The sequence below is a fragment of the Maricaulis sp. genome (assembly GCF_030149425.1).
In the GTDB taxonomy this organism is placed as follows: Bacteria; Pseudomonadota; Alphaproteobacteria; order Caulobacterales; family Maricaulaceae; genus Maricaulis.
On the sequence record NZ_JASBRQ010000073.1, the window covers coordinates 1 to 54,807 of the forward strand.

Below are 54,807 nucleotides of genomic sequence, written 5' to 3' on the forward strand. Positions count from 1 at the left end.
CTGCAAGGAGCCTCCCCTCATGAGCGAGATGCGCACGGAAACCGACAGCTTTGGTCCTCTTGAAGTCCCCGCCGAAAAACTCTTCGGCGCGCAGACGGCCCGCTCCCTGATCAACTTCCCGATCGGCACGGAAACCATGCCCGTCGCGCTGATCCGCGCTCTGGGTATCGTCAAGCGGTCCGCAGCCCTGGCCAATAAGCGCCTGGACAATCTCGAGCCGGAACTGGCCGACGCGATCGTCACCGCCGCCACGGAAGTCGCCGAAGGCCAGTGGAATGACCATTTCCCGCTCTCGGTCTGGCAGACCGGCTCGGGCACGCAGTCGAACATGAACACCAATGAGGTGGTCTCCAACCGGGCCATCCAGCTTCTCGGCGGCACGGTCGGCTCGAAGGATCCGGTGCACCCGAATGATCACGTCAATCGCTCGCAATCTTCCAACGACACCTTCCCGACGGCGATGCATATCGCTGCGGCCGAACAGGTCGCCCATGCCCTGCTCCCGGCCCTGCAGCACCTGCATGCCGCGCTCGAGGCCAAGACGGACGAGTTCAAGGACATCATCAAGATCGGCCGCACCCATTTGCAGGATGCCACGCCGCTGACCCTGGGCCAGGAATTCTCCGGCTATACCGCGATGGTGAAGAACGGCATCCGCCGTGTTGAAGCCACGCGCGATGCCCTGCACGAGCTGGCCATGGGCGGCACCGCGGTCGGCACCGGGCTCAACACCAAGCCGGGCTATGCCGAGGCCTTTGCCGAGGAAGCCGCCAGCTTTACCGGCCTGCCCTTCATCACCGCACCGAACAAGTTCGAGGCTCTGGCCACCAAGGATGCCCTGGTGGAAGCCCATGGCGCCCTCAACTCAGTCGCCGTGTCACTGTTCAAGATCGCCAATGACATCCGCCTCCTGGGCTCGGGACCGCGCTCCGGTCTTGGCGAGATCGCCCTGCCGGAAAACGAGCCGGGCTCCTCGATCATGCCGGGCAAGGTCAATCCGACCCAGTGTGAAGCCATGACCATGGTTTGTGCCCAGGTGATGGGCAATAACGCCGCCGTCTCCTTCGCCGGCAGCCAGGGTCATTTCGAGCTCAACGTGTTCAAGCCGGTGATCATTTTCAACGTGCTGCAATCGATCCAGATCCTGGCCGACGCAGCGCGCACCTTCACCGATAAATGCGTCACCGGCATCAAGGCGCGCGAGGACAATATCAAACAGCTCATGGAGCGCTCGCTCATGCTGGTCACCGCGCTCAACTCGACGATCGGCTATGACAACGCCACCATTGTCGCCAAGACGGCGCACAAGAACGGCACCACGCTGCGCGAGGAAGCGGTCAAGCTGGGCTTTGTCACCGAAGAACAGTTCGACGCGATCGTACGTCCCGAGCAGATGATCGGGCCGAAGGCCTGAGCGCGCTCAGTATTTGCTTGTCATGGAACCCCGGGTCGCTTCGCGCCCGGGGTTTTGTTTGCTAGGGTTTTCCCATGACCTCAAAACCCGTCAATCTCCGCCAGTTCCGCAAGCGCAAGCAACGTGAGGACAAGGCGAAACAGGCCGAGGCCAACCGGGTCGCCCATGGGACGCCGAAAACCCTGAGCGAGCCAGTCCGGCTGGAGCGCGACCGTCTGTTGCGCGAGCTTGAGGCCAAGAAGCGCGACGCGCCGGACACGGATTAAACCCGCATAAATTGCGCACGAGATTTAACTCCCCTAAGGTGAGACATCATCCGGGGGGACAAGATGGCATTCGGGATCGCGCTCGAGGTCTCTATAGGCCTGATTTTCGTATATCTTCTGCTCAGCCTGTTTGCGACCGCACTGGTCGAGTTGATCGCCAACGGCCTGGCCCGGCTTCGACAGCGGACCTTGATGCAAGGGCTCTATATTCTGCTTGAGAGCCGCAAGCATGAAACCCACCCGAGAACGGGCGGGTCGCTGACCGACCGGGTCGGACGGGCGCTCGGCCTGCATCAGGGTGTGCCCTGGATCCAGCCCAAAACACCCCGAGGTCGCGACACTACCGATCAGGCTCTGGAGAATTTTTCAGCCTTCCTCGAGACCCCCAGCATCCGCACCGCCTTTTTGTCGGGCAACGCCCTCGACCCGGACCCGCAGAGCGCGCTGAAACACGGTATGGGGCCGTCTTCGATTGCACCGCGTCAATTCGCCCAAGGCCTGCTGGAATGGGCCCAGGACAAGCAGCGCCAAGCCCAGTCAGAAGAGGCCGGCGCAACGTCCGGCGAGACCGCAGCCGATGGCGATGACGCGATATCGGAGGCCCTGACCTCCGGTGCCAAGCTCAGCGATACGCGCCGCTCCGAAGCGCATGTCCTGACCACGGACAGCCTGCTGGACAGCCTCAACTACCTGCCCGACACCCCCTTCACAGCCTCGATCCAGACCGCCGTGATGACCGCGGACAACAAGGTCGAGGACATGATCGGCCAGATTGAGGCTGTGTATCAGCGCGCCGTCGACCGCATGAGCGGAACGTTCAAGCGCAAGGTCCATATCTGGACACTGTGGATCGCCATTTCGCTGGCCGTCCTGTCCAATGCCGACACCATCACCATCGCCGAGCGGCTCTGGACCGACCGGACCTTGCGCGAGGCGATTATCGATGTCGCCGGGACCTATGCCGACAGCTGTGTACTACAGGGTGAGAATGCGGATGCGCGGGTGGACTGTTCGGCACTGGATGGGCACGCCGCGCGCACCGAAAACGCACCGCTAGAAGACCCCGGCACGCCCGAATCGGAACCCGCAGCACACAGAATCAGCACCGAAACCGCGCCCAACAACCCGCAAACCGGGGCCCAGCCCGGCATCGAGACAGCTGACGGCGTCAGCCTGGAAGACGCCCGCGAGCGCCTGCAGCGGCTCAGCGAGGCCATGTCCCTCATGCCGCTGACCGGCATTACCGGCATGGACGAGGACGTCAAGCGCACCGCCACCCGCCTTGGCGGCCGGCCAGGCGAGAACTGGGATCATCGCGACATCGGGCCGGTGATCGGCGGTATCGCGTTCAAGATGCTCGGACTTTTCCTGACCGCCATCGCCCTGTCGCTGGGCGCGCCCTTCTGGTTTGACCTGCTCAAGCGGATCATGAGCATCCGGGCCATGGGCCGCCGCGACAGTCCGGAACCCGATGCCAGCCGATCCAGCACCGCTGCCCCGCAGTCCAGCTAGAATGGCGAGTTGAGGATCGGGTTTTGCCCGTGCTTGCGCTTGTAAGCGCCCAGCAGCCGCTCCGCCTCAGCCGTTTCCGACACGGTCTCAAAGAACATCAACGCTTCCGGCGTCGCCGGCTGATAGCTGTCGGCTGGCTCAAGGGCGCGCTCAAAGGCGGCCCGAAGCGAGCGTGCCGGCGCAATTTTCAGCACCGATGACAGATCACTCTCATCGCCCAGCAACATGTAGACGCCCGGCGTGTCTGGTACGCGGGCTTTGAGCAGGCTGGAAAGCGGTATCGGTTTGTGCCAACGGCGCATGATGAAAACGGTCTGGACAGGAAAGCTACGCCTCAGGCCTAGCGCGTTCAGGGTAAGCAAGGCCTTAAAGCGACGCCCATGCATTGCCAGCCCGGTGCGGATCGGTCACATCTTCGGCCATGCCCCTGATCAAACGCTCTCTCTCCCTGTCCGGTCACCGCACCAGCCTGTCTCTGGAGCCCGAATTCTGGACCGTACTGGATCAGGCCGCAGCACTCGAACATCGCTCCCTGGCCGCGCTGATCAATGCGATCGACGCGGAACGCGGCGAAGACCCGCTGGCCTCATCGGTCCGGGTCTGGGTCTTGCGCCGGCTGATGCGTGAAGACCGCTAGCTCAAACCCCGGGGATGCGTTGGCACCACGCATCCGCTCCCATGGACCTCAGGCCGCTATAGCGCGAGTAAAGGGTGCCAATACAAGGTCCCAGCCGCCGTCATAGCGCAGGCGCATCTCCGCCCCATTGGCCCAGTTTTCCCAGCCGCGATGGACCAGGACGACGCGGGTGGTGACATCGCTCAACGCCTCGAAGCGCACCTCGACTTCCGTCGCCTCATCGGCCGGGCGCTGCAAATGCCAGGAAAACACGACCCGCTTGCCGGGTTCGTAAACCCTGACCCGGCCCCAATCGCATTCGCGGCCATCCGCGCCACGTTCATAAAGCCGCCCGCCGGGCTTGAGCTCGAAAACGATCCGGTCGGGCCGTGTTTCGCCGCGATCAGCGGCCATGGAGTGGGTTTCGGCCGGCCACCAGGAATCGATCCGGTCAGTAAAGAAGGCGAAAGCGGTGGCCGCATCGGTATCGACCTCGATCGTTTTCACCAGGGGTTCAATCGCTGTTCTGGTCGCGCTCATCATGTTCCAGTGCCTCCTTGTAGGCGTCCAGGACATCGCCCCAGAAGCTGTCGAGATAGGATCGCAATGCCTCAAGCCCGCCATGCTCGATCCGATAGATCCGGCTGCGCCCGCGTTTTTCGTCAGCGACCAGTCCGGCTTCGCGCAGTGCTTTGAGATGCTGCGACACGGCCGGCCGGCTGACCGCCAGCCCTTGGGCCAGATGTCCGGCGGATTTAGGCCCCGAACGCAATCGCTCGAAAACAGTACGCCGGGTCGGATCGGCCAGCGCGGAAAGGGCTTTTTCATGCGTCATGACTTTATGTAAGCATAGACTTACGTTTTAAACAAGACGCGCCCGGTCACATCCGGTTCATCTTGCAACTCCGGCGCGATCAAGACGGCGCCCGGAAGCCGGTAAGTGATCATTCGCTAGCGCCTTGATCGCCCCGCACAAATCGCTGGAAGTGAATCTTAATCACTGAAAAGACGCGCTTTTTGCGTGTAACTCTCATGCAACTCACGTGCAACCCCCGAGGCGCTCCGGCGTGCGCCGCTGCAACTGATCGCATCCGGCACGGCCTCGCATAAGAGGGGCATCAATGCCGTTCGCGAAGAGGGACTGTCGCGGCGTCACGGGAGATGAAAGATGAAATACCTGACGACTATTCTACTGGCCGGAGCGGCCATGACGGCCCTGTGTCAGCCGGCCCTGGCCCAGGAGTCCGACTATGCGAACGGGATAGACCGCATTGAATTGCAGTCCAATATCCCGCCCCTGATGATCACAATCCGCAATATGGCGGCCTCCACGGATCCGGCTGATCGCGATCTTCAGGTGATCTCGGACAATCCGCAGTTCACCGTTTCAGGGCGCATGTTCTGCGAGGTCTTTGGCCCGGGCGATTACGGTCGCGCGGAAGAGATGCAGGCCAGTTTTGGCGGCACTGTCTTCCTGCACTCGACCGGTGCCGGCACACCGGTGCAGACCACATTCACCTATTGGGGCGAAAGCCAGGACTATTCCGGCCAGTACCCGGCCGCCGATTTCGAGCTCGTATTGGAAATGGATGTGCCCCGGCAAGCCAGCAATCTTGTGAGCTTCACCTGGAATCCGGTCGATTATGTCGAATACCGCATGGAGCAATTCATCGCCAACAATGCCGGGACAGCGGCGGACTTTTTGCGCCAGGACGATGTCTTCAACCACCAGATCCGGCTCAACCTGGTCGGTCATTGTCTCTACAACAGCGGTTCAGGTGACAAGGTGCGCGGCGGCTATGAGCGGATCGCGGTCCCGGTAAACATCTTCTACCAGGGCGATCCGGATATCCGCGATGTCCTTACCCTGGTCGATGCCGGCGGTGGCATGATCGCCCAGCCCGTTCCTGATCGCGCCCGCCGCGCCACCGCGACCCGCGGCGGCCAGGGACAGCCCCCTGCCACCAATACAAGACCTGCTCGGGCGCCAACGCGCTCCGGCCCGCAATAGGCTGACGCTTGCGTCGGTCTGCTCTGGAACCCGCCGCCCCTCACCGGCGGGTTCCGTATTTGTGAGCGGGCTTGCGCTTGACGCTCGCACGCCCCTCGCGCCTATTGGCTCACGTGAACGATTCCGGGGCAAATCGTGGACTTCTATCCAACCTGACGGCCGCTTTCAGCGACGGGCGCGGCGGAGCGCTGTGGCTGATGGGGATCGCGGTCGGCCTCGTTGCCGGGTATGCCACCCTCGGACTGCGCCTCGCCATCAGCGCCATTGAAGTCCTCGCTTTCGGAGTGACAGAAGAAAGCCTGGCCAGCGCTGCCGCGGATCTTCCGGCGGGGCGGCTGATGCTGATTCCCATCGCGGCCGGTTGCGTTATCGCTGCCCTGCTCTGGCTCGGCGGCCGCATGGGCTGGCTCAATGGTGGCCGCGCCTCAGGCGTCCCCGATGTTATCGAAGCGCGCGCCGTCAAGAATGGTCGCATCGAGCTGAAGACCGGGCTGTTCTCGGCGCTACTCGCTACTATTTCCCTGGGCGGCGGCGGCAGTGCCGGGCGCGAGGGACCAGCCGTGCATCTCGGCGGTACACTCGCCTCCCAGATCTCCCGCCTGATCGGCCTGAACCCGCGCGGCAGCCGCATCCTGCTCGCCTGCGGTGCCGCGGCAGCCGTCTCAGCCAGTTTCAACGCACCGGTCGCCGGCGCCCTCTTCGCCTTCGAAGTCATCCTCGGTCACTATGCGTTGCGCTCGATCGCGCCGGTGGCTGTCGCCAGCGTTATCGGCGCTCTGATCGTCCGTTTTCACCTCGGTGATGATGCCGCCTTTGCCATCACCCAAGTCTACCAGAGCCACCTGTTTGATTATCCGGCCGCCGCCCTGCTGGGCATCGCCGCTGCCGGACTCGCCATTCTTTTTGATCGCGGCATTCTGCATGGCGGCAACTGGATTGACGGCCTGGCCAAGCGGCTTCGCCTGCCGCTCTGGGCGCTTCCTTTACCCGGCGGCCTGCTGATCGGTTGCCTCGCCCTGCTTGCACCGGAGATCCTCGGAGTGGGCTATGAAGCGACCAGCAATGCCCTAGCCGGCGAATACCTGTTCAACGAGCTGATTATCCTGATCGTGCTGAAGACCATCGCGACTTTCGTGACCATTGGCTTTCGCTTTGCCGGCGGGGTGTTCTCACCATCGATCTATCTCGGCGCCATGCTCGGCGCCTCTTTTGGGCTGATCATGGTTTCGCTTTTCGGCGATCAAACCGCCGGTGCCGGCTTCTTCGCCGTGGTCGGTATGGGCGCTGTTTCTGGCGCAGTCCTTGGCGCCCCGCTTTCGACGACCTTGATCGTGTTTGAACTGACCTCCAGCTATGAGGCGGCCGTGGCGGTGCTGGTCGCCGTATCGGTCGCGACGGTTCTGACCCAGTCAGCCCTGGGCGGATCGCTGTTCCAGAAACAGGTTATGCGCCGCGGCTATGACATTTCCGGCGGCGCCAGCCGCCTGGTGCTGCAAATGGTCCGCGTCCGCCAATGCATGATGCCGCTCGACAGCTGGGGCGAGGCGGAAATCGACAGTGGTGTCTGCCTTTATGAAGACGATACGCTAGGCCGGGCCATGGGCGTTTTCGACGCCGAACAGCTCGAAGGCGCTGCCGTGAGGAGCCGCACCGGCGATCAGCCGATCATCGGCTGGCTGACCAAGGCCGATGCCCAGGCTGCCTATGCCCGGGCACTCGCCGAGATCAGTGAAGAAGAGCACCGGTAGCCTGAAAACACCGGATATCAGTGCCAATAAGGCTTCGGAAAGATTGTTCGGCTAGCTTAGCTGATGATGGCTATGGTGGGTCGGATAGACGGGCAAGAAAGCCCCATACTGGGAGACGGTGTGCTCGCGGCAGATGCGCTGCGTGCGGCTAACATCAATCCCGACACCGGGCTGGCTACCGATTATCTCAACCACTTCAATGAAGTCGTTATGCTGATGGAGATGCTCCCGGACATGCGCGATTGCGCAGAAGATGTCCTGGAGTGGAAGCCGTCGAGCTATTGCGAGCACTTCGATCATTCCGCTTTCAAGGACAAGGATCTGGCCATCCTGGCCTATGGCGCTGCACCGCGCGCTGTGCGGGTTCATCTCGAGACCCTGATCCTGCAGATCGACGGTGAGGTTGAACGGGCGCAGAGCTTCCTGCGTCAGAGCCAGGCACCGGAAATCTGTGCCGAGATCGCGCGCCTGGCCAGCGAGGACATCAAACCGCTGATCGCAGCGGCCTCATCGGCTATCAATGGCAAGTCCGAACCGGTCGAGGACCAGCCGGATGAGGCGCTCCAGGCCGATATCGATGCGCTGTTTGGTTGAGTAGCGAGGCAAGCCCCGCCCCGAAACCGGACCTCCCCCGGTTTTGAAAAACGACCAAATCACCTCGGAATCGAACTCTAATTCCCTGTTATAGCTACAGATTTCGCTTCCATTTTCGCGGTTATATTATATAATTCGTTTTCAATCCCGCGGAACGGGTGCGGGATAGCGCACAGAGTTAATCCGGGATGCCTGGGGAGGCCTCTTATGTCCGCGCGTATGACGTTTGCAGGAGTGACTGTCGACACGACCACCGGCGAGATCGAGAAGATCTTGGACGCTATTCGCATTGAGCAGCACCATGGTGGCGACGGTCCTCAGCTCCTCATGCTGATCAACGACTTGTGCGTGGCCTACGAAACCCTCTTCGAGTGCCTTGAGACGGCCATCGCCGATCAGGATGGTGTCTCGCCGCTGTTTATCGCGCGCCAGCACCAGGGTTTCCTGACCGAATTGGCGAATTTCGCCGAAGACAGCCGCTCGCAAAATGGCGAGCTTTCCAACGCATTTTTCCATTTTCTGGAAATGGGTCCCTACCAGACACCGGCCCTCGCAGCGTAGATCCCATTTCCTCCCCCCGGCCGGGCCAGCTCTTTAAGGCAAGAGCTGGCCCGTGCGGCCGCCCCCTGAACAAACACCGAACAAATACACCTGGGCTCTTGGGATTAGCCCATATCCGGGTCAGACTGCTCAGCTGATACGAATCGCAAGCTGTACGGCGCCGACCCATGTCCAATCTCTCCATCTCCGATATGGCGCGCCCCGCGCCGCCCTCGCCCTATCTGGAGGGGCTGAACCCGGAGCAGCGCGAGGCCGTTGAGGCGGTAGAGGGCCCGGTACTGGTCCTTGCCGGCGCCGGCACCGGCAAGACACGCGTTTTGACCACCCGCCTGGCCCACATCCTGGCCACCGGCCGGGCCCAGCCCTGGCAGATCCTGGCCGTGACTTTCACCAACAAGGCGGCGCGCGAGATGAAAGAGCGCGTCGGCCGGATCATCGGTGAGGCGGTTGAAGGCGTACCCTGGCTCGGCACATTTCACTCCATTTCCGCGCAGATCCTGCGTCGCCATGCCGAGCTGGTCGAGCTCAAGTCAAACTTCACCATTCTCGACACCGATGATCAGCTTCGATTGCTGAAGCAGATTATCCAGGCGGAAAACATCGACGAGAAGCGCTGGACACCCCGCCATCTCGCCTCGCTCATCGATGGATGGAAAAACCGTGGCCTTTTGCCGGACCAGCTCGGTGAAGAGGACAAGTGGTCGTTTGCGGAAGGCCGTGGCCAGGGCCTTTACCAGATCTATCAGGAACGGCTGAAGACACTGAATTGCTGCGATTTCGGCGATCTTCTGCTGCACACCCTGCACATTTTCAAAGATCACCCGGATGTGCTGGCGGAGTATCACAAGAAGTTCCGCTATGTGCTCGTCGACGAGTATCAGGACACCAACGTCTCGCAATACCTTTGGCTGCGGCTGCTCGCTCAGGGTACGGGAAACATTTGCTGCGTCGGCGATGATGATCAGTCCATTTATGGCTGGCGCGGCGCCGAAGTGGACAACATCCTGCGCTTCGAAAACGACTTCCCGGGCGCGCATGTGGTGCGCTTGGAGCGCAATTACCGCTCAACCGAACACATCCTCGCGGCGGCCTCGGGCCTGATTGCTGCCAACCGCTCGCGGCTGGGCAAAACCCTTTGGACCGAGGACAGCGGCGGCGAGAAAGTCCAGGTGCGCGGCATCTGGGATGGTGAAGCCGAAGCCCGTTTCGTCGCCGAGGAGATTGAAAACTGGTCCTCCAAGGGCCGGGCCTATTCCGACGCCGCCGTACTGGTGCGCGCTGCCTGGCAGATGCGCGCCTTCGAGGACCGTTTCATCATGCTGGGTCTGCCCTACAAGGTGATTGGCGGCCCCCGCTTCTTCGAACGCGCCGAGATCCGTGATGCGCACGCCTATCTGCGCCTGGTCCGCTCGCCGGAAGATGATCTTGCCTTTGAGCGCATCGTCAACACGCCCAAGCGCGGTATCGGCGACACCTCAGTGCAGAAGATCGCCATGACTGCACGGGCCATGGGCGTGCCTATGAGCGAGGCCGCGCGGGTCATGGTCACAACCGACGAGATCCGCGGCAAGGCCCGCACAGCGCTTCAGGTTTTCCTGCGCGATGTCGACCGCTGGCGCGAACAGGCCGAGCATTCGCGGCTCGACGAACTGGCCGAGATTGTGCTCGACGAGAGCGGCTACACTGCCATGTGGCGCGAGGACAAAACGCCCCAGGCCGCCGGCCGGCTGGAGAACCTGAAGGAACTCGTCCGTTCCATGGGCGAATGGGATACGCTGGAAGCCTATCTCGAACATGTCGCCCTGGTTACCGATGCCGACCGCGCCAGCGAGGATGATGACGAAGTTTCGCTGATGACCCTGCATGGCGCCAAGGGGCTGGAATTCCCCCTGGTTTTCCTGCCGGGCTGGGAAGAGACGGTGTTTCCCTCACAGCGCTCGCTGGATGAAGGCGGGACGCGTTCGCTCGAGGAAGAGCGCCGTCTGGCCTATGTCGGCATCACAAGAGCGCGTGAGCGGGCGATCATCACCTTTACCGCCAACCGCATGATCGATGGACGCTGGCTAGCCGTTATCCCCTCGCGCTTTATCGACGAAATGCCCGTTGATCACGTCGAAGCGAAGTCGGAGACCGGCTATTATGACGGCGGCCCGGGCCGCGAGAGCTTCACGGCCAATGCCGATCCGATGGCGTCGAGCTATTCCTCACCCGGCTGGAAGCGCTATCAAGCCAATACCCAGTCCGGACGCAAGAGCGACCCGCCGACTATCAACGCCAAGGCAACGCTGATTGAAAGCGGCGGCTCGGACAAGACCGGCAAGTGGCAGGCCGGCGATCGGGTCTTCCACGACAAATTCGGCTACGGAACAGTGAAGAAGGCCGACGGCGCCAAATACACGGTGAAGTTCGATAAGGCCGGCGAGAAGAAAGTGGTCGAAAGCTTCCTGCGGGACCTGCCCTAGCCCTTGCCTCGGGGGCAAAAACCGGTCACACCCCGCCGCCAGGCTTTGAGCCTCCCGGGAGCTGATCATGTCCACACTCTGGCGCCTCACCGCGCAGGCCGATTTCAAAACCCTCGCCGACGCCGCCGAGCGTCTCGACGAGGCCTATCCGCCGCTGGCCCTGTCCTGGTCGCTGTTTGACGACACCGATCCGGCGCGCCTGGATGTGCTGTTCGACACGCCGCCCGATGAAGCGCAATTCCGTGCCGCGTCCGGTCTGCCGACTGACATCCTCGCCGAGATCCGCCCGGTCCCGAATGAAGACTGGGTCCGTATATCCCTGGAAGGGCTGAAGCCCGTCGAGGCGGGCCGGTTCATCGTCTTCGGCGAACATGACCGCGACCAGATCCCCGCCGGCAAGGTGAAGCTGGAAATCGAAGCTGGACCGGCCTTTGGCACCGGCCATCACGGCACGACACGCGGCTGCCTCCTGGCCTATGACGCCATGCTGGAAGCCGGCGAGCGCCCGGCCACGGTATTTGACCTGGGCTGCGGCACAGCCGCCCTGGCAATCGCTGCGGCGAAAACCCTCGCAGATGCTGAAATCCTGGCCTCGGACATCGATCCGGAAGCGGTCGAGGAAAGCCAGGTCAATTGCGACAAGAACGGCACACCGGACGTGGACTGCTTTGTCGCCGAGGGGCTCGACCACGCCAAGCTGAAGGGTCGCCAGTTCGAACTGATCTTCGCCAATATTCTCGCCGGTCCCCTGGTGGCCCTGGCACCGGGCATCGCCAATGCCCTCACCCCGGGCGGCAAGGTTATTCTTTCCGGCCTGCTGAGCGAACAGGAAGCCTGGGTGCGCGAGGCCTATGAAGCGGCGGGCCTGACGGTGCAGCGCCGGGAACCGATTGAGGGCTGGGAAACGCTGATTGCGGTGAAAGCCTGATTGCAAGCGTCATGCAGCGGGCCTAATTTCCCGCCATGACCCAGATGATCTCACAGACTTTCGACGTAAAGGGCGGCCCGCAATTTGGCCGCGACAACCTGCCCAAGCTGCGCACTGAGCTCAAAGCCCTCGGGCTGGACGGTTTCCTGGTGCCGCATGAGGACGAGTACGACAACGAATACCTGCCCGATTGCAATGAGCGGCTGTTGTGGCTGACCGGTTTCTCCGGTTCGGCCGGCGCGGCTATCGCCATGATTGATCGCGCCGCGGTTTTCGTTGATGGCCGCTATACGCTGCAGGTGCGCCAGCAGGTCGATGGCGATCTGTTTGAGTATCGCGACCTGGTCGATCAGGGCATGCATGGCTGGATCGAGAGCGCCGGCCGGGCCGGTGAGAAAATCGGCTATGACGCCCGCCTGCACAGCCCCGCCTCTCTGGCACGGCTGCAGACCGCTGCCGAGCGCGCCGGTGTCGAGCTGGTCAGTGTTGACAGCAATCCGCTCGACACGGCCTGGAGCGATCGCCCGGCTGCTCCCATGGCAAAGATCAATCCGCAGCCGATCGAATTTGCTGGCGAAGACCATACCTCCAAGCGCGAGCGCATCGGCGTTGCTATCGAGCGCGGCGCGGCTGACGCGGCGGTCCTGACAGCGCCACCCTCCATCGCCTGGCTGTTCAACATCCGGGGTGGCGATGTATCCCGCTCGCCCCTGCCTTTGTCTGCCGCCATTCTCGGCAAGGACGGCAAGGCGACCCTATTTGTGGCTCCGGAAAAACTGACCGACGAAACCCGCTCCCATCTCGGCAATGAAGTTGCACTACGACCGGAAACCGAGTTCGCTGCCGGCCTGGCGGAGCTCGACGGCAAAACCGTGCGCGTTGATCCCAACACGGCATCGGCCTGGGTGTTTGAACAGCTCAAGTCTGGCGGTGCCACGGTGCAGGAGCTGGAAGACCCGGTCATGCGCCCCAAGGCGGCCAAGAATGCCGCCGAGGTCGAGGGCTCACGCCAGGCACACATTCGCGACGGCGCAGTGATCGTCAAATTCCTGCACTGGCTCGACACTGAGGGCCAGTCCGGCGAGGTCGACGAGATCCAGGCTGCCCAGAAGCTGGAAAGCCTGCGCAAGGAATTGCCGGAGCTGCGCGACCTGTCCTTCGACACGATTTCCGGTGCCCAAGGCAATGCGGCCTTTGCCCACTACCGGGTGTCCGAAGACAGCAATCTCAAACTCGCAGACGGTTCGCTCTATCTTGTCGACAGTGGCGGCCAATATCCCGACGGCACCACGGACATTACCCGGACGGTTCCCATCGGCACCCCGACGGCAGAAATGCGGACCCAGTTCACCCGCGTTCTCAAGGGCCATATCGCGCTGTCCATGATCCGCTTCCCCAAGGGCACGACCGGCACCCAACTCGACGTTCTGGCGCGTTTGCCGCTATGGCAGGCGGGCTTTGACTATGACCATGGCACCGGCCATGGCGTCGGCAGCTTCCTGGGTGTGCATGAAGGCCCGCAGCGCATTGCCAAGGCGCCCAGCGCCGTAGCTCTGGAACCGGGCATGATCGTCTCCAACGAGCCCGGCTATTACAAGGAAGACGCCTACGGCATCCGCATCGAGAACCTGCAGGTCGTCACCGATGCCGCGCTCATCCCCGGCGGCGACCGCCCGATGCTTGGTTTTGAGACCCTGACGCTTGCACCGATCCACCGCACGCTGATCGATCTGCATCTGCTGACGCCGGAAGAGCTGATGTGGATGGACCGCTATCACGCCCTGGTGCGTGAGAAAGTCCTGCCGCTGGTCGAGGGTGAAGTCGCGGACTGGCTGCTCAAGGCGACCGAACCTCTGGCCGGCGCCACGCCCTGATGCGGACCGGCATTCTGATCATTCTGGCGGCCGCCCTTCTGGGCGGCTGCTTTTACGCCGAAGATCCTCTGATCACCCGGCGGGCGGCGGATTTCCCGCTCGATCAGGGCCGCTATTCCCACACGCCCTATCACCCGGACGGACGCCCGTTCGACCGGCCCACCTGGAACGGCGAGATTGAACGCGAGGGCTGGAGCTATGCCTCCGACACCGAGGCCTTTCCGCACCAGCATGTCCGGTTGCGCGCGCTGACCGATGGGCTCTACGCCGCCCAGCGCGAGAATGACGGCAATTACCTGTTCGGTCTTGTCTTCACCTATCCCGGCGGCGTCGTCACCTATCACAACCCCTCCTGCTCTGATCTGTCGGAAACCGCGCGCGAACGCTACGCGTTGACCGTGGACATGGAGGAAGGCACCTGCCGCATCGAGCGCTGGGATGTGCTTGAAGCCGTCTTGCTGACCTATCTGGAGGAGCAGGGCGGCGCACCGCGCGTCGATGGCGTTTACCGGCGCCTCGACTAACCGCCTCATTTTCGGCACGCGAACTCCCTAGACTCGAGTCAACGACAGGGGGAATTTGTTATGTTCAAAAGCGTTCGTGTCGCTCTGATCATCGCCTTCGCCACGGCCCTGGCCGGGTGTTTTTATTCCTTTGAGCCGCTGATCACGGCGGAGAACAGCGTCCGTCCCATTCCGCCCGGCAGCTATCGCGCCTATTCGGTCGACGAGCTGGGTGAAGCAACCGATGACGACAACTGGGCCGGCGAGGTCGTCTACAAGAGCGGCCGCCTGCACTCGGACACCGGAGACATGCCACTGCAGGACGCCATCTTCCACGAAATGTCGCCGGACCTCTTCATTGCGGTCTCCGATGATGTCGATGAGGGCGATGAGCGGATTTACGTGATCGTCTTCCGTTATCCGGGCAATCGGCTCTTCGCCCACTTCCCGCAGTGTGACGACCTCTCCCTTGAGGCTCTGGAGGCCACCGGGCTGGAGCGCGACAGCCGCGGCAATTGCGGTGTATCCAGCCTGGACCAGCTGGAACAGGCCCTCACCTTCTATCTGGAAGAAAACGAGGGCTATGTCCTGGATGGTGCCGTTCTGGAGCCCGCCGACTAGCCCTCGCCGATAAGTTTGAACCAGTCATCCTCGCTGAGAGTTTCAACACCCAGATCGGCGGCTTTCTTGGCCTTGGAACCTGCTCCGGGTCCGGCGACGAGATAATCGGTTTTCTTCGAGACTGATCCGGCGACCTTGGCACCGAGTGATTGCGCCTTGGCCTTGGCTTCATCCCGGGTCATGCGTTCCAGCGTGCCGGTAAACACAACCGTCTTGCCCGCAACCGGGCTGTCGCTGGCGACCGTTTCGGCGTTCTGGATGTCGAGTTCGGATGCGAGGGCATCGAGCATGTCGCGATTATGCGGCTCGGAGAAATACTGTTCGAGCGCCTCCACCGCCGCCGGACCGAGACCATCAATGTCCAACATCTCGGCGCGAACGGTCTCATCGCTCAAGGTCTCTGAGGCTGATTTGAACGCCGTCCAGCTCGTATAGGTCCGCGCCAGCAGAGCCGCGGTATTTTCTCCGACATGGCGAATACCCAGCGCGTTGATCACCCGCGCCAAGGCGATGGCCCGCCGCTCGTCAATGGCATTGAAGAGATTGGCCGCACTGGTCTCGCCCCATCCTTCGCGCTCCTGGATCGGCGGAATAATCTCATCGGCATCATTTCGCCTGCGAAGCGTAAAGATGTCGGCGGGCTGCCGCACCAGTCCTTCGGTATGGAAGGCTTCGATCTGCTTGGTCCCCATGCCCTCGATATCGAAAGCCTTGCGCGAAACGAAATGCTTCAGGCGTTCGATCAGCTGGGCCGCGCAGATCAGCCCGCCGGTACAGCGCCGAACCGCATCCAGCTTGCCGCTTTTTTCATCGTGCTCGCGCACCGCCTGGCTGTCGCAGACCGGACAACGGGTAGGAAACTGAAACGGCTCCGCTCGTCCGGGGCGGTCGGGATCGGTGACCCGTACAATCTGCGGAATGACATCACCAGCACGCTGGACAACCACCGTATCGCCGACCCGCACATCCTTGCGGGCGATCTCGTCTTCATTGTGCAGGGTGGCGTTGGACACGACTACGCCGCCGACGGTGACCGGTTTAAGGCGAGCAACCGGCGTCAGCGACCCCGTACGACCGACCTGAATATCGATCCCCTCAAGCAGGGTTGTGGCCTGTTCGGCGGGAAATTTATGGGCGATTGCCCAGCGCGGCGCCCGGGCGACGAAGCCGAGACGTTCCTGCCAGTCCAGCCGGTCGGCCTTGTAGACCACGCCGTCAATGTCATAGCCGAGGGCGGCCCGCTTGGCTTCAATATCGCGATAGACCGCGAGGACGTCATCAAGGGTTTGGCATCGCTGCATCAGCGGATTGGTCGGAAAACCCAGCGCCTTGAAGCGCTCCACCGCATCATACTGCGTCGTGGCCAGGGGCGCGCTGACCTCACCCCAGGCATAGGCAAAGAACCGCAAAGGACGCCTCGCCGTCACGGCCGGATCGATCTGGCGCAATGAACCCGCAGCGGCATTGCGCGGGTTCTTGTATTCCGGCTTGCCCGCTTCAACCTGCCGGCTGTTGAGAAGCGCGAAATCCTCATGAGACATATAAACTTCGCCGCGCACCTCGAGCACATCAGGCCAGCTGCTGCCCGGCAGGTTCTCCGGAATATCATCGAGCGTGAGCAGGTTGCGGGTCACGTCCTCGCCGGACGCACCATCGCCGCGAGTGGCGCCGGATACCAGCCGCCCCTTTTCATACCGAAGGCTGGCGGACAGGCCATCAATCTTCGGCTCTGCCGTGATCACGACCGGCTCATCATCGCCGAGCCCGAGGAAACGCCGGATCCGGGCGATGAAATCGGCCACATCCTCATCATTGAAGGCATTGCCCAGGGAAAGCATGGGGACGGCGTGTTTGATCTCGCCGAACTTGCCGGAGGGAGCAGAACCGACGCGCTGGGTCGGGCTCAACAGGTCAACCAGCTCAGGATAGCGCGATTCGATCGCCTCCAGACGCTGACGCAGACGGTCATAGGCCGCGTCTGAGATCTTCGGCGCGTCATTCTGGTAGTAATGCTTGTCGTGGGTGGCGATTTCCCTGGCCAGTCGCGCGTGTTCATCGCGCGCTTCAGCCGCGTTCAGATCGTCAACATCCTTGAGTGCGCTCATAATCCGTCCCGCTGAATCAGTGCGCAGACAGTCTAGGCCTCAACCGCCATCAGTGCATCCGCCTGGGCCCGTGCCGCGTCAGTAATATCAGCACCGGAGAGCATGCGGGCGATTTCCTCACGCCGCGCCTCACCGGTCAGCTGCACCAGGGTGGTGCGGAGGCTGCCCTGCCCGTCATCCTGCTTCTCGATCTTCCAATGATGATCCGCCAGCGCGGCGACCTGAGGCGAATGCGTGACGACCAGCGTCTGTCCTTGTCGCGCCAGGCGTTTCAGGCGGCGGCCAACGGCATCGGCGACCGCGCCGCCAACACCCTGGTCAACTTCATCAAAGACCAGAACCCGGCCCTGATCCTCGCCCGCCAGAACGACTTTCAATGCCAGGCCGAAACGCGACAGCTCGCCCCCCGAAGCGATCTTGTCCAAGGGACCAAAGGGGGCACCTGGATTGGTCGACACCTCAAAGGCCACATGATCACGACCGTTCGGCCCAGCCCGATCGGCGTCGGCCTGCACCGCGACCTGGAACCGCGCCTTGTCCATTTTCAGCGGCGGCAGCTCACCGGCGACCGCTTCAGCGAGACGCTCACCGGCGGCGCGGCGGCTCACGGTCAGTGCTTCGGCCGCATCGTCATAACGGGCCCGGGCCGCACTGACGGCTTTTTCCGCCTCAGCGATCTGGTCGCCGGCCTGATCGATAGCCTCCAGCTTGGCCGCGATCGCGGCTTGAATGTCCGACAGATCGTCCGGCTGAACATCATGTTTACGGGCCGCCCCGCGGATCGCGAAAAGACGCTCCTCGACAGCTTCAAGCCGGCCGGGCTCGACATCGAAGGCCTGTGCCGCGTCAGCCAGCGCCTCGCCGGCTTCACCAAACTCGATCAACGCCCGGTCGATGGCGCCGGAGGCCCGCTCCAGAGCCGCGCCAGCATCGCCACCGCCGGCCCCGATCTGGTCGCGCACACGGTCGAGACCCCGCAGGGCCGCGTTCAACCGGGTTTCCAGCCCGCCGCCATCGCTGGACAGGGCAGACTGGGCGTCCTGCAAATCCCCGAGCGCGCGTTCCGCGCCCTGCAGGAACTGACGCTCCTCGGCCAAGGCGCCCTCCTCGCCGGGCTTGGGAGCGAGGCGGTCGAGCTCTTCCAGCGCATGGTGCAGGTAATCCTGCTCACCTTCGGAAGCGTTATTGGCCGAGATCAGATCATCAAGCCGCGCCCGGGCATCCTGCAAGGCGTGCCAGCGCGTTCGGCAATCAGCTAGAAGGACGTCATGCCCGGCGAAGGCATCGAGATGGCCGCGATGGGTTTTGGGATCCATCAGGCCGCGTCCATCATGCTGGCCATGCACTTCAACGAGGGCATCGCCGAGCTGGCGCAATAGCGCGACACTGGCGGGCTGATCATTGACATGGGCCCGCGACCGCCCGTCTTCGCTCAGGCGGCGGCGCAGGATCAGCGCCTCGCCCGGCTCGGCTTCGATATCGGCCTCATCCAGCAAGGCCCAGGCGGGGTGGTCGGGAGCGAGGTCAAACGTGGCAACGGCGCGCGCTTCCTCCGCGCCGGAGCGCAGCTGGGCCCGCTCGGCCCGTTCGCCGGCTGCGAGGCCCAAAGCCCCCAAAAGAATGGATTTCCCCGCCCCGGTCTCACCGGTCAGCGCGCACAGGCCACTCTCAAATACCGCGTCGAGCGTGTCGATCAGGACCACATTGCGGATGGAGAGGGCGTGCAGCATTCAGCGCGGTTGCACCTCGAGTTTAGCCGAAGAGACGACGCCAAGCACGATCGAAATAGCTCGGATCTTCGTTCTCGATGACCTGGTCGAGGGTAATGCCCTCACGGGTCAGGAGATCATAGCTGTTCTGATACCATTCCGAGCCCGGGAAGTTGTGGCCGAGCACGGCGGCGACCTGACGGGCTTCACCGTCAACACCCAGCGCGACATAGCTCTCCACCAGACGGTGCAGGGCTTCCGGCACATGGCTGGTGGTGCCGTATTCCTCGATCACATTGCGGAAACGGTTGATGGCAGCGAGGTGATAATCACGGCGCAGATACCAGCGACCGACATCCATCTCCTTGCCGGCCAGATGATCGCGCGTCATGTCGATCTTGAGGCGGGCGTCGGTGGCATAACGGCTGTCCGGGAAGCGGCGGACAACCTGTTCCAGGGCTTCCATGGCCTGGGCGGTGGTCTGCTGGTCGCGACCGACATCCATGATCTGCTCGAAATAGCAGATGGCGATCAGGTAGTAGGCATAAGCCGCGCTGCGATTGCCCGGATGCAGGGAGATGAAGCGCTGCGCATCGGAGATGGCTTCCTCATACTGCTGACCCTGGTAATTGGCGAAAGCCGCCATGAGCATGGACCGGCGCGCCCATTCCGAATACGGGTGCTGACGCTCGACTTCGTCGAACTGCGCTGCCGCGAGCCGATATTGGCGGCGGTCCATGGAACGGAGGGCATCCCCATAAATCGTCTCGGCCGGGCGCTCGACATAAGCGACCTCGGCGTCCGGACCGCTGGAACAAGCGGCCAGAACGGCTGCGGCGAGAATGGGTGTGATCAGGCGCGACGAACGAAGCATCAAACACGACTCAACTGGTTGGACGCTTGGTTAAGCGCCGGTGGTCACTGCCTTGTAGCCGATCCAAGCGCGCGGCAAAAGAGTGCTGTCAGCGCTTCACCGAAAAGAAACGGGAATACTAGGAGTTGGCGAGTGCAATATCCTGCGTCGCGCCACCCCGCATGGTCACCATTTTCCAGGCAGAGGTGTCGTCCAGCAAGGCCCGCACGGCTGCGTTATTGATCGCATGGCCGGGACGGCTCGCCGAATAACGGCCCAGGATCGGTGCACCGGCGAGATAAAGATCGCCCAGGGCATCAAGTGCTTTGTGCCGTACGAATTCGTCGTCATAGCGAAGCCCTTCCGGGTTCACCACGCCGGTGTCATCGAGCACGACCGCATTATCCATCGACCCGCCACGAGCCAGGCCAGCGGCCAGGAGGGCGTCATAATCTTTCTGGAAACCGAACGTCCGCGCCCCGGCGATGTCATTGGCGAAGATATCCGGCGTCACATCAAACACGCAGGACTGACGCCCCACAGCCTGATGCTCGAAGGAGATATCGACCTCGATCATCGGCTTCAGCGCCGGCAGGAAACCGGCCCGGCGGCCTTCGGTTTCAACCATGACCGGCTTGAGTACCTGGATCGCACGGCGCGGTGCGGCATGCGCGACCAGGCCGACATTGTGGATCAGTTCCACGAAGGGGGCGGAAGACCCGTCCATGACCGGCAATTCCGGGCCGTCGATATCGATGATCGCATCGTCTACGCCGATGCCGGCCAGTGCCGCCATCAGGTGCTCGACCGTGGCCACCGAAACGCCATCACCATTGGCGATCGTCGTCCCGAGACGGATGCCGGTGACCGCATCGGCACGCGCTTCAACGCGATTATCCCGATCGGTGATATCTGAACGGATGAAGACTATGCCAGCGCCCGCAGGTGCAGGCTGCATGACCAGGCGTACACGTTCGCCGCTGTGCAGTCCCACCCCTGCACATACAACCGGTGCCGCCAATGTTTGCCGGTAAATCACAACAACTCGCCGTCGCTTTTAGTTATATATCTGCGGCACGAGCCGCCCCTCGCTAGGAGAAGACGACAAGCGGCGCGATGATACAATTAAAGCTTTGTTGCGCTTTGTTACGCGTGCGACCGAATCAGTTGGCCTGGCGGCGCAGGAAGGCCGGGATTTCCAGGTCACCCTCATCCAGACTATCGCCGAACAGATCACCGGAAGGCGCGCGAGGCGCTTGAACCGGCGGCGTTTTCTCCGCGACCGGAGCCGCTTTCGGAGCCGGCTCTGCGGGTTTACGGCGACGACCGAAGAGAGAGAAACCTCGCTTGGGCTCTTCCTCGGCTTTAGGTTCAGGTGTGATCGTCGGAGCCGGTTCGGAACGGCGCTGTTCGTAACGGGCGTTGAGCGCCTCGGCTTCACGCTGCAGGCGCGCCTGGTCGACCACGACCTGCGGCGGCGGGGTCGGCGCGGCGGCTTCCATGCGCGGCGCTTCGACTTGCGGCTGGACCAGGGACTGGCCCTGGACCTCACCCTGGGTCGGCTCTGCCGGCGGCGGGGTCAAATCTTCGGCACCGACAGCGCGGCGCAGCGGCTCTTCATGAGCCTCGGTCTCGCGCGGAGCCGGCGCTTCGGTGCGCGACTCTTGGATCATACGGCCCGGACGGTCGGTATTCATGCGCTTCCACGGCAGAATGTGGTCATTGCCGCCGGACGCCGCAGCGGTCCCGGCCGGCGAGGACTGGACGATACGCTCCGGCGCCGGGGTCACCGTGCGCTGGCGCGTGCGCGGATCAACAGCCATGGCTTCGGCCTCGATACCGGTGGCGACAACGGAGACCCGCATCGAGCCATCCATATTCTCGTCAAAGGTCGAACCGACAATAATGTTCGCATCCGGATCAACTTCGGCGCGGATTTCGTTCGCAGCCTCGTCGACCTCGTACAGGGTCATGTCGTAACCGCCGGTGATATTGATCAGAACGCCGGTAGCGCCCTTCATCGACACATCATCAAGCAGCGGGTTGGAAATCGCGGCCTGGGCGGCATCGACGGCGCGCTTCTCGCCCTCGGCTTCGCCCGTGCCCATCATCGCCTTGCCCATTTCGTTCATGACGGCACGAACATCGGCAAAATCAAGATTGATCAGGCCCGGCATGACCATCAGGTCAGTAATCCCGCGCACACCGGAATGCAGCACTTCGTCGGCCATGGAGAAGGCTTCGGCGAAGGTGGTCTTTTCCGTGGCGATGCGGAACAGGTTCTGGTTCGGAATGACGATCAGCGTATCGACATGTTCCTGAAGCTGTTCAATGCCGTTTTCGGCCAGCTTCATGCGGCGCGTCCCCTCGAAGTGGAAGGGTTTGGTGACAACGCCGACGGTCAGAATACCCAGCTCGCGTGCGGCCTGGGCCACGACCGGCGCAGCACCGGTCCCCGTACCACCGCCCATACCGGCCGTAATAAAGACCATGTGCGCACCCTGCAGGTGCTCGCGGATCTCATCGATGGAATCATGCGCCGATTGCTGACCGACTTCCGGACGCGCACCCGCTCCCAGACCTTCGGTAATCGCAGCGCCCATCTGAACGCGCTTTTCCGTGCTTGAACGCGACAGGGCCTGGGCGTCAGTATTGGCAACGACAAAGTCGACGCCTTCCAGCGCCGCCTCGATCATGTTGTTGACGGCATTACCCCCTGCGCCACCGACACCAAAGACGACGATGCGCGGCCGCAGTTCGGTCGTTTCCGGGATGGAGAGGTTGAGCGTCATGATAGACCCCGTTCACACACAAGTAAGGTTAACGAATTTCGAACTGCATCATCGCCTTCACACACTTAAGCGAGTGTTAAGCGCAATATTAAATGCAAAGAAATGAGCAGGATTTGGTCGCGCTTTTTTGCAGCACGCCCGGCTAGAAGCTTTCCGCGAACCAACGCCACATGGCAGCGGGTCCACGCGCCTCACCCTCACCGCTGCGCGCCGCGGACCGGCGAGCGCCGCCACCCAGCACAGGCGGACCGGAAATCGCTTCCGTTGCTCCGCGGGTTTCACGGCGGACAATGCCGGATACGGCCGAGAAAGCCGGACCGGCAACCGCATCACCAAGACCGGTAATACCACCCGGCCCTGCAACCCGGACCTGCTTGCCGAACACGCGGCTGGCCAACTCGGAGGCACCGGGCAATTGCGCTGCGCCGCCGGTCAGCACCATGCGGCGGCCACCGGCGTCTTCCACGCCTGCGGCTTCAAGCCGGTCGCGGATCAACTCGAACGTCTCTTCCAGCCGCGGACGGATGATGGAGTTGAGGAGGGAGCGCGGCGCTATGCCGTAGGCCGCCCCCTCCTCGCCCACCACCGACGGTACTTCGATCATCTGCTGATCGTCATCCGGGCTATCCAGGGCTGAGCCGTAGAGAATCTTCAAACGTTCCGCAGCCGCCAGCGGGGTCGACAGACCCCGCGCGACATCGGCGGTGACATGGGCACCGCCAACCGGAACAGCGTCAATGTGCAACAGCGCGCCATCGGCAAAGACCGCCGCCGTGGTTGCGCCAGCCCCCATATCGATCAGGGTAGCGCCCAGCTTGACCTCATCATCGCCCAGGGCCGACAGACCCGACGCGTAAGGGGTCGCGACCACGGCCTTGAGACCGAGATGGCAGCGCTCGACACAGGTCATAAGATTGCGCAGCGGACCGATCGCGGCAGTGATGACATGCACCTCCACGCCCAACGTCCTGCCGTACATGCCCCGCGGATCGCGGATGCCGCGATGATCATCAACCGACCAGGACAATGGAATGGCGTGCAGGAGGATACGGTCCTCGAGGGCAAATTCGGACAGCGCGCCATCAAGGAGGCGGCGCAGGACCCGGGCGTTGACCTCGCGATTGGGCAAATCGATCTCGGCCGCGATACGGGTCGAGGTCGGCTGACCGGCAGACAGGCTGACGCTGACCGCGCTCACAGCCTGACCGGCCATGCGTTCGGCCTGTTCAACAGCCGTGCGGATCGCTTCAGCGGCGGCATCCATATCCACCACGGCACCACCGCGCACACCGCGGCTCGACTGGTGCCCGACCCCGACCATACGCGGACGCGGGCCGGCAATGGTCTGATCGGTCTTGGCGATAAAGCAGGCGATCTTGGACGAGCCGACATCCAGCGCTGCATACACCGCATTGGCGGGCGCAGCTTGCGGCGTCACCGGACGACGCGACTGGAAGAAATTCAGGACATTCATGCGTCGCGCTCCCGCATCCCGGCTGCGGCAGCCCGGTCGGGCCGCGCACGGACGATCAGATCGCCCTCACCGCGCAAATCAAAACTCTCTGCAGCCAGGCGCAGCACCCCCCGCTCGGCATGCACGCGATCCAGGATCGCCAGTGCTGCGAGCACATCACCCTCGGGCAATTTGATATCGGCGCCGCTGTCGAGGCGCAGATTCCAGCGCCGCTCACTCACCCGTACAGCACCGACAACACGCTCGGCGATATGCGGGAAGCGCTCCAGCGCTTCGATAATTTCCGCGGCGGCCTCATTGGCGCCGGCCGAGACAACCAGCGGCAGGGCCGGTGGTTCCATGGCATCGGCCAGAGCGATCACCACACCATCGCGGTCAATGATCGACAGCTCGCCCTGATACTGCCAGAGCGCGTAGGCGGAGCGGGTCTCGACAACAACGGCAATACGGTTTGGCCAGAGCCTTGCGACTTGAGCCGTACGGACAATCGGCAGGGCCTCGACACGGGCCCGGATAATTTCGGGATCGACAGCAAAGATCGGCTGCCCGCCGGCCAGCTGGGTTGCTTCCACGATCTGATGGGCAATCACGCCCTGCGCGCCGGTGACATCGACACTGTCGACGGCAAAACCGATACGGGCGAGCTGGGTCTGGGCGGTGCGGGCGGCATAGTCGTTAACGGCGCCGAGCTGTCCGAACAGGGCAAGCACAACAAGGCTCACCGCGGCCAGACCGGCCAACGCGATACCGCCTAAGCGCGCGGCATTCGCCACACGGTAACGCGCACCTCGGACTTGGGCCGTAGCCCAGTTACGCAAACGCCGCGGTGCGGACACCGCGGCGGACCTGGGTTTGGTTCTACGACGGACCGACTTTTTCGGTCCACCGCGCCTCACCTTCGACACGACGCATTCTCCGCCATCCAAGCTACGAGATCTGGAAACGCGATCCCGCAGTGAAGCGCCTGTTCTGGCGCCAACGAGGTAGGAGTCATGCCCGGCTGGGTGTTAATTTCGAGTAACCATAGAGGCTGATTCGCTGATTCGTCGTAACGAAAATCAGAGCGCGTCAACCCCCGACAACCCAAGACTTTATGGGCCTTTAGCGCTAAATCCATCGCCTCGGCCGCGATTTTCTCCGGAATCGGCGCCGGTAAAATATGATCCGAACCACCCGCCGCGTACTTGGCCTCGAAGTCGTAGAATGTTGTGTTGGGGATGATCTCGGTGACGGCCAGCGGCTTGTCCTCCATCACCGCGACCGTGAGCTCGCGGCCGGGCACATAGCGCTCGACCAGGACCTCATCGCCGAGACCGTCCGCCTCCGATGCCAGATCCGCCGGCGGGCGATTGGCCCCCTCCAGAACAATATGCACCCCCACAGAGGAGCCCTGCGCGTTGGGTTTGGCGACATAGGGCGGTTTCATCGCGTGCTCGCGCGCCGCGTCAAAGCGGTTGACGATGATGCCTTCCGGACAGGGAATACCCGCGGCCCGCAAAACGTCCTTGGCCATCTGCTTGTTCATGGCCAGCGATGAGGCAAGCACGCCGGAATGGGTATAGGGCTTGCCGAAATGCTCCAGCACGCCCTGGACCAGGCCGTCCTCGCCCCACTCACCGTGCAGGGCATTGAAGACGATATCGGGGTCGGCTTCGGACAGCTGATTATAGAGGTCACGCCCAGCATCGATCTCGACCACGTCGAAACCTTTTTCGCGCAGCCCCTTGGCCACGGCGGCACCGGAAACGAGGGACACATCGCGCTCAGGCGAGAGCCCGCCCAAAAGAACGGCGATACGTTGGGTCATGCTCTAATCCTTCTCCCCCACCCGTTTGACTTCCCAGCGCAGTTCAACGCCATGCTGTTGCTTCACACGCGCACGAACTTCCTCACCCAGATCTTCCAGATCGGCAGCAGTCGCGCTGCCGTCATTGATCAGGAAGTTGCAATGCTGCTCGGAAAAGCTCGCACCACCGCGCTTCAGCCCGCGCCCGCCAACGCTGTCGATGAGCTGCCAGGACTTGCGCTGATTGGTCGTGCCGGGCGCATCAGGATTGGCGAAGGTCGAGCCGGAGGTCTTTTCGCGGATTGGCTGCGTGCCCTCACGGCGCGTCGTAATGGCGTCCATGCGCTCGAGGATGGCTGCAGGATCGTCGCGCTGCCCCTGGAATATTGCGGATGTGAAGATCCAGTCCTCCGGCGCACCGGAATAGCGATAGCTGTAAGCCAGCTCTTCCAGCGAAGCGGTATGGACCCGCCCCTGGCGATCAACGGCCCGGGCCTCGACCACGACATCCTTGGTTTCCTGGTCATAACACCCCGCATTCATGCGCAAGGCCCCGCCAATCGTACCGGGAACGCCGACGAGATATTCCAGCCCGGCAATGCCGGCTTTCTGCGCCGTCTTGGCGACCATTTTGTCCAGCGCACCGGCGCCAGCTTTGATCCGCGTTTCGGACACGGCTTCGGACTTGGCGAAAGGCCCGGCAAGGCGAACGACCACGCCGCGGATACCCCCATCACGCACCAGCGTGTTCGAGCCTGCGCCGAGCACATGCACCGGCACATCCCCGGGCGTGGCGGCCAGGAAAGCAGCGAGATCGTCCTCGTCCGCCGGCAGATACATCACATCAGCGGGACCACCGACACGCAGCCAGGTCACGTCTTTCAGGGGCGCGTCCTCGATATACTTGCCGCGCACATCCGGCAGGCGGGAAATCAGGCTCAAGCCAGCGCCTCCAGCTCACCCTGCAGGGCATAGGCCCACTGGGTGATATCCCCGGCCCCCAGGAAAATGACGACATCGCCCTCTCCGGCACGCGTCTTGACCTCGCCGGCAACATCATTGCGGGTCACAGCGATGGCTTCACGGTGACCATGCGCGATGAGGCTTTCCACCAGGCTGTCGCGGTCCACGCCTTCGATCGGTGCCTCACCGGCTTCAAAGACATTTGACACCATGACCGTGTCGGCATCGTTGAAACAGGTGGAGAAGTCCTCGAACAGATCGGCCAGACGCGAATAGCGGTGCGGCTGCATGATGGCGATGACCTTGCCGGTCGAGGCCTGGCGGGCGGCCTTCAGGACCGCGGCGATCTCGACCGGGTGGTGGCCGTAATCATCGATAATGGTTGCACCATTCCAGCTGCCGGCCTTGGTGAAGCGGCGCTTCACCCCGCCGAACTCGGCCAATGCCGCCTTGGCCTTGTCCTCGGTCAGACCGAGCTCGCGCGCGGTAACCAGCGCGGCCAGCGTGTTGAGCACATTATGCTCGCCGACCATGGGCAGGTGGAGGTCGCGCCAGATCTCTTCATCCTGACCGCGCACGCGGAAGGACACGTCAAAGGTCGACCCTGATGGCTCGGCACGGACATTCTCGGCGCGGACATCGGCTTGCGGGTTGAGGCCATAGGTGATGACGCGGCGGTCCTCGACCCGGCTGGCCAGGGACTGCACTTCCGGGTGATCGGTGCACAGCACGGCGAAACCGTAAAACGGCAGGTTTTCGACGAACTGGTAGAAAGCCTGACGCAGCGTGTCGAAATCGCCGTAATGCTCCATATGCTCCGGGTCGATATTGGTGACGATCGCCACAGTCGAGCGCAGTTTGAGGAAAGAGCCGTCACTCTCATCGGCCTCGACCGCCATCCAGTCTCCCAGTCCGACCTTGGCGTTGGACTGGTAGGCGGAAATGATGCCGCCGTTGATTACCGTCGGATCGACGCCAGCCGCATCCATCAGCACGGCGGCCAGCGAGGTCGTGGTCGTCTTGCCGTGGGTGCCTCCGACCGCGACGGCGAATTTCAACCGCATCAGCTCGGCCAGCATTTCCGCCCGGCGCACGACAGGGATTTTGGCCGCCCGCGCCGCCACCAGCTCGGGATTGTCCGGCTTGATCGCGGTCGAGACGACGATGGCGCCGGCCCCGTCCACATTCTCACCGGCATGGCCGATTGCAATCTGGGCGCCCTTGGAGCGCAGGCGCTCGACATTCGGGTTGGCCTTGATGTCGGACCCCTGGACCTTGTAGCCGAGATTGAGCATCACCTCGGCGATACCACTCATCCCGATACCGCCGATACCGACGAAATGGACCGGCCCGACGGGAAAGGGCAAGGCTGCGAAATTCATACGAGTGCTCCGGTAACAAGCCCGTCGACCGCCTTGGCAAGCGCCTCGGCAGCATCGGGCCGGCCAAGCGAGCGCGCCGCGGCGGCCCGTTCGGCAAGGTCCTTGGGATCGCTGAGCCGCGCCTCGAGCAGTTCGGCGAGACGATCAGCGGTAAAATCAGCCTCGGCCAGCACATCGGCGGCGAGCGCCTTGGTCAGGCTGTCTGTATTGGCGGTCTGGTGGTCATCCGTGGCAATACCGAGCGGACAGAAAATGGCAGGCCGGCCGACGCCCATGACTTCCGACACGGTCGACGCTCCGGCCCGGCCGATCACCAGGTGACAGGCGGCATAGAGCTCGCCGACATTATGGAAGAAGGGTTCACAGGTCGCGTTCACACCGGCGTCCTTGTATGTCTTGCGCGCCACATCGAGGTTTTCCTCGCGGGTTTGTTGGACGACATCAAGGCGAGATCTGAGCGATTCCGCGAGTTGTGCGATCGCGGCCGGAACGGTTTCCGACAAGAGACGCGCGCCTAAGGAGCCGCCCAGCACGAGAAGATTGATACGGCCGGCCTCGGTCAGCGCGGGATACCCGGCCGCGCGGGCCGTCACGATCGGGTCGCGCAGCGGATTACCGGTCAGCATGTGACGTTTGCGCGAGCGTTCGGGCAGCCTGTCGAGACGCTCGAAACCGGAGGCGATAAAGCCGGCCTTGCCGGCAAACACCCGATTAACCCGGCCCAGCACCGAGTTCTGCTCGTGAATGCAGAAAGGAATGCGCGCCACCTGGGCTGCAGCCAGGGCCGGAAACGCCGGATAGCCGCCAAAACCGGCGACTACGTCCGGCTTCCAAGCCTTGAGAATACCCTGGGCCTGGGCCAGCCCCTGGGTCAGCTCGACCCCGGCCTTCAACAGCTTGATCGGGTTCTTGGTCGACGGGCTGGCGGCATGGATCTGGTCGATCGCGACAGCCGGGAAGCCCTCGGTATGTTTCATACCCCGGGCATCAGTGACGAGACGGATCTGCCAGCCGCGCGCAATCAAAGCTTCGGCAGCGGCGCGGGCAGGAAACAGGTGTCCACCGGTTCCCCCGGCGGCAATCAAACATCGGCGTGGTGTCATACGGCGTAACGGCTCGAATAAGCCCCCGGGCGTCGGCGGGTGAAGGCGAGCATGAGCCCCGCACCGAAGGCCAGGGCCAGCATCGACGATCCCCCATAGGAAACGAATGGCAAAGTCATGCCCTTCGGCGGGATCAGGTTCAAGTTCACGGCGATGTTGACAAGCGCCTGTAAACCGAATTGCAGCCCCAGACCGGCAACGGCGAGCTGGGCGAAATGATCGGTCAGCCGCATGGCCTGCATCCAGGCACGGATGACGAAAATCGAAAACAGACCGATGATCGAGAGCGAGGCGATGAGGCCGAACTCCTCCGCCGCGACAGAGAAAATGAAATCGGTATGGGCATCGGGCAGGAAGTGTTTCACCTCCCCCTCGCCCGGCCCGACCCCGGCCACGCCGCCGCGGGAAATCGCCTCGACCGCGCGCTCGATCTGGTAGTTGTCACCGCTTTCCGGATTGATGAAACGGTCCACCCGGCTGGCGATGTGCGGGAAGGTCATATAGGCCGCCGCCGAGCCGGCCGCGGCCAGCCCGCCCAGTCCGACGACCCAGATCCAGGACAGGCCAGAGATGAAAAACACGCCGCCAAAACACAAGGTGAGCAGCACGGTCTGTCCGAAATCCGGCTGGATCATCAAGAGTGCGACCGCGACCAGGTAAAGGCCGAACGCGATGATACGGCCCGGGATCGGCGCCCCGCGCTTCTCTTCAGCGAACAGCCAGGCCGCAGTAACGATCAGGGCCGGCTTGAGGAATTCAGAGGGCTGCAATCCGAATGTACCGATCCGGATCCAACGCGTCGCGCCTTTCACCTCATGCCCGATGAAGGGCAAAGCCATCATCACAATGAGCGAGCCAACCAGGGCCAGGGCGGCAAGCCGGCGCGCCCCTTTAACGCTCAGGGAGGACACGAACAGCAAACCGGCCAGACTCAGCGTGGCAAACACACCCTGGCGATAGATGAAGTGAAACGGGTCGGGATAGTTCAGCCTGTCAGCGGCGGCCGGGCTGGCGGCCATGGACAGGAGCAGCCCGGTCACGATCAGCGCCAGAATGGTGAACAGCAAGGTGCGATCCACCCCGCGCCACCAGGTGATGACACCGCGTGGTGCGAGCGCCATCAAGCCACACTCTCCACCGCCTCGCCATCCTCGGCAGAATCTTCCAGTTGCAGAGCGTGCTGGGCGAACGCCGCGCCGCGCGCTTCGAAATTGGCGAATTGATCAAAGGAGGCCGCCGCCGGAGATAACAGGATGACCGGACTGGCCGCGCCGTCAGCCCGCGCCTGGGCGAAAGCTGCGCGGACGGCGCTGGCCATTTCGCCACAGCGCTCATAGGCGAGCCGCCCGTCCAGCTCGGCGGCAAACGCCTCTTCGGCCTCACCGATGAGGAAAGCCTTGGCAACGTTTTCATAGCCCGGCCGCATGACGGACAGGTCGTCATCCTTACCGCGCCCGCCGGCAATCCAGTAGATATTCTCGTACGATCCCAGGGCCTGCAACGCGGCCAGGGCATTGGTCGCCTTGCTGTCATTGATGAAGCGAACACCGTTGTGCTCGGCCACGACCTCTTGGCGATGCGGAAGCCCGCCAAAGGATTTCATGGCCTCAGCTGCCGCGCGGCCACCGACGCCGAGCGCCCGTACAGCGGCCATCGCTGCGGCGGCATTCTGGGCATTGTGTTGCCCGGGCAATGCTCGCGCTTGCTTGAGATCCACCAGGGGGACAGACGCGCTGTCGAGGGCCTCATAGACCCTGGATCCAAGGGCAAAAACGCCGCGGGCGAAGACCCGCCCGGCGGAGATCGGAATTACGAATTCCTCGCCGCGCTCACGGCGCAGACGCGAATAACAGGCATTGGTCTCGTCATCATCGATACCGATAACGGCAATACCGTCCGGTGCCTGCATTTCGAACAGGCGGATCTTGGCCTCGAAATAATTGTCGAACCCGCCATGGCGCTCGAGATGGTCGGGTGAAATATTGAGCATGATCGCCACATCACAATGCAAAGACTGGGTAAGGTCGATCTGGTAGGAGGACAGCTCCAGCACATAATACGACCCGGCGCGCGGCGGATCCTGGGCCAGAATGGCGTCACCGATATTGCCCGCGACAATCGCATTGCGCCCGGTAGAGCGCAGGATGTGACCTATCAGAGCGGTGGTGGTGGATTTACCATTGGTACCGGTAATGCCGATGATTTTCGGACGCCGTCGGCTCGGCAGGGCATTCAGCGCCTGGGCGAACAGCTCAATATCGCCGATCACTGGCGCGCCGACCGCCTTGGCCAGCTCGACCATGCGATGGGGTTTGGGATGGGTCAGCGGCACGCCGGGCGAGAGGATCAAGGCCGCGATATCGCCCCAGTCCCGGCGATTGAGGTCGTCGAGGTCCAATCCTGCGGCAATCGCTTTTTCGCGGGCCGGTTCGGAATCATCCCAGGCAGACACTTCCGCACCGCCAGCCTTCAAGGCCCGCGCCGCAGTAATGCCCGTGCGCCCCAATCCGAAGACGGCGACACGCCGGCCCTTATATGTCTGGATCGGGATCATGCGCCGATTATCCTATCTCAGCTTCAGAGTGGCCAGTCCGATCAGGGCGAGAATGACGGCAATAATCCAGAAGCGGATGACAATTGTCGGCTCTGCCCACCCCTTTTTCTCATAATGATGATGAATGGGAGCCATACGGAAGACGCGTTTCCCGGTCAGGCGGAAACTGGCCACCTGAACCATGACGGACACCATTTCGAGCACAAACAGCCCGCCGACAATGGCGAGCACAATCTCGTGCTTTACGGCAACGGCGATTGCGCCGAGCGCACCGCCCAGGGACAGCGAGCCCGTATCGCCCATGAAGATCATGGCCGGAGGGGCGTTCCACCACAAAAAGCCCAGCCCGCCGCCGAGCAGAGCGCCGCAGAAGACCAGGAGCTCGCCGGTGCCCGGCGTGTGGTGGACCTGAAGATATTCGGCAAAATCGAAACGGCCGACGACATAGGCGATAGCGCCAAAGGTCGCCGCGGCAATCATCACCGGCACGATGGCCAGCCCGTCGAGCCCGTCCGTCATGTTCACGGCATTGCCGGCACCGACGATGACGATACAGCCAAAGACGAAGAAGAGCGGACCGATATTGATCACGAAATCCTTGAAGAAGGGGAAGGCGACCGAAGTGGCCATGTCCGGATCAACACCGCTCTCACGCGCTACGCTGGTCGCCCAGAACACCGCGATGAAAGCGATGACAAATTCGCCCAACAGCTTCAGCCGGCCGCTGAAACCGGCCGTGTTTTGCTTGGTCACCTTGAGATAATCGTCAATGAAACCAATCAGGCCGAAACCGCCGGTGACGAAGATCACGATCCAGACATACTGGTTGGACAGGTCCGCCCACAGCAATGTGCCGACCATGACGCCGAGCAGGATCAAAAAGCCCCCCATGGTCGGGGTTCCGGCCTTCTCGATCACATGACGCTCAATACCCTCTTCGCGGATCGGCTGGCCCTTGCCCTGTTTGCGGCGCAGCCAGCCAATCATCGGCTTGCCGAAGGCAAAGGCGATGATCAGCGCAGTCATCAGCGCGCCGCCGGTACGGAAGGTGATGTAGCGAAACAGGTTGGCCAGCTGGAGGTCTTCCGCCAGCGGCGCGAACAACAAATAGAGCATGGGCTGTTTCAGGCCTCCGTAAGCGTGAACGCACTGCCATCAGCCAGAACTGAGGCGATCTTATGAAGGCCGGAGCCATGCGATCCCTTGATCAGGACCACATCACCCGGCCGGATCGCTGCCTTGACCAGTTCGAGAAGATCACTTGCCGAGCGGGCATAACCTGCACGCATCGCCTCCGGCAAGGCGTCTTGGAGGCTGCGCATCAATGCGCCGCAGCAGAACACTAAATCCGCCTTGGCCTCGTCGAGCGGCTCGACCAGTTCAGCATGCAGGCGCGGCGAGGTTTCACCCAGCTCGAGCATGTCCCCCATAATGGCGATCCGCCGCCCGCCGGGGCCTGGCTGCACCGCGCCAAGGGCGCTGATCGCGGCCCGCATGGATACCGGGTTGGCGTTGTAGGCATCATCAAGAAGCGTGAAACGGCCACCGTCGGGAAGCTCGACATCTAGCGCCTGCCCGCGCCCGCGTTCGGCATCAACCGCACTCAAGGCTTCGGCGACATGGCGGGCATCGAGGCCCGCCGCGGCGGCGGCCGCGAAAATTGCGCCGGTATTCCACGCCCAGTGATCGCCGGAGGCAGCCAGCCGGAACGGAACGCGCACGCCAAGCACATCAATCATGCCGCGACTGCCCTGGGCATCGGTTTCAAAGCTTTCAATCCGGATCGCCGAACCCGGCTTGGTGCCGAACTCCAGCATGAAGGCGGCCGAGGAATGCTTGGCGTGGCGAGCCAGTCGCTCGGCATGGGCATCATCGGCCGGATAAATGGCGACGCCATCGGTTTCCAGGCCTTCGAAGATTTCACCCTTGGCGTCGGCTATGGCCTCGATCGTGCCGAGATTTTCCAGATGCGCCGGAGCAATTCGGGTGATCAGGGCAACATGCGGCCGGACCATGGCGGACAGCTCACGGATTTCGCCGGCATGGTTCATGCCCATCTCGAACACCCCGCGCTGCGTGTCGCGTGGCATGCGCGCCAGGGTCAGGGGAACGCCCCAGTGATTATTGTAGGAGGCGACACTCCAATGCGCCGGCCCGGCGGCCCGGAACACGGCCGCAATGGCTTCCTTGACGCTGGTCTTGCCCACCGACCCGGTAACCGCGACGCGCACAGCCTCGGAGCGGCGACGCGCAGCCTCACCGAGGGTCTGCAGGGCAGCAAGCGTGTCGGAGACCTTGATCAGATTGCCCGGGCCCGCATCGGCCCGCTCAACCAGAGCAGCTGCGGCACCGCGCGCCATGGCATCAGGGACAAAGGCATGTCCGTCACGCACATCCTTCAGGGCGACGAATATATCGCCCGGCTTGAGCGTACGCGTATCAATCGACACGCCGCCGGCCTGCCAATCGGTCGATCCGATCAGCTCGCCGCCAGTCGCGGCCATAACCTGTTTGGCGGTCCATAGCGGTTCAGACATGGCTGGCCTCCCGCGCCTTGAGCGCCCGGGCGCCGACTTCGCGGTCGTCGAACGGGTGCACAACATCGCCAACCGTCTGGCCGGTTTCATGGCCCTTGCCGGCAATCAAAAGACAATCGCCTTCGCGTAATTGCTCGACACCGTGGAAGATGGCGGCCTCGCGGTCGGCGATTTCCGTGGCACCGGGGCAGCCGGCCATGACCGCTCGGCGAATATCTGCGGGATCTTCCGACCGCGGATTATCGTCGGTGACGATCACCAGATCCGCGAGCTGGTCGGCAATGGCGCCCATTTTCGAGCGCTTGTCGGGATCGCGATCACCGCCGCACCCGAAGACGATCACGATACGGCCCCGCGTATGCGGCCGCACCGCCCGGATCAGCTTGTCGAGACCGTCCGGCGTATGGGCATAATCGACAAGTACAGGAGCGCCCTGTGCCGTCTCGCCGACCTTGTCGAGACGGCCAGCCACACCTTCCAGGCTCTCCAGCGCCTCGATCACCGTGTCGCGATAAAGCCCTTCCTCGAAGGCAATCGCGGCGGCGAGAATGGCGTTGAGGACCTGGAACTCGCCAACCAGCGGCATTTCGATCCGGATCGTGTCACCCGCCCAGTTAAAGGCGACGCTCTGGCTCGCCGGGCGCGGCACGACTTCAAGCAATTGCAGGTCTTCGCCGCGCCAGCCAATGGTCAGAACCTTGGCCCCGCGGGCGCGGGTGCTTTCGGCGATTTTCACGCCCCACTCACCATCAATATTCACCACCGCCGTGCCGCCGACCGGCAGGCGTTCGGTGAACAGGCGCTGTTTGGACCGGAAATAGTCCTCAAAATCCGGGTGATAATCGAGATGGTCCTGGGTCAGGTTGGAGAAACCGGCAATCTGGATCTCGACGGCCTCCATCCGGCGCTGTTTGAGACCATGGCTCGAGGCTTCCATTGCCAGATGCGTGACACCCTCCCGCGCCAGCGCGCTCAGAGCCTTTTGCAGAGCCGCGGCGTCAGGGGTGGTGTAGCCTGTCACTTCGCGGTCATGACCCCGGGTCACCCCCAGGGTTCCCAGGCTGGCGCCGTCAATGCCCGCCTTGACCCAGATCTGACGCAGAAACTCCACCGTGGAGCTCTTGCCATTTGTGCCGGTGACAGCAACGACGTGCTGCGGCTGGCCCGGATAGACCTTGGCGGCCATGAAGGCGAACAGTTCGGCCGGGTTCTCAACCACGATGACCGGCACATCAATGCCGTCAATGGGCGCATCGCTGATCACGGCGACGGCGCCACGCTCCACCGCCGAGGCGGCAAATTGGCGGCCATGCACCTTCACCCCCGGCAGGGCCGCAAAGACCCAGCCCGGCGCTGCCTTGCGGCTGTCCAGGGTGATATCTGTCACGTCGATCGCATCGAAACCGGGCTGTACAAGCGCGCTATCGAGGAGGTCGGCAAGGGTCACGGGATCATCTCCGGCATCAGGGCCGCACGAACCAGCTGCGCCCGGCTGTCGGGATCGGCGTCACGGCGTTCCACGCCGAGGATCGGCGCAATACGGGAGATAATCTCGCCCGTTGCCGGCGCCGCAGTCCACCCCCCTGTGGCGTAGCCATAGGTCGATTCATTGCCCTGCGGTTCGTCGAGCATCACAAGCACTGCATATTGCGGATCGTCGTAAGGAAAGACCGCCGAGAAGGAGGAAATAAGGCGATCGGAATCATAGCCACCGCGGCTCGGCTTTTCCGCCGTTCCGGTTTTTCCGGCGACCCGGTAGCCCTCCGCTTCCGCACGCCCACCGGTCCCGTTGGCCACATTATCGCGCATCAGGGACAACACATCGCGCGCCGTTTCCGAACTCATTACGCGCTCGGAGAGGACGGTTTCATTGGCCGCGACCGGCAACAGGGTCGGCGGCACATAGACACCGTCATTGGCGATAGCGGCAAAGGCGGCAACCGTAGCAATGGGGCTGACGGCGATGCCGTGGCCGTAGGAAATCGTCGCCGTTTCAGTCTCATACCACTGCCGCGGCAGGATCGGGTCGGCACTTTCGGCAAGCTCGATCGGGGCCCGCTCCAGCAGACGCAGATCACCCAGGAAACCGCGCTGCGCTTCACCGCCCGCTTCCAGCGCCATTAGCGAAGACCCGATATTGGAAGAGTGGGTGAAGATTTCCGACAGGGTCAGCCAGCGCTCTTCGGCGTGATAGTCATTGATGGTGTGGCCACCCAGGCGCAGCGGATTACTGGCATCATAGCCGCTCTCCATCGTCGCGGTTCCGGCCTCGAGCGCGAGGGCCACGGTGAAGGCCTTGAACGTCGAACCCATTTCATAGACCGATTGTGCGGCGCGGTTGAGACGCTCTCCAGCAGCAGCATCCATAGGGCGGTTGGGATCATAATCGGGCAAGGACACCATGCCGACGATCTCGCCGGAGCGGACATCCATCACCACACCGACCGCTGCCAACGCCTCGAACTCGGCCATGGCCAGGCGCAGCACTTCGTCGATGTGAAACTGCACGCCCATATCAATCGACAAGGCGACCGGGCGGCCATCGCCTGCCGACAGGGCTGAATTGAAGGCGCGTTCAGAGCCGGCCAGCCCGTTCAGATCACGGTCGGTATACCCCACAATGTGCGATGCCAGGCGGCCACGCGGATAAACACGGCGCGGTTCGGAACGGAAACCCACCCCCGGCAGGCCGAGCGAGAACACGGCCTGGCGCTGACGCGGGGTCAGATTACGCTGGATCCAGACAAAGGGACGGCGTGAGGACAGATCGCGGATCAGCCGGTCTTCATCCAGATGCGGCAAGACCGTACGCAGAGCCTGGGCGGTTTCAACCGGATCCCAGACCTCCGTGGCGTCCGCGTAAAGCGAATGCGTATCCAGAGTGGTCGCCAGAACCTGACCGGTTCGATCGAAAATATCGCCGCGGGCAGCGGGACCGGTATCGGCAACGAGCCGGGGTGCGCGCTCGATGGCGCCGCCCGTGGCCATGGTGACGGCCTTGATCCCGAGAATGGAAAAACCAAGGGCGAGAGCCATGCCGATAATGCGCAAACGGCTTCTCGCAGCATCGAGCGCCTGGGTTTCTTCGCTTTCCAGCCGCAAGAGCCGGGACATGTCGGCCGGCGCCGCCTCCGCCAGGGCCGGCGGTGCGGGGGTCGTGGCCTCGCTGGAAACCGGTTTCCTGAAAGGCCACCACTTCATCAGCGTGGACCTCCGGCCCGGCGCGCCTGGGCGGGTAATTCTTCACTGGCCTGACCGGCCAGCACCATGTCGCCGCGCAGCGCCTCGTCCTCTTCCCTGCGGTCCACCAGCAAGGGCAGGTCCGTCATGGTGATCTCGCGGGCGGGGTCGAGCGGTTCAAAGCCGAGATATTGCCGCGCCAGCTGACGCAGCCGCTCGGGCTCTTCCAAGTGCGCGATCTCGACATTAAGCACATTGATCTGGCGCCGCTCCTCGGCCAGTTGCGCCTGAATGGTTTCCAGCCGCTCCTGTGCCGACTTCGCTTCGGTCTTGGCAATATAGAGCGCCGCCGCCAGGGCGACGGCCACGACAAGAGCGATGACATTCAAGGTGCGGATCACGACGCAGCCTCCAAACGTGCAAGCGGAACGACAGCCTTGTGCAAGGGGTCAGACTTGGCCCAGGCCGGCGCCTCGGTGCGGATCGCCGCCCGCAGCTTGGCCGAGCGCGACCGCGGATTGACCTCCAGCTCATCCGCCCCGGCCGTGATGGCCTGACGGGTAACGAGTTTGAACGCCGGTTCGGGGCCTTGCTCGACAGCTGGCGCATGACGCGAGCCGCCGCCTCCCGCCAAGCCTGCACGGGCCCGGAGGAAGGCCTTAACCATGCGGTCCTCCAATGAATGGAAGGTAACCACAACAAGCCGCCCGCCCGGCGCCAGCAGACGCTCGGCGGCCTCAAGGGCGCGGGCCAGCTCACCCAGCTCGTCATTGACGAAAATCCGCAAGGCCTGGAAGACGCGGGTCGCAGGATGAATCTTTAAATGTTTTCCGCCAATTGCGCGGGTGACGATGTCCGCCAGGCGGTCCGTCGTCTCGATCGGGGCCTCACGGCGGGCCTCGACGATGAATTTCGCGGCCCGGCGCGAGCGGCGCTCCTCGCCGTAGACATAAAATATATCTGCCAGATCCGCTTCGCTCAGACGGTTCACTGCATCAGCGGCACTGGGACCATCCTGGGCCATGCGCATATCCAGCGGGCCGGGCTTGGCGAAGGAGAAGCCGCGCTCGCCCTGATCGATCTGCATGGAAGACACGCCGATATCGAGCACGACACCATCCACGCTCTGCCGGCCGGCATCATTGGCCGCCTGTTCGAGCTCGGAAAACGGCCCGGAATAAAAGAAGAAGCGCTCGCCGAATTCCGCAGCGAAGGCATCGGCATTAACCTTAACAGCCGGGTCCCGGTCGATCGCAATCAGATCGACGGCTGCAGCCTCCAGGATGGCGCGGCTATAGCCGCCGGCACCGAATGTACCGTCGATGACACACTTGCCGTCTTTCGGCTCCAGCGCGTCCAGCACCTCGTTCAACAGAACCGGGATATGGCTCATGCTGCACCTCCCGGACGGGCACCGGGCCGCAGCGAACGCTTATTGTCTCGTGCGAAAGCCTGGGCACTGCGCTTGTGTTCTTCATAGCCCTCCGGCGCCCAGATCTCGAAACGCGACCCCAGACCGACAAAGGTCGCCTTGCCATCAAGACCGGCATGATCGCTGAGTTCCTTGGGCAGGGTCACCCGGCCATTGGCATCAAAGGCCAGCGGCTTGGCAGCACCAAAGATCGCACGTTCGAAGGCGATACGGGCATCGTCATACGGATCCATGTCCTCGATCAGCGCCTGGTAGCGCTCGAGCAGGGCCTGCCCGCCACCCTCAAGATAGGGACCATCAAAGGAGGGCCAGACGATAATGCCGTCGAACGGACCACCGCGCACCACAGCGCGAAAATCCGCCGGCACGGAAACCCGCCCCTTCGCATCGACGCCATTAATGGTGGTGGACAAAAACACGTCCGCTCGCTCCCCGAACCAGCCACACAGCCCCTGCATGGTTAACTATGGGATAACATGGGATTTCGTGGGAGACAATGACGAAGAGGCCAAATTTCATGCAATAACGCGCCAATCCAAGTATTCAGATCGGCGCGCAAAGAGAACAAAAACGGAAAATTAAGTTAATATCCACAGGTCGCGACCAGCAGGACCCATGGCGGGGCAGGAATTCCCATGATGGAGGACATTATTTCCGAATAAGATATAATCAGGGGCGCGCCCCTCACCCACTAAAAGAGATGAACGCAAAGGCCCGGATAAGTTCGTGCTTTCGCCTTGTTCGTGCCGCAAGCAACCCGCTAGTCTCCGGCCAGCATAAGAACCGCCAGCCGGGTCCGCAGCTGCAGGACCAGGGACACAAGATGATCAAGACCACCAAGCTCGCCGCCACCACCCTGCTGGCCAGCGCATTGGCGACACAGGCCGCTCAGGCGCAACGCTTTGAATACGCGATCCAGGTTGCCGGTATACCGGTGCAGTGCCAGACCGCTGACGGGCAACAGGTAGCGATCTCGCTTGACGATGCGCTGTATCAGAATATCGGCATGGCGGATTTCAATGACGCGACCGGCGAGCCCTATATCCGCATCAGCCCGCGCTGGCTAAACGAAGTCCCGCCGCAGGCCGCGATGTTCTGGTTCTACCATGAGTGCGCCCACCTGAACCTGCCGCGCGGCGTCGGGACCGACAGCCCCTATCGGGAAATCAACGCCGATTGCTGGGCTATCAACCGCATGTATGCGCACGGCTTCATTCGCAATTACGGTGACGTGCAAGCAATTGCCGGCGATGTCGGGCGGCTGCCCGGCTCCAGCACCCACCTGCCCGGCCCGGCCCGGGTTCAATCCATGTTGCAATGCGCCATCCCCGGCATCCCCATGATGGCCCGTGGCGGAACAGCACGTACCAGCGAGACCAGCCGGCGCTACAGCCCCGGCGACCGCTACACCCAACAGACCTCTGAAGACTTTGTCTTGCGAGCCGGGGAATACCGGCTGATCTCCAACGGGCTGGATCGAAGCGGCAGCCGCCCCGCCGCGCGCGAAGAGCGGCCGCTTCGAACCGTCGAACGGTGGGAATTGCTGGCCTCTGACGATACCGGACCAGGCGCTTATGCCATCGATACACGCCCAGGCGGATCAATCGTCGCGGCCGGAGACGGCGGCGGCGGTTTGAGCTTCTATAATCGCCAGACGCGTCCGTCCGAGCTCCGCGGCGAAGACGACGAGGCCGAACGCGGCAGCGTCCTGGCCATCGAGTTTGATCGCTCGGGCGATGCCTTCCTTGTGGTCGGCTCTGCCGGCAAGCTGGAAGTTCACCGGATCACCGATGGCGGGCGCACCACCTATCACCAGTCTTCCGATTCCAACGCGCTCGCTGATGGCACAATCAGCCCGGACGGCCAGCTGGTCGCGATCGCCGGGTCCGACCGCTACAGCTCCGGCTTCGCCGAAATCCGGGACGATAATGGCAGCTCAATCCGCGCCTTCCTGAGAACCGAGAACAATGAACCTGTCGGGCATTTGCAATTCGGCCCCGCCGGAGACCGGATCGCAGGCCTGCTGCGCAATGGCGATATCGTGCTCTGGGACGCGCCGTCCGGCGACCGTCTTTTGACCATTGTTGAGCGCAGTTTCGGGGCTGGCACTGCGTTGGACATAGCCCCGCAAGGCCGCCTGATCGCGGCAGGCTATGACAGCGGCATTCTTGCCCTGCATGACCGCACCCTCGCCCGGGAGACCGAATATGTGATTGTTGGCCAGGAGGAGGTATCCGCCCTCAGCTTCAGCCCCGACGGCCGCTTTCTCGCCGCTGGTTCTTATGACGGTGTATTGCGGGTCTGGTCGGTCGGTTCGGAGCTGGAGAGCTGGTGGCGCACCGAGACCGGCTTCGCGGTTACCGATCTGGCGTTCAATGATGAGGGTAACCGGCTCTATGTCACAGGTGCGGACGGCAGTGTTCAAACCTGGACCCGTTAAGGCCATGACCGACCTCCCCAACACGCTGCGCGAACTGGTCGAGACGCATCACGGCGACCTTCCGGCACAGGCGCAAATCGCCCTGTTCGAATTGATGCGCGTAACCTGCGAGCACAATCCGCCCGACAGCGCCGCGCAGGGCCGCGCCCTGGACGCCTATCTCGACGCCATGGACGCCGGCAGCGCCAAATCCGGTCCCGCCCGCGAATTTGCCATGGCGAGCCTGCAGAACCCTTCCATGATCGCCAGCCGGATGTTTTACAGCCGCGCCCGCAGCGAACTGGACCAGGCCAGCTATCAGGCTGTCCAGCGCGCCGTGATTGACCGGATTTTCATCGAGGCCTGGCCCATTACTGCAGCTGAGCCGGCTCCGCCTGCAGCGCCAGCCGCTGAAACAACCCGCCGCACAGCGTTTGATGACGGGGATTTCACAGCCCTGATGGCGGTCTATTTCAATCGCGACCGGAGCTATGCCATCGAACGTGGCGAGCTTGAATCTGTATTGCGCGAGGTCCTCGACACGCTGGCGGCGGCCATGAGCAAAGCCGGCCTGGATGAGGCGCAACAGAACGAATACCGCGCCCGCTTCGAGGCGCATTACGGCAGCACGATCCGGGAGCACCTGGCCGCGATCGATGCCGGTACGGCCCAGCCGGGCCGCTTTCATTTCATGGGCTGATCGAAAGTTTACGGCACCAGCGGCTGGAATAATTCACTGATCTGCCAGCGCCCGTTCGGTGCGAACTGATAACACACCCAATGACCGGTGTAGGACCAGTTATCCTCGCCATACTGGCGCCATTCGCCCTCACCGAAACCGCCGCAGATTCTGTTGCCGGTGGCGACATAGTCATCGCTCGAAAAATACACCGCCGCGCCTTGCCAGTCTTCATCGGGGATCTCGCTGGCGCGGCCGTGCAGACGCAGGGCCCGCAGCAGCGCGACACCGCGATTGGTGGACCAGCCGATATAACCGCCCGGATCGCGCGGATAGCGGAAATTGCGGCCGGCGGCCCGCACGAAAGGATAGGGATCACGCTCGGCAATCCCGGTGCGCAACTCATCGACAAGGCTTTGCAACCCTTCGGGCAAGGTCTCGACCGGCGCCGGACGCTCGGTAATCGCAAACTCCATGTCATCGACCGGATGCAAATCCGTCGGTACGGCCGGCTGGCTCGCGGCCAGGCTGAGACAAGCGATCAAAACCATTGTTCCAAACTCCACGCGGTGACTGGGCCCAGTTTGCCGGGCGAAGCTGAACACCAGCTGACCCGGGCCGGCACTTAATCCTGCGGCAAGCGGCACCTCAAGCACGAAGATAATATCAGGCGGCCTGTAAGCCGGGTTCTGTTCCCCGCGAGCGGGGCGACGATCATTCATCTGCGATGCGCCTTGCGGCGCACCTGGTGCGACCTACCCGGATGACATGCGGAGACACATGTGCGGCAAGCCGCGCTCATCCCTATTCGGTCTTGCTCCAGGTGGGGCTTGCCGTGCCCCCTTCCTTACGGTCGGGGCGGTGCGCTCTTACCGCACCGTTTCACCCTTACCACGCCGAAGCCTGCAAGCAGGCAATGGCGGGCGGTCTACTCTCTGCTGCGCTTTCCCTGGGGTCACCCCCGCCGGGCGCTACCCGGCACCTTGTCTCCGTGGAGCCCGGACTTTCCTCGACAGCGCCGTTTCCAGCCTTGCTGCCGCGACCGTCCAGCCGCCTGATGCGCGCTACATAGGAGGGGAAGCCGGTCGAGGTCAAACTCTTCACGCTTTCGGGCTCGCCCCGTAAAGCGCACCCGCGCGGCGGTCATAGAGCCGGATCAGGATGATCGCGGCGGCAATCACGGCCGCCGAACCACCGGCAACAGCCCACCAGAAATCGCCGATCGTGCCACCATTGGAGAGCGCCATGCGCGCCGAGATCTGTGATGCCCCTGCGGCGACCAGACCGGCATAGGACCAGGCCATGAACTTATAGTGCGCATAAAGCCGCCCGGCCCGCTTGGCCGGGTCCGTTGTTGCCTTGGCCCCGAGCACGGCGAGCAGCCCGAGCGAAATACTGGCCGCGCTGACAGCAGAGAGCCAGTGAAAGGCGCTGATGCCGTTATGCGCCATCGGCAGTCCGGCCAGGACCAGCCCCCACATGGAGACGAAATAGAGATAACCGGCCTGGCGATGAAAGCGCGTTCCCTTGCGACGCAGAAGAACAAGGCCACCGGCAATCAAGGCAAGCGTTGCGAAGGCGGTGTGAATGCCGCCGGGAACCGATGTGATGATATTCATGACCAACCTCTTTTCACCTCACTTTCATGTACTTTATATTATAAAGTTCTTTCGCGCAAGGAGAAGCAGGTGAAGGCGGCGTTCGGGCGTCAGGTGCGGGAAGCGGCGAGCACTCCGGCGATCAGGGCTTCGGTCTCGTCGTCGATGATGCCGGTAATACTGGCCGGACGATAACGGCGCTGAAAGGCTTCGACGACGGCTGGCAGGCCGGGCTCGAGACCATAGCCGATCGCCTTCAGAGCCGCCTCACAGTCGAGCCCGTCCGGGCGCAGATCGGCAGGGCTCAAGGCGCAACCGGCCGAGACCAGCTGGTTCCAGGGGAATACCTCACCCGGATCGATCTTGCGTCCCGGCGCTATGTCGGAATGTCCGATCACCTGGGCCGGCTTGATCCGGTGGCGCTGCATCACCTCGCGCGTCAGAGCGATCACGGCATCAATCTGGACCTGCGGGAAATCGGGCAGGCCGAAATCATGACCACCATTGACAATCTCAATGCCGACAGAGGCCGAATTGATATCGCTCTTCCCGCCCCAGGAACTCACCCCGGCGTGCCAGGCGCGCTTGTCCTCGGCCACAAGACGGAAAATCCGCCCGTCCTCCTCCACCATGTAGTGGGCCGATACCTGGGCGTCCTCATCGCACATCCGGGCCAGCGCCGTCGGCCCGTCCTTCATCCCGGTATAGTGCAGGATGATCAGCGAGACCGGGAGTTTGCGGTCATTGAAATTGGGCGACGGGGTATCGATGACATCGAGCATGGCCGGTTACAGGGTTTTCTCACGCGCCAGCCCGGCATTGGGCAGTTTCCGGTTCTGACGGATGGCGATGACACCGACCCCGATCAGGGTCAGCCCGCCCCCCACGAAGAGGCGCCAGCCGATCGGGTCATTGGTGATCAACAGACCGGAGAGGACGCCGACCAGCGGTGCCATCAGGGTCAGCGGAGCAATCAGCGTGGCGTCATAGCGTTTCAGGAGATTGTAGAAGACGCCATGGCCGAAAATATTCACCAGCACGACGGTGAAAATGAGCGCCGCCAGGAAGAGCCAGCCGCCCTCCAGCGATTCAGCGATCTGGTCGCGCTCGAAGACCAGCGACAGAACCAGGAGCGGCGGCCAGGAGATCAGCCCGATCCAGGCCTGCATGCGGATACTGTCCAGCGGCATGCGCTTGACCAGGATCATGCCCAGAGCCCCGACAAAGGCCGCACCGATACCGATCAAAAGCCCCAGCGAGAGGTCCGCCTCGCCCGGATTGGCGACCACGATGATGATGCCGACAAAGGCCACAATAATGCCGAGCAGGCGCACCGGGCCGACATGTTCCTTCAACAGGATGACGGACAAAATGGTGGCAAATGGCACGCCGAGCTGCAGCGCGATCGCCATGCCCGAGGGCGTGGCCCATTGCAGCCCCATGAAGATCAGCACGTATTGCAGGGCGCCCATACACATGGCGACACCGAACATGGTCTTCATGTCCGCCGGGCCGGGCCGCAGCCAGGGCGCGAGAAAGGCGTAAAGCAGGGCGAAGCGCAAAAAGGCAAAGAATATCGGCGGCGCCCCGTCAAATCCGGGCACCCAGCCCGGATCCCCGGTCACCGAGAATTTCGCCACGACAAAATTGAGCCCCCAGACGACGCAAACGGCGACTAGGGCGAGGAAATCACGCCATCTCATGATCGATACATCGCGCGAGCGCGGCATCGATACAAGCCATCATTCCGCGTGCGGGATTTACGGTTGGAAGTGCGCGTCGAGGAAGGCGAGGAAATTGTCCCAGTCCGACGGCTGCACACCGTGCAATCCGCCGCGCATGAACAAGGCCAGGTCAGCGGTCGGGTCGTAGGCCGACATATCCGCCTGGCGCAGCCCCTCGGAGCCGTACAGGGCATAAACCGGATTGGCCGAGCGGGCGGCGCGGAAACTGTCTTGCGGATCAGACCACTGGTCACGCCAGGCCCCGCCGATCAACACTGGTCGCGGTGCCGCCAGGGCAATGAGCTGGTGCTGGTCCACCGACAAAGCCTCCTCATTACCCGCAAAGCCCGCATAGGCGGGTGAGAACCAGTGCGGATAGCTGTCGGTGATCTGGGCGATGCTCTCGCCGGCATGCGAGCGCGACAGGGTTGTGCCACCCGTCCCGGCCTGATGAGCGATGACCAGATCGACACGCGGATCATAAACCGCAGCCAGGAGCGCCGACTTGCCATTGCGCGAATGGCCCCAGACCGCAGTGCGCTCACGGTCATAGCGCGGATCGGCATCGAGCACGTCGATGACGCGGGAATACACCCAGGCCCACACAGTAATCGCACCGCTCGGCGTATCCGGAAGCATGCTCTCGAGCGCCACCAGACCACTCGACGAGCGATCCGGGACAATATCGCCGGGGTATATGATCGCCAGCGCATAGCCGCGATCGAGAATCTCAGCGATCGGCGGCTCCATGATATGACGGCCGAATACCATGCGAATTGCACCGGCAAACCAGCTGTCAGGATCACAGCCGGGATCGTTCGGGCTGCTGGTGATATCGGCACGACCGCCCAGGGCGGCGCGATTACCGCAGAACATTTGCAGGATGATGGTCGGTACCGGCCCGTCCGCCTCCGTCGGCGTCACCGTGACCAGATAGGTCTCCCGCCCGGCCATGGCGAGGCGGTATTCCTCGATATCACCGCGCCCCTCAAAGGCGCCGGTCTCGACCACGACATGGTCGAGCATCTCGGTTTGGGTGGCGTCGGGATAAGCGCCGTAAACCTCACGTTCGAAGGCCTGAACCAGGCCCGCGCGGGCGCCATTCCAGGTCTCAAGTGACACCGCTTGCGGACCGATTAAGGGCCGAGCCGGGTCATAAATGCCACGCGAAGAGACCTTGGGCAGGCCCATGCTGACACAGCCAACCAGCATCAAGGGCAGCAAAATGGCGAGTACAATCAGAACACGGCGCATCGACAACTCCCGGCGGATTGACAACGATGATTGGCGGCACAGCTCGCAGCCGTACAGTCACATTGGCGTGTTCTCAATGAAGGCTTGGAAAGCTGCAATCAGTCGCGGCGCTTGGAGCCATTGAGCCCGTCAACGGTCCAGCCTTCCGGCCCGCGCGTTGCGACCAGAACTTCCGGGCTGTCATCGCTCTTGCGGCGCCGCACTTTGAGCCAGAGCCAGTAAGCGCCACCGGCGATCAGCGCCGCTCCGAGAATAGCGAGGAAGACAGCGGTGAGCATGGCCGCGAGGATGAAAACAAGCGCAATGGTCGCCACCGCAATAACGGCAGCCAGCACGTCGCGCAGCACGCGACCGGCGCGAGGCCCAGATGTTGGTTGATGCGTTTCAGTCATCCTGCACCGTCTCTTTTTATCCCCTCACCCATACATGTTGGCATTTCAGGCGCCGAGGTCAATTGGCTGCCCCGGCGAGGATACCTCTTTCTTCCAGGATTCTCCCGTAAGCCACGTTAATGGCCGCCATTTTTTCATCCGCGAGTTTCTGCGCCGCCGGCGGAGCCCCACGTGCAATCATGCGATCCGGATGGTTTTGAGTCGCGATACGCCGATAGGCGCGCTTGAGATCTGCATCGGAAATGTCCGCATCAATCCCCAGGATGACATAGGGATCATCCTCAGGCGCTCCCATGTGGGCGGTGTAGATGCGACGATATTCCAGCGGTGTGAAGCCGAACTCCTCGGCGACGGATTCCAGGAAATCCAGCTCGCTCGCCGTCACCGCCCCGTCAGCCTTGGCGATATGGAACAGCCCGTCGAGCACGTCTTCCAGAATGGCCGGATTGGCGCGGAAACGGCGGGCCAGGCGGCGCGCATAGCCTTCAAACCCGAGCGTGGTCTGCATCGCCAGTTCAAACGCCCGGTCGAGCGCCGCACGCCCTTCCGGCGGTGGACGGAAGACCTCGTAAAAGGCCTTGATCTCACTGCGGGTGACGACGCCATCCGCCTTGGCCAGCTTGGCGCCCAGACCAATCAGGGCCATGGCGAAATCGGCATCGCCGACCCGGCGTTCCGGGCCGCAATCAAAACCGTCGCATTCAAGGAAACAGTCCCGGCCCTGCAACCGGGCTGCAAGCTTGCGCCAAAAACTCATCAGCCATCCGTCTTTCGTCAGCAATGTAAGGCTTCGCGCCACGACATGCGAGAGGCGCGGTGCAAATTCTCCTAGGGTATTTCGCCGCATACCGGGCTTGCCTCACCCCGCCCCGCCGCTAGGCTCGCCCGGCACATCAGGGGAGCGGGCATGTCGCAGGACTGGGAATTCTGGATCGATCGGGGCGGCACCTTCACCGACATCCTCGGCCGTGGCCCCGACGGGCGCCTGCATGCGCTCAAACTGCTTTCCGAAAGCCCCGAATATGATGACGCCGCCAGCGAAGGCGTGAAACGCCTGAGTGCCGGAGCCCCGGTCTCGGCCGTCAAAATGGGAACGACCGTCGCCACCAATGCGCTGCTCGAGCGCAAGGGCGCGCGGACGCTGTTCCTGGTGACCAAGGGATTTGAAGATCTCTTGATCATCGGGGATCAGACCCGGCCGGACATTTTCGCGCTCGACCTGAAACGCCCTGCCCCGCTCTATCACCAGGTCGCCGAGGTCGAGGAACGCACGCGCGCTGACGGGTCCAAGCGGACCCCGCTCAACGAAGCGGCCTTGGTCGCCAGTCTGGCGCAGGCACGCCGCGACGGCCTGGAGACCGTGGCCATCGCCTTCATGCATGCCTGGCGCAATCCAGCCCACGAGGAACGCGCCGAAGCCCTCGCCCGCGCGGCCGGCTTCAACACCGTCCTGCGATCCTCTGTCGCCAGCCCGCTGATCAAAATCGTCCCACGCGCCTCCACCACAGTTCTCGACGCCTATCTGACGCCGGTGCTGAAGGATTATGTCGGCCGGGTTGCCGAAGGCGTGGACGGCACTCCGCTGTTCTTCATGCAATCCTCAGGCGGCCTCGCCCCCGCGGAGAATTTCCATGCCCGGGATGCGGTCCTGTCCGGCCCTGCCGGCGGTGTCGTCGGCATGGCACAAACGGCGCTGAAATCCGGCTATCCGCGCGTCATCGGTTTCGATATGGGCGGAACCTCAACCGATGTCTCCCGCTTTGACGGTGAACGTTACGCGCGGGTGGAAGAAACCGAGGTCGCCGGCCAGCGTCTGCGCGCACCGATGATGGCGGTGCACACCGTGGCGGCCGGTGGCGGCTCCATCCTGAGTTTTGACGGAGAACGCGCCCGGGTCGGACCGGAAAGCGCCGGCGCCCAGCCCGGCCCCGCCGCCTATGGCCGCGGCGGCCCGGCGACGGTAACAGATGCGAATGTCGTGCTTGGCCGCATCCAGCCAGACTGGTTTCCCTGCAAATTCGGCCCGGACGGCAATGCCCCCATCGATGTCGAGGCCAGCCGCAAAGCCCTTGCAGAACTGGCTGCAGCGATGGACCTGCCCTCCGCAGAAGCTGCCGCGGAAGGATTTCTTGCGGTCGCTATTGAGAGCATGGCCCAAGCCATCAAACAGATCTCCATCGCCGAAGGGGTCGACCCCGGCCGCTATGCGCTCAGCGCCTTTGGCGGTGCCGGGGCGCAACATGCCTGCAAGGTCGCTGAAGGCCTGGGTATGGAGACGGTGCTGGTCCACCCCTATGCCGGACTGCTCTCGGCGCTGGGAATTGGCCTCGCAGACCTGGTCGAAACCCGGCAGGCCGCAATCGGCGCGCCGCTCGAGGATGCGCTTGGCCCGGTCGGGGAGGCTGTGGAGCGCCTGGTCGGCGAAACCTCCCATGCCCTGATCCAGGCCGGCATTGGTGCAGACACAATCCAGCGCAATGTCGATTTGCGCATCAAGGTCGAGGGGACCGACACGACCATTCCGATTGCCCTCGCCGCCCCGGACCGGATGCGCGCCGGCTTCCGGGACGCCCACGAACAACTCTTCGGGTTCATGCCGGCCGGGCGGCTCATGGTGGAGTCCATCACGGTCGAGGCTGCAGCAGCGCCCCCGGGGTCGCGCGACTGGACCGAAACCTTATCGCTCGGCGACGCGCCAAAGCCCGCCGGCGAAGCCGGCATGGTGATAGAGGGGGAGGTCCATGCCTGCCCGGTTTACCGGCTTGAGACCCTGCCCGTCGGCCCACGGCTGGCCGGCCCGGCCCTGATCATGGATGCCAATTCGACTATCGTGCTCGACCCCGGCTGGGCGGCGGAGCGGCTCGAGGACGGCATGTTGCGTCTCGTCCGGGAGGAGAAAGATGTCGACACCAGCGAGGCCGGAACCGAACTGGATCCGGTCCGGCTGGAATTGTTCAACCGGCGTTTCATGAGCGTGGCCGAACAGATGGGGGTCGCTCTCGAGCGCACAGCCCACTCGGTCAATATCAAGGAGAGGCTGGACTTTTCTTGCGCCGTCTTTGACGCGGACGGCGGTCTGGTCGCCAACGCTCCACATATGCCTGTGCATCTCGGCTCGATGTCAGCCAGTGTTCGTTCAGCGGCGATGGCTCACCCCGATCTCGGCCCGGGCGATGCCGTCGCAGTGAACGCCCCCTATGATGGTGGCACCCACCTGCCGGACATCACTGTTGTGCGTCCGGTCCATGACCCCGCTGGCGGCGAGCGTTTGTTCTACATCGCCTCGCGTGGCCACCACGCCGATGTCGGCGGTATCGCGCCAGGCTCCATGCCGCCTTTCTCGACCTCGATTGAGGAAGAAGGGGTGCAGTTCCGCAATGTGCTGATCGTCAAGGATGGCCGATTCCTCGAACCGCCCGTACGGGATGTTCTCGATGGCGGTCCTTACCCGGCCCGCAACCCGGACCAGAATATCGCCGATCTCAAGGCCCAGCTCGCCGCCTGCGCCAAAGGCGCCGCCGAGCTCGAACGCCTGGTTTCCGAGCACGGCCTGGATGTGGTGAAGGCCTATATGGGCCATGTTCAGGATAACGCCGAACGCGCCGTGCGCCGGGTCATCGACGCGCTAAGCGATGGCGAGCATCGTGTCCGGCTGGATGATGGCGCGGAGATCTGCGTTGCGATCCGCGTTGACCGCTCGGCGCGTAGTGCCGTGGTCGATTTCACCGGCACCTCACCCCAGCGTCCGAGCAACTTCAACGCTCCGGCCTCGGTGGCGCGCGCCGCTGTGCTCTATGTCTTCCGCTGCCTGGTCGGTGACAAGATCCCGCTCAATGAGGGCTGCCTCAAACCGATTGAACTGATCATTCCGGAGGGGTGCCTGCTCAATCCGAGAGCGCCGGCGGCGGTTGTTGCGGGCAATGTCGAGACCAGCCAGCTCGTCGTCGATGCCCTCTTCGGGGCTACCGGTCGTCTCGCGGCCGGTCAGGGCACGATGAACAATCTGACTTTCGGCAATGCGCGCTACCAGTATTACGAGACGATCTGCGGTGGCTCGGGCGCAGGCATTGACCATCATGGCCGGCCCTTTGCCGGCACTGACGCCATCCACACCCATATGACCAATTCACGCATGACCGATCCGGAAGTTCTGGAACAGCGCTTCCCGGTCGAAGTGGTGCACCATCGCATTCGGGCGGGATCAGCGGGTACAGGCGCGTGGCGCGGCGGGCATGGCTCGCAACGCTGCCTTCGCTTTACTGAACCGATGGATGTTGCTCTGCTGTCTTCCCGCCGTATCGAGCGCCCCTTTGGCGTCAATGGCGGCAATGAGGCCATGCCGGGAACCCAGCGCGTCATCCGCAGCGACAACTCAGAACAGGAATTGGACGGGCTGTTTCGCATCGAGGTCGAGCCGGGCGATCAGGTCGAGATTTCCACGCCCGGTGGTGGGGCCTTGAATTCACTAGAGAATTAAACTCCCGCAAGATTCAGATCTGTTTCGCAACCGGGCGCGTAACTGTTCACGTCACATGCATGAGACACCCCCGACATGCGACCGGCGGCGGCCACCGCCGGACGCGATTGAACCGAAAAAGGGAGCGCATAATGCGTCTTGTCTCTATTGCGGCTATCGCCGCCGCCCTCGTCTCTGTCCCGGCTCTCGCCATGAGCCACCCGAAAGCCGCGAACACCGGCCACAACCATGCCCACGCCGCCCGGGCTGACATTGTCGACACCGCTGTCGGCGCCGGCCAGTTCAACACGCTGGTTGCTGCTGTTCAGGCTGCCGGTCTCGTCGACACGCTGAAGGGCGACGGTCCGTTCACCGTCTTTGCGCCGATCGACAGCGCCTTTGCCGGCCTGCCGCACGGTGAAGTCGACCGTCTGCTGCGCCCGGAGAACCGTCACGAGCTGGTCGATATCCTGACCTTCCACGTCGTACCGGGTGCGATCACCAGCGATCAGCTTGCCGGTCAGATCCTGTCGGTGGAAACCGTCGAAGGCTCCAGCGTTCTCATCGATGCGACCAATGGTGTCCGCGTCGGCAATGCCGAAGTCATCCAGGCCGACATCCAGACCTCCAACGGCGTCATCCACGTCGTCGACCGCGTCATCATTCCGACTGCGAACTAGCCGGTTCGGCACGGGCCTCGGCTGGGGTCCGTGCCGCCGCCTTGCGCTTGCCCGTCCGGGCGGGGCGAACATGCGTTTCCAGATATTCGACAATCAGACCGGCAACATCCTTACCCGATGAGCGTTCAACGCCCTCCAAGCCGGGTGACGAATTCACCTCCAGTATCTTGGGGCCGGTCGCGGAGCGCAGCAGATCAACTCCAGCGACAGACAGGCCGAGTGACTTGGTCGCCTGGACAGCAGCCACACGTTCCTCTTTGGTGATGCGAACCTTCCTGGCTGTGCCACCACGATGAAGGTTGGAGCGGAACTCTCCCTCTTCAGCCTGCCGCATCATCGTTGCAATCACACGGCCACCAACGACGAAACAGCGGATATCGGCCCCACCAGCCTCCTTGACGAACTCCTGCACGATGAAGTTCGCATCAAGACCGCGAAAAGCATCAATCACCGATTCAGCCGCTTTCTTGGTTTCAGCCAAAACAACACCACGCCCCTGCGTGGACTGCAGCAGCTTGACCACCAGAGGCGCATCCCCGACATGCGCAATCAGGTTGGCGGTATCCTTCGGCGAATGCGCAAACGCGGTCACAGGCATATTGATGCCTGAACGCGCCAGAATCTGATGCGCGAACAGCTTGTCGCGAGACGCGCCAATCGCCTCGGCAGTGTTGAGGCAATAAGCGCCCATCATCGAGAATTGTCGCAGCACCGCCATCCCGTAACCGGTCATGCTGGCTCCGATGCGCGGAATGACCGCGTCATACACAGGCAGGGGCTTGCCGTCGTAATAGACCTTCGGGTCGTTGGCATCGATCGCCAGCGTGCAACGGGCCGTGTTGATCATCTCAACAACATGCCCACGGGTCTGTGCAGCATCACGTAAACGCTGAGACGAGTAATTGTTCGGCTCTCGGGTGAGAATGGCTATGCGCAGAGGTCTCTTTACCGGCCGCCTCCGGGGAAAATCCTTGTACAGGTCATAGCTGAGCTCGCCCTGCGCGCAGGACAGAGTCGGATTAACCACCATATCTTCAGGGATCGCCTGACGGCCCAGCAACATGCGATAGGCCATGGTCTCCCGGTTGGTCAAGGTCAGCTCTACCGGCCATTCGCGGTCTCCGATACGAACCGGGGTTTCGATTACCCAGCGCAACTCGCGCTCCCCGTTCGACGACACGACCTCCCGCCGGTCGACAGCGGGAGCAGAACAGACGATCTCGATCTCGGGCTTATCCGGGATGGGATGGAGGATAAAACGCACCTGCGTCTTCTCCATCGGACCAAAGGGCTCGATAGAAACAGCATGCAGCGCCGATGTCCGCGCGCCGGTATCCACCTTCGCCTTCACCGCAGGCAGTCCAAGCTTTGGGAATGCTGCCCATTCCTCCCAGCCAAGCAGGGTTGTGTCTTCCATGAGATTGCACCTGAAAAATGGATGCGACCCATTATATCCGGCGCTCAACCGCGTCCAGAAAATTCGACGAAAGTGGAATTTCCGGCCCGTTGGAACGTTCAGCCCTTAGCTGCGACCCAGATCTTCAAGGTCAGCTCGCCCGCATCCTCTTCCGGGTGAAGATCGACCTGCTTTGCAAGGCTGAGCCCGGCGCGGTCGATGATGTCGGACATTTCCTCATCGGAGAAACCGAGGCGGCGATGGAAATGCGCCTCGCGCAATTCTTCCAGCTGGTGCGGTGCGAAATCGACCACCAGAAGACGGCCACCGGGTTTCAAAACCCGGGCACATTCGGACACCGCCATGGCCGGATCGTCGAGATAGTGCAGCACCTGGTGCACGGTGACGAGATCGGCGCTGTCGCTTTCAAACGGCAGAGCGCCGACATCAGCATGGCGCACCGAACAATGCGTCAGGCCGGCCTCGGACAGGTTGGCGCGGGCGACATTGAGCATGGAGTGGTTGATATCGATGCCGATACCGCGCTCCACCCGGTCGGCGAACAATTCCAGCATACGGCCGGTAGCCACCCCGACATCCAGCATCAGCCCGAACGGCCCCGCCCCGGCGAGATCGCGCATCGCCGCCTCCACCGCACCGTCGGACAGGTGCAGCTTGCGGATCCGGTCCCAGTCCTCGGCCACGCTTTCGAAATAATCCTGCGCCGCCGCGGCGCGTTGCGCTTTGGTGCGCTCGAGACGTTCGACATCACGGGCGATCACCGGATCATCCGCCGGGACCATTTCATTGACCAGCTCGGCCAGGCGCCTCCCGCCGCCGCTATCGGTCAGACGGTAGAAGACATAGGCGCCCTCGGGCAGGCGCTCGGCCAGGCCGGCATCGGTAAGCAATTTAAGGTGCCGGCTGACGCGCGGCTGGCTCTGGCCGAGAATGCCCACCAGCTCGGAAACCGTCAGCTCGCCACGCGCCAGCATGACCACGACGCGTAAGCGTGTGGGTTCGGCGAGTGCTTTGAGCTGGGCAACCAGGCCGTCCATGTGATCCATACCGGGCAAATGCGGAATATAGCTTGCTTTTATCTGCATCGCGGCGAAGTTCAAAGGACGGTCTGTAGATGAGATTCTGGAGCGATCGCGCGTGGCCAAGGACATTATCGTCATCGGTGCCGGCCTGGCAGGTGTCAGCGCCGCCTGGGCGCTGAAACGAAA

The 54,807-nt window shown here is 62.9% G+C and carries 49 protein-coding genes and 1 other RNA gene; 17 read left to right on the plus strand and 33 right to left on the minus strand.

Features of this window, described 5'->3' with window-relative positions:
- Positions 1-19 precede the first annotated feature (19 nt).
- The 3 genes from fumC to Q1V57_RS12740 all read left to right on the plus strand — a co-directional run bounded on the left by fumC (position 20) and on the right by Q1V57_RS12740 (position 3,192).
- On the plus strand, positions 20-1,414 hold the full coding sequence (gene fumC / locus Q1V57_RS12730) for a class II fumarate hydratase (protein WP_300531485.1): 1,395 nt from the start codon (positions 20-22) through the stop codon (positions 1,412-1,414).
- Between the two features lie 74 nt (positions 1,415-1,488).
- Complete coding sequence (locus tag Q1V57_RS12735) at positions 1,489-1,680, plus strand: DUF4169 family protein (RefSeq protein WP_300531487.1); 192 nt, start codon at positions 1,489-1,491, stop codon at positions 1,678-1,680.
- A gap of 63 nt (positions 1,681-1,743) precedes the next feature.
- Positions 1,744-3,192, plus strand: coding sequence for a hypothetical protein (locus tag Q1V57_RS12740; protein WP_300531490.1), 1,449 nt, complete (start codon positions 1,744-1,746; stop codon positions 3,190-3,192).
- Here Q1V57_RS12740 and Q1V57_RS12745 read toward each other — a convergent pair.
- The gene (locus Q1V57_RS12745) at positions 3,189-3,494 is read right to left on the minus strand and encodes a hypothetical protein (protein WP_300531493.1); all 306 of its coding nucleotides are present in this window, start codon (positions 3,492-3,494) and stop codon (positions 3,189-3,191) included. The two genes, Q1V57_RS12740 and Q1V57_RS12745, sit on opposite strands and share 4 nt — an antisense overlap.
- Positions 3,495-3,613: 119 nt before the next feature.
- Between Q1V57_RS12745 and Q1V57_RS12750 the strand changes: the two genes are divergently transcribed.
- On the plus strand, positions 3,614-3,829 hold the full coding sequence (locus Q1V57_RS12750; protein ID WP_300531496.1) for a ribbon-helix-helix domain-containing protein: 216 nt from the start codon (positions 3,614-3,616) through the stop codon (positions 3,827-3,829).
- 48 nt (positions 3,830-3,877) lie between these two features.
- Here the strand turns inward: Q1V57_RS12750 and Q1V57_RS12755 are convergent, their stop codons facing one another.
- Both Q1V57_RS12755 and Q1V57_RS12760 read right to left on the minus strand, forming a co-directional pair.
- Positions 3,878-4,351, minus strand: coding sequence for an SRPBCC family protein (locus Q1V57_RS12755; RefSeq protein ID WP_300531500.1), 474 nt, complete (start codon positions 4,349-4,351; stop codon positions 3,878-3,880).
- Positions 4,323-4,643, minus strand: a complete 321-nt coding sequence (locus Q1V57_RS12760) for a metalloregulator ArsR/SmtB family transcription factor (protein ID WP_300531503.1) — start codon at positions 4,641-4,643, stop codon at positions 4,323-4,325. The genes Q1V57_RS12755 and Q1V57_RS12760 overlap by 29 nt, the downstream gene beginning before the upstream one ends.
- 333 nt (positions 4,644-4,976) lie before the next feature.
- On the opposite strand from Q1V57_RS12760, the gene Q1V57_RS12765 reads away from it, so the two are divergent.
- From Q1V57_RS12765 to Q1V57_RS12805, 9 genes are all read left to right on the plus strand, one after another.
- A complete protein-coding gene (locus tag Q1V57_RS12765) occupies positions 4,977-5,819 on the plus strand; it encodes a hypothetical protein (protein ID WP_300531506.1) in 843 nt (280 codons plus the stop codon).
- 197 nt (positions 5,820-6,016) lie between these two features.
- Positions 6,017-7,567, plus strand: coding sequence for a chloride channel protein (locus Q1V57_RS12770; protein WP_300531509.1), 1,551 nt, complete (start codon positions 6,017-6,019; stop codon positions 7,565-7,567).
- Between the two features lie 120 nt (positions 7,568-7,687).
- Positions 7,688-8,161 (plus strand): hypothetical protein, encoded by a 474-nt coding sequence (locus tag Q1V57_RS12775; RefSeq protein WP_300531512.1) that lies wholly within the window; start codon positions 7,688-7,690, stop codon positions 8,159-8,161.
- Between the two features lie 207 nt (positions 8,162-8,368).
- Positions 8,369-8,722, plus strand: a complete 354-nt coding sequence (locus tag Q1V57_RS12780) for a hypothetical protein (protein WP_300531515.1) — start codon at positions 8,369-8,371, stop codon at positions 8,720-8,722.
- A 167-nt stretch (positions 8,723-8,889) separates the two neighbouring features.
- Entirely contained in the window at positions 8,890-11,184 is a 2,295-nt protein-coding gene (locus Q1V57_RS12785; RefSeq protein ID WP_300531517.1) for a UvrD-helicase domain-containing protein, read from the plus strand.
- Between the two features lie 67 nt (positions 11,185-11,251).
- Positions 11,252-12,112 (plus strand): 50S ribosomal protein L11 methyltransferase, encoded by an 861-nt coding sequence (locus Q1V57_RS12790; protein ID WP_300531520.1) that lies wholly within the window; start codon positions 11,252-11,254, stop codon positions 12,110-12,112.
- A gap of 35 nt (positions 12,113-12,147) precedes the next feature.
- Positions 12,148-13,986 carry an aminopeptidase P family protein gene (locus Q1V57_RS12795; protein ID WP_300531522.1) on the plus strand — a complete coding sequence of 613 codons (1,839 nt, stop codon included), beginning with the start codon at positions 12,148-12,150 and terminating at the stop codon, positions 13,984-13,986.
- Positions 13,986-14,510, plus strand: coding sequence for a hypothetical protein (locus tag Q1V57_RS12800; RefSeq protein WP_300531524.1), 525 nt, complete (start codon positions 13,986-13,988; stop codon positions 14,508-14,510). The genes Q1V57_RS12795 and Q1V57_RS12800 overlap by 1 nt, the downstream gene beginning before the upstream one ends.
- A 60-nt stretch (positions 14,511-14,570) precedes the next feature.
- On the plus strand, positions 14,571-15,110 hold the full coding sequence (locus Q1V57_RS12805) for a hypothetical protein (protein ID WP_300531527.1): 540 nt from the start codon (positions 14,571-14,573) through the stop codon (positions 15,108-15,110).
- Here Q1V57_RS12805 and ligA read toward each other — a convergent pair.
- The 20 genes from ligA to Q1V57_RS12905 form a co-directional block, all read right to left on the minus strand.
- Positions 15,107-17,215 carry an NAD-dependent DNA ligase LigA gene (ligA, locus tag Q1V57_RS12810; RefSeq protein WP_300531530.1) on the minus strand — a complete coding sequence of 703 codons (2,109 nt, stop codon included), beginning with the start codon at positions 17,213-17,215 and terminating at the stop codon, positions 15,107-15,109. The two genes, Q1V57_RS12805 and ligA, sit on opposite strands and share 4 nt — an antisense overlap.
- Positions 17,216-17,247: 32 nt before the next feature.
- Positions 17,248-18,945: a DNA repair protein RecN gene (gene recN / locus Q1V57_RS12815; protein WP_300531532.1), complete on the minus strand. Its 1,698-nt coding sequence runs from the start codon at positions 18,943-18,945 to the stop codon at positions 17,248-17,250.
- 22 nt (positions 18,946-18,967) lie between these two features.
- Positions 18,968-19,798, minus strand: a complete 831-nt coding sequence (locus Q1V57_RS12820; protein ID WP_300531535.1) for an outer membrane protein assembly factor BamD — start codon at positions 19,796-19,798, stop codon at positions 18,968-18,970.
- Positions 19,799-19,916: 118 nt separating this feature from the next.
- On the minus strand, positions 19,917-20,816 hold the full coding sequence (gene lpxC, locus Q1V57_RS12825; protein ID WP_300531537.1) for a UDP-3-O-acyl-N-acetylglucosamine deacetylase: 900 nt from the start codon (positions 20,814-20,816) through the stop codon (positions 19,917-19,919).
- Between the two features lie 124 nt (positions 20,817-20,940).
- Positions 20,941-22,569, minus strand: coding sequence for a cell division protein FtsZ (gene ftsZ / locus Q1V57_RS12830; protein ID WP_300531540.1), 1,629 nt, complete (start codon positions 22,567-22,569; stop codon positions 20,941-20,943).
- 142 nt (positions 22,570-22,711) lie between these two features.
- Positions 22,712-24,043 (minus strand): cell division protein FtsA, encoded by a 1,332-nt coding sequence (gene ftsA, locus Q1V57_RS12835; RefSeq protein ID WP_300531543.1) that lies wholly within the window; start codon positions 24,041-24,043, stop codon positions 22,712-22,714.
- Positions 24,040-24,783 carry a cell division protein FtsQ/DivIB gene (locus Q1V57_RS12840; RefSeq protein WP_300531545.1) on the minus strand — a complete coding sequence of 248 codons (744 nt, stop codon included), beginning with the start codon at positions 24,781-24,783 and terminating at the stop codon, positions 24,040-24,042. Before Q1V57_RS12840 ends, ftsA begins: the two co-directional genes overlap by 4 nt.
- A 152-nt stretch (positions 24,784-24,935) precedes the next feature.
- On the minus strand, positions 24,936-25,850 hold the full coding sequence (locus tag Q1V57_RS12845; protein ID WP_300531547.1) for a D-alanine--D-alanine ligase: 915 nt from the start codon (positions 25,848-25,850) through the stop codon (positions 24,936-24,938).
- 3 nt (positions 25,851-25,853) lie between these two features.
- Complete coding sequence (gene murB / locus Q1V57_RS12850) at positions 25,854-26,771, minus strand: UDP-N-acetylmuramate dehydrogenase (RefSeq protein ID WP_300531549.1); 918 nt, start codon at positions 26,769-26,771, stop codon at positions 25,854-25,856.
- A complete protein-coding gene (gene murC, locus Q1V57_RS12855; protein WP_300531551.1) occupies positions 26,768-28,174 on the minus strand; it encodes a UDP-N-acetylmuramate--L-alanine ligase in 1,407 nt (468 codons plus the stop codon). The genes murB and murC overlap by 4 nt, the downstream gene beginning before the upstream one ends.
- Positions 28,171-29,277, minus strand: a complete 1,107-nt coding sequence (gene murG / locus Q1V57_RS12860; protein WP_300531554.1) for an undecaprenyldiphospho-muramoylpentapeptide beta-N-acetylglucosaminyltransferase — start codon at positions 29,275-29,277, stop codon at positions 28,171-28,173. The genes murC and murG overlap by 4 nt, the downstream gene beginning before the upstream one ends.
- Positions 29,274-30,398 (minus strand): putative lipid II flippase FtsW, encoded by a 1,125-nt coding sequence (ftsW, locus tag Q1V57_RS12865; RefSeq protein WP_300531556.1) that lies wholly within the window; start codon positions 30,396-30,398, stop codon positions 29,274-29,276. The genes murG and ftsW overlap by 4 nt, the downstream gene beginning before the upstream one ends.
- Positions 30,398-31,831 (minus strand): UDP-N-acetylmuramoyl-L-alanine--D-glutamate ligase, encoded by a 1,434-nt coding sequence (gene murD / locus Q1V57_RS12870; protein WP_300531559.1) that lies wholly within the window; start codon positions 31,829-31,831, stop codon positions 30,398-30,400. Before murD ends, ftsW begins: the two co-directional genes overlap by 1 nt.
- Positions 31,832-31,843: 12 nt before the next feature.
- Positions 31,844-32,947, minus strand: coding sequence for a phospho-N-acetylmuramoyl-pentapeptide-transferase (gene mraY, locus Q1V57_RS12875; RefSeq protein WP_300531563.1), 1,104 nt, complete (start codon positions 32,945-32,947; stop codon positions 31,844-31,846).
- Positions 32,948-32,955: 8 nt separating this feature from the next.
- Positions 32,956-34,368 carry a UDP-N-acetylmuramoyl-tripeptide--D-alanyl-D-alanine ligase gene (gene murF, locus Q1V57_RS12880; RefSeq protein WP_300531565.1) on the minus strand — a complete coding sequence of 471 codons (1,413 nt, stop codon included), beginning with the start codon at positions 34,366-34,368 and terminating at the stop codon, positions 32,956-32,958.
- Entirely contained in the window at positions 34,361-35,815 is a 1,455-nt protein-coding gene (locus Q1V57_RS12885; RefSeq protein WP_300531568.1) for a UDP-N-acetylmuramoyl-L-alanyl-D-glutamate--2,6-diaminopimelate ligase, read from the minus strand. Before Q1V57_RS12885 ends, murF begins: the two co-directional genes overlap by 8 nt.
- Entirely contained in the window at positions 35,812-37,569 is a 1,758-nt protein-coding gene (locus Q1V57_RS12890) for a penicillin-binding protein 2 (protein ID WP_300531571.1), read from the minus strand. Before Q1V57_RS12890 ends, Q1V57_RS12885 begins: the two co-directional genes overlap by 4 nt.
- The gene (locus tag Q1V57_RS12895; RefSeq protein ID WP_300531574.1) at positions 37,569-37,949 is read right to left on the minus strand and encodes a hypothetical protein; all 381 of its coding nucleotides are present in this window, start codon (positions 37,947-37,949) and stop codon (positions 37,569-37,571) included. The genes Q1V57_RS12890 and Q1V57_RS12895 overlap by 1 nt, the downstream gene beginning before the upstream one ends.
- Positions 37,946-38,941 carry a 16S rRNA (cytosine(1402)-N(4))-methyltransferase RsmH gene (gene rsmH, locus Q1V57_RS12900; protein WP_300531577.1) on the minus strand — a complete coding sequence of 332 codons (996 nt, stop codon included), beginning with the start codon at positions 38,939-38,941 and terminating at the stop codon, positions 37,946-37,948. The genes Q1V57_RS12895 and rsmH overlap by 4 nt, the downstream gene beginning before the upstream one ends.
- Positions 38,938-39,399 carry a division/cell wall cluster transcriptional repressor MraZ gene (locus Q1V57_RS12905; protein WP_300531580.1) on the minus strand — a complete coding sequence of 154 codons (462 nt, stop codon included), beginning with the start codon at positions 39,397-39,399 and terminating at the stop codon, positions 38,938-38,940. Before Q1V57_RS12905 ends, rsmH begins: the two co-directional genes overlap by 4 nt.
- 404 nt (positions 39,400-39,803) lie before the next feature.
- Here Q1V57_RS12905 and Q1V57_RS12910 point away from each other — a divergent pair, with 404 nt between their 5' ends.
- Together Q1V57_RS12910 and Q1V57_RS12915 are read left to right on the plus strand one after the other, a co-directional pair.
- Positions 39,804-41,420, plus strand: a complete 1,617-nt coding sequence (locus Q1V57_RS12910; protein WP_300531583.1) for a hypothetical protein — start codon at positions 39,804-39,806, stop codon at positions 41,418-41,420.
- Between the two features lie 4 nt (positions 41,421-41,424).
- On the plus strand, positions 41,425-42,099 hold the full coding sequence (locus Q1V57_RS12915) for a hypothetical protein (protein WP_300531585.1): 675 nt from the start codon (positions 41,425-41,427) through the stop codon (positions 42,097-42,099).
- An 8-nt stretch (positions 42,100-42,107) separates the two neighbouring features.
- On the opposite strand, the gene Q1V57_RS12920 is transcribed toward Q1V57_RS12915, so the two are convergent.
- From Q1V57_RS12920 to Q1V57_RS12955, 8 genes are all read right to left on the minus strand, one after another.
- Positions 42,108-42,629, minus strand: a complete 522-nt coding sequence (locus tag Q1V57_RS12920) for a hypothetical protein (protein ID WP_300531588.1) — start codon at positions 42,627-42,629, stop codon at positions 42,108-42,110.
- Positions 42,630-42,740: 111 nt separating this feature from the next.
- An RNA gene (rnpB, locus tag Q1V57_RS12925) (RNase P RNA component class A) lies at positions 42,741-43,136 on the minus strand.
- 42 nt (positions 43,137-43,178) lie between these two features.
- Entirely contained in the window at positions 43,179-43,697 is a 519-nt protein-coding gene (locus Q1V57_RS12930; RefSeq protein ID WP_300531591.1) for a DUF2306 domain-containing protein, read from the minus strand.
- Between the two features lie 89 nt (positions 43,698-43,786).
- Entirely contained in the window at positions 43,787-44,458 is a 672-nt protein-coding gene (locus Q1V57_RS12935; protein WP_300531594.1) for an N-acetylmuramoyl-L-alanine amidase, read from the minus strand.
- 6 nt (positions 44,459-44,464) lie between these two features.
- Positions 44,465-45,379, minus strand: a complete 915-nt coding sequence (locus tag Q1V57_RS12940) for an EamA family transporter (protein WP_300531596.1) — start codon at positions 45,377-45,379, stop codon at positions 44,465-44,467.
- A 57-nt stretch (positions 45,380-45,436) separates the two neighbouring features.
- On the minus strand, positions 45,437-46,654 hold the full coding sequence (locus Q1V57_RS12945; RefSeq protein WP_300531598.1) for a hypothetical protein: 1,218 nt from the start codon (positions 46,652-46,654) through the stop codon (positions 45,437-45,439).
- Positions 46,655-46,752: 98 nt separating this feature from the next.
- A complete protein-coding gene (locus tag Q1V57_RS12950; RefSeq protein ID WP_300531600.1) occupies positions 46,753-47,046 on the minus strand; it encodes a hypothetical protein in 294 nt (97 codons plus the stop codon).
- A 58-nt stretch (positions 47,047-47,104) separates the two neighbouring features.
- Positions 47,105-47,803 carry a molecular chaperone DjiA gene (locus tag Q1V57_RS12955; protein ID WP_300531602.1) on the minus strand — a complete coding sequence of 233 codons (699 nt, stop codon included), beginning with the start codon at positions 47,801-47,803 and terminating at the stop codon, positions 47,105-47,107.
- A gap of 150 nt (positions 47,804-47,953) precedes the next feature.
- Here Q1V57_RS12955 and Q1V57_RS12960 point away from each other — a divergent pair, with 150 nt between their 5' ends.
- Together Q1V57_RS12960 and Q1V57_RS12965 are read left to right on the plus strand one after the other, a co-directional pair.
- A complete protein-coding gene (locus tag Q1V57_RS12960) occupies positions 47,954-51,523 on the plus strand; it encodes a hydantoinase B/oxoprolinase family protein (RefSeq protein WP_300531604.1) in 3,570 nt (1,189 codons plus the stop codon).
- 191 nt (positions 51,524-51,714) lie between these two features.
- Complete coding sequence (locus Q1V57_RS12965; RefSeq protein ID WP_366145160.1) at positions 51,715-52,182, plus strand: fasciclin domain-containing protein; 468 nt, start codon at positions 51,715-51,717, stop codon at positions 52,180-52,182.
- On the opposite strand, the gene rimK is transcribed toward Q1V57_RS12965, so the two are convergent.
- Together rimK and Q1V57_RS12975 are read right to left on the minus strand one after the other, a co-directional pair.
- Complete coding sequence (rimK, locus tag Q1V57_RS12970; protein WP_300531610.1) at positions 52,163-53,599, minus strand: 30S ribosomal protein S6--L-glutamate ligase; 1,437 nt, start codon at positions 53,597-53,599, stop codon at positions 52,163-52,165. The genes Q1V57_RS12965 and rimK overlap by 20 nt on opposite strands.
- Before the next feature lie 98 nt (positions 53,600-53,697).
- Positions 53,698-54,807 (minus strand): metalloregulator ArsR/SmtB family transcription factor (locus Q1V57_RS12975; protein WP_300531611.1); only part of this gene is annotated, 1,110 nt, incomplete at its 5' end.

What these genes read in the sequence shown, in the direction of transcription:
- ftsA (WP_300531543.1), bottom strand. Translation starts at nt 24,043, where the DNA reads ATGAATGTCCTGAATTTCTTCCAGTCGCGTCGTCCGGTGACGCCGCAA.
- recN (WP_300531532.1), bottom strand. Translation starts at nt 18,945, where the DNA reads ATGCTGCACGCCCTCTCCATCCGCAATGTGGTCCTGATCGACACGCTC.
- Q1V57_RS12945 (WP_300531598.1), bottom strand. Translation starts at nt 46,654, where the DNA reads ATGCGCCGTGTTCTGATTGTACTCGCCATTTTGCTGCCCTTGATGCTG.
- Q1V57_RS12750 (WP_300531496.1), top strand. Translation starts at nt 3,614, where the DNA reads ATGCCCCTGATCAAACGCTCTCTCTCCCTGTCCGGTCACCGCACCAGC.
- Q1V57_RS12930 (WP_300531591.1), bottom strand. Translation starts at nt 43,697, where the DNA reads ATGAATATCATCACATCGGTTCCCGGCGGCATTCACACCGCCTTCGCA.
- Q1V57_RS12935 (WP_300531594.1), bottom strand. Translation starts at nt 44,458, where the DNA reads ATGCTCGATGTCATCGATACCCCGTCGCCCAATTTCAATGACCGCAAA.
- Q1V57_RS12950 (WP_300531600.1), bottom strand. Translation starts at nt 47,046, where the DNA reads ATGACTGAAACGCATCAACCAACATCTGGGCCTCGCGCCGGTCGCGTG.
- Q1V57_RS12795 (WP_300531522.1), top strand. Translation starts at nt 12,148, where the DNA reads ATGACCCAGATGATCTCACAGACTTTCGACGTAAAGGGCGGCCCGCAA.
- Q1V57_RS12800 (WP_300531524.1), top strand. Translation starts at nt 13,986, where the DNA reads ATGCGGACCGGCATTCTGATCATTCTGGCGGCCGCCCTTCTGGGCGGC.
- Q1V57_RS12960 (WP_300531604.1), top strand. Translation starts at nt 47,954, where the DNA reads ATGTCGCAGGACTGGGAATTCTGGATCGATCGGGGCGGCACCTTCACC.
- Q1V57_RS12780 (WP_300531515.1), top strand. Translation starts at nt 8,369, where the DNA reads ATGTCCGCGCGTATGACGTTTGCAGGAGTGACTGTCGACACGACCACC.
- rsmH (WP_300531577.1), bottom strand. Translation starts at nt 38,941, where the DNA reads ATGAGCCATATCCCGGTTCTGTTGAACGAGGTGCTGGACGCGCTGGAG.
- Q1V57_RS12785 (WP_300531517.1), top strand. Translation starts at nt 8,890, where the DNA reads ATGTCCAATCTCTCCATCTCCGATATGGCGCGCCCCGCGCCGCCCTCG.
- Q1V57_RS12920 (WP_300531588.1), bottom strand. Translation starts at nt 42,629, where the DNA reads ATGGTTTTGATCGCTTGTCTCAGCCTGGCCGCGAGCCAGCCGGCCGTA.
- rimK (WP_300531610.1), bottom strand. Translation starts at nt 53,599, where the DNA reads ATGGAAGACACAACCCTGCTTGGCTGGGAGGAATGGGCAGCATTCCCA.
- Q1V57_RS12745 (WP_300531493.1), bottom strand. Translation starts at nt 3,494, where the DNA reads ATGCGCCGTTGGCACAAACCGATACCGCTTTCCAGCCTGCTCAAAGCC.
- fumC (WP_300531485.1), top strand. Translation starts at nt 20, where the DNA reads ATGAGCGAGATGCGCACGGAAACCGACAGCTTTGGTCCTCTTGAAGTC.
- murD (WP_300531559.1), bottom strand. Translation starts at nt 31,831, where the DNA reads ATGATCCCGATCCAGACATATAAGGGCCGGCGTGTCGCCGTCTTCGGA.
- Q1V57_RS12790 (WP_300531520.1), top strand. Translation starts at nt 11,252, where the DNA reads ATGTCCACACTCTGGCGCCTCACCGCGCAGGCCGATTTCAAAACCCTC.
- ftsZ (WP_300531540.1), bottom strand. Translation starts at nt 22,569, where the DNA reads ATGACGCTCAACCTCTCCATCCCGGAAACGACCGAACTGCGGCCGCGC.
- murG (WP_300531554.1), bottom strand. Translation starts at nt 29,277, where the DNA reads ATGACACCACGCCGATGTTTGATTGCCGCCGGGGGAACCGGTGGACAC.
- Q1V57_RS12735 (WP_300531487.1), top strand. Translation starts at nt 1,489, where the DNA reads ATGACCTCAAAACCCGTCAATCTCCGCCAGTTCCGCAAGCGCAAGCAA.
- Q1V57_RS12890 (WP_300531571.1), bottom strand. Translation starts at nt 37,569, where the DNA reads ATGAAGTGGTGGCCTTTCAGGAAACCGGTTTCCAGCGAGGCCACGACC.
- murF (WP_300531565.1), bottom strand. Translation starts at nt 34,368, where the DNA reads ATGTCTGAACCGCTATGGACCGCCAAACAGGTTATGGCCGCGACTGGC.
- Q1V57_RS12915 (WP_300531585.1), top strand. Translation starts at nt 41,425, where the DNA reads ATGACCGACCTCCCCAACACGCTGCGCGAACTGGTCGAGACGCATCAC.
- Q1V57_RS12770 (WP_300531509.1), top strand. Translation starts at nt 6,017, where the DNA reads ATGGGGATCGCGGTCGGCCTCGTTGCCGGGTATGCCACCCTCGGACTG.
- mraY (WP_300531563.1), bottom strand. Translation starts at nt 32,947, where the DNA reads ATGCTCTATTTGTTGTTCGCGCCGCTGGCGGAAGACCTCCAGCTGGCC.
- Q1V57_RS12910 (WP_300531583.1), top strand. Translation starts at nt 39,804, where the DNA reads ATGATCAAGACCACCAAGCTCGCCGCCACCACCCTGCTGGCCAGCGCA.
- Q1V57_RS12940 (WP_300531596.1), bottom strand. Translation starts at nt 45,379, where the DNA reads ATGAGATGGCGTGATTTCCTCGCCCTAGTCGCCGTTTGCGTCGTCTGG.
- Q1V57_RS12845 (WP_300531547.1), bottom strand. Translation starts at nt 25,850, where the DNA reads ATGACCCAACGTATCGCCGTTCTTTTGGGCGGGCTCTCGCCTGAGCGC.
- ftsW (WP_300531556.1), bottom strand. Translation starts at nt 30,398, where the DNA reads ATGGCGCTCGCACCACGCGGTGTCATCACCTGGTGGCGCGGGGTGGAT.
- Q1V57_RS12755 (WP_300531500.1), bottom strand. Translation starts at nt 4,351, where the DNA reads ATGATGAGCGCGACCAGAACAGCGATTGAACCCCTGGTGAAAACGATC.
- Q1V57_RS12765 (WP_300531506.1), top strand. Translation starts at nt 4,977, where the DNA reads ATGAAATACCTGACGACTATTCTACTGGCCGGAGCGGCCATGACGGCC.
- Q1V57_RS12740 (WP_300531490.1), top strand. Translation starts at nt 1,744, where the DNA reads ATGGCATTCGGGATCGCGCTCGAGGTCTCTATAGGCCTGATTTTCGTA.
- Q1V57_RS12805 (WP_300531527.1), top strand. Translation starts at nt 14,571, where the DNA reads ATGTTCAAAAGCGTTCGTGTCGCTCTGATCATCGCCTTCGCCACGGCC.
- murC (WP_300531551.1), bottom strand. Translation starts at nt 28,174, where the DNA reads ATGAATTTCGCAGCCTTGCCCTTTCCCGTCGGGCCGGTCCATTTCGTC.
- Q1V57_RS12955 (WP_300531602.1), bottom strand. Translation starts at nt 47,803, where the DNA reads ATGAGTTTTTGGCGCAAGCTTGCAGCCCGGTTGCAGGGCCGGGACTGT.
- ligA (WP_300531530.1), bottom strand. Translation starts at nt 17,215, where the DNA reads ATGAGCGCACTCAAGGATGTTGACGATCTGAACGCGGCTGAAGCGCGC.
- Q1V57_RS12965 (WP_366145160.1), top strand. Translation starts at nt 51,715, where the DNA reads ATGAGCCACCCGAAAGCCGCGAACACCGGCCACAACCATGCCCACGCC.
- Q1V57_RS12760 (WP_300531503.1), bottom strand. Translation starts at nt 4,643, where the DNA reads ATGACGCATGAAAAAGCCCTTTCCGCGCTGGCCGATCCGACCCGGCGT.
- Q1V57_RS12820 (WP_300531535.1), bottom strand. Translation starts at nt 19,798, where the DNA reads ATGCTTCGTTCGTCGCGCCTGATCACACCCATTCTCGCCGCAGCCGTT.